General features: G+C 67.8%; 66 protein-coding genes and 3 tRNA genes (2 of these 69 only partly in view). 3 read left to right on the top strand and 66 right to left on the bottom strand.

Going from position 1 to position 55,338, the window contains the following annotated elements; genetic code table 11:
• The 61 genes from OG792_RS03185 to OG792_RS02885 all read right to left on the bottom strand — a co-directional run.
• Nucleotides 1-663, bottom strand: partial view of a DNA-directed RNA polymerase subunit alpha gene (locus OG792_RS03185; protein ID WP_121158425.1) — the 5' portion only. 360 nt of this gene lie to the left of the window's left edge; 663 of the gene's 1,023 nt are visible here — the first part of the coding sequence; its start codon is at nt 661-663; its stop codon lies beyond the left edge, outside the window.
• 154 nt (nt 664-817) lie between these two features.
• Nucleotides 818-1,444 (bottom strand): 30S ribosomal protein S4, encoded by a 627-nt coding sequence (gene rpsD, locus OG792_RS03180; RefSeq protein WP_329107160.1) that lies wholly within the window; start codon nt 1,442-1,444, stop codon nt 818-820.
• A 13-nt stretch (nt 1,445-1,457) separates the two neighbouring features.
• Complete coding sequence (gene rpsK / locus OG792_RS03175) at nt 1,458-1,865, bottom strand: 30S ribosomal protein S11 (protein WP_007073011.1); 408 nt, start codon at nt 1,863-1,865, stop codon at nt 1,458-1,460.
• A 114-nt stretch (nt 1,866-1,979) separates the two neighbouring features.
• On the bottom strand, nt 1,980-2,360 hold the full coding sequence (gene rpsM / locus OG792_RS03170; RefSeq protein ID WP_326561078.1) for a 30S ribosomal protein S13: 381 nt from the start codon (nt 2,358-2,360) through the stop codon (nt 1,980-1,982).
• A gap of 225 nt (nt 2,361-2,585) precedes the next feature.
• Complete coding sequence (gene rpmJ, locus OG792_RS03165; RefSeq protein ID WP_012184307.1) at nt 2,586-2,699, bottom strand: 50S ribosomal protein L36; 114 nt, start codon at nt 2,697-2,699, stop codon at nt 2,586-2,588.
• Between the two features lie 109 nt (nt 2,700-2,808).
• Nucleotides 2,809-3,030 carry a translation initiation factor IF-1 gene (infA, locus tag OG792_RS03160; RefSeq protein WP_007073013.1) on the bottom strand — a complete coding sequence of 74 codons (222 nt, stop codon included), beginning with the start codon at nt 3,028-3,030 and terminating at the stop codon, nt 2,809-2,811.
• Nucleotides 3,031-3,261: 231 nt separating this feature from the next.
• Nucleotides 3,262-3,885 carry a DUF1707 SHOCT-like domain-containing protein gene (locus OG792_RS03155; RefSeq protein ID WP_329107158.1) on the bottom strand — a complete coding sequence of 208 codons (624 nt, stop codon included), beginning with the start codon at nt 3,883-3,885 and terminating at the stop codon, nt 3,262-3,264.
• Nucleotides 3,886-3,936: 51 nt separating this feature from the next.
• A complete protein-coding gene (gene map / locus OG792_RS03150) occupies nt 3,937-4,788 on the bottom strand; it encodes a type I methionyl aminopeptidase (RefSeq protein ID WP_329107157.1) in 852 nt (283 codons plus the stop codon).
• Between the two features lie 196 nt (nt 4,789-4,984).
• Entirely contained in the window at nt 4,985-5,638 is a 654-nt protein-coding gene (locus OG792_RS03145; RefSeq protein WP_329107155.1) for an adenylate kinase, read from the bottom strand.
• The gene (gene secY, locus OG792_RS03140; protein WP_329111078.1) at nt 5,639-6,961 is read right to left on the bottom strand and encodes a preprotein translocase subunit SecY; all 1,323 of its coding nucleotides are present in this window, start codon (nt 6,959-6,961) and stop codon (nt 5,639-5,641) included.
• Nucleotides 6,962-7,193: 232 nt separating this feature from the next.
• The gene (gene rplO / locus OG792_RS03135; protein ID WP_329107153.1) at nt 7,194-7,637 is read right to left on the bottom strand and encodes a 50S ribosomal protein L15; all 444 of its coding nucleotides are present in this window, start codon (nt 7,635-7,637) and stop codon (nt 7,194-7,196) included.
• Nucleotides 7,637-7,819 (bottom strand): 50S ribosomal protein L30, encoded by a 183-nt coding sequence (gene rpmD / locus OG792_RS03130; RefSeq protein WP_329107151.1) that lies wholly within the window; start codon nt 7,817-7,819, stop codon nt 7,637-7,639. Before rpmD ends, rplO begins: the two co-directional genes overlap by 1 nt.
• Nucleotides 7,819-8,433, bottom strand: coding sequence for a 30S ribosomal protein S5 (gene rpsE, locus OG792_RS03125; protein WP_121158417.1), 615 nt, complete (start codon nt 8,431-8,433; stop codon nt 7,819-7,821). Before rpsE ends, rpmD begins: the two co-directional genes overlap by 1 nt.
• A gap of 72 nt (nt 8,434-8,505) precedes the next feature.
• The gene (gene rplR / locus OG792_RS03120) at nt 8,506-8,895 is read right to left on the bottom strand and encodes a 50S ribosomal protein L18 (RefSeq protein ID WP_329107149.1); all 390 of its coding nucleotides are present in this window, start codon (nt 8,893-8,895) and stop codon (nt 8,506-8,508) included.
• Nucleotides 8,892-9,434, bottom strand: a complete 543-nt coding sequence (gene rplF, locus OG792_RS03115) for a 50S ribosomal protein L6 (protein ID WP_329107147.1) — start codon at nt 9,432-9,434, stop codon at nt 8,892-8,894. The genes rplR and rplF overlap by 4 nt, the downstream gene beginning before the upstream one ends.
• A 16-nt stretch (nt 9,435-9,450) precedes the next feature.
• Entirely contained in the window at nt 9,451-9,858 is a 408-nt protein-coding gene (gene rpsH, locus OG792_RS03110) for a 30S ribosomal protein S8 (RefSeq protein WP_161685893.1), read from the bottom strand.
• A 104-nt stretch (nt 9,859-9,962) separates the two neighbouring features.
• A complete protein-coding gene (locus OG792_RS03105; protein WP_007465272.1) occupies nt 9,963-10,148 on the bottom strand; it encodes a type Z 30S ribosomal protein S14 in 186 nt (61 codons plus the stop codon).
• Between the two features lies 1 nt (nt 10,149).
• Nucleotides 10,150-10,734, bottom strand: a complete 585-nt coding sequence (gene rplE / locus OG792_RS03100) for a 50S ribosomal protein L5 (RefSeq protein ID WP_121158413.1) — start codon at nt 10,732-10,734, stop codon at nt 10,150-10,152.
• Entirely contained in the window at nt 10,734-11,054 is a 321-nt protein-coding gene (gene rplX / locus OG792_RS03095; RefSeq protein ID WP_326561088.1) for a 50S ribosomal protein L24, read from the bottom strand. Before rplX ends, rplE begins: the two co-directional genes overlap by 1 nt.
• The gene (gene rplN / locus OG792_RS03090; RefSeq protein WP_007465279.1) at nt 11,051-11,419 is read right to left on the bottom strand and encodes a 50S ribosomal protein L14; all 369 of its coding nucleotides are present in this window, start codon (nt 11,417-11,419) and stop codon (nt 11,051-11,053) included. Before rplN ends, rplX begins: the two co-directional genes overlap by 4 nt.
• Nucleotides 11,420-11,554: 135 nt before the next feature.
• Nucleotides 11,555-11,845, bottom strand: a complete 291-nt coding sequence (gene rpsQ, locus OG792_RS03085) for a 30S ribosomal protein S17 (RefSeq protein ID WP_326561089.1) — start codon at nt 11,843-11,845, stop codon at nt 11,555-11,557.
• On the bottom strand, nt 11,842-12,078 hold the full coding sequence (rpmC, locus tag OG792_RS03080) for a 50S ribosomal protein L29 (protein ID WP_329107143.1): 237 nt from the start codon (nt 12,076-12,078) through the stop codon (nt 11,842-11,844). The genes rpsQ and rpmC overlap by 4 nt, the downstream gene beginning before the upstream one ends.
• On the bottom strand, nt 12,078-12,503 hold the full coding sequence (gene rplP, locus OG792_RS03075; RefSeq protein ID WP_121158410.1) for a 50S ribosomal protein L16: 426 nt from the start codon (nt 12,501-12,503) through the stop codon (nt 12,078-12,080). The genes rpmC and rplP overlap by 1 nt, the downstream gene beginning before the upstream one ends.
• A 3-nt stretch (nt 12,504-12,506) precedes the next feature.
• Nucleotides 12,507-13,385: a 30S ribosomal protein S3 gene (gene rpsC / locus OG792_RS03070; protein WP_329107140.1), complete on the bottom strand. Its 879-nt coding sequence runs from the start codon at nt 13,383-13,385 to the stop codon at nt 12,507-12,509.
• On the bottom strand, nt 13,385-13,858 hold the full coding sequence (gene rplV, locus OG792_RS03065) for a 50S ribosomal protein L22 (protein ID WP_329107138.1): 474 nt from the start codon (nt 13,856-13,858) through the stop codon (nt 13,385-13,387). The genes rpsC and rplV overlap by 1 nt, the downstream gene beginning before the upstream one ends.
• Before the next feature lie 36 nt (nt 13,859-13,894).
• Nucleotides 13,895-14,176, bottom strand: a complete 282-nt coding sequence (gene rpsS, locus OG792_RS03060) for a 30S ribosomal protein S19 (protein WP_326561093.1) — start codon at nt 14,174-14,176, stop codon at nt 13,895-13,897.
• Nucleotides 14,177-14,191: 15 nt separating this feature from the next.
• A complete protein-coding gene (rplB, locus tag OG792_RS03055; RefSeq protein WP_329107135.1) occupies nt 14,192-15,031 on the bottom strand; it encodes a 50S ribosomal protein L2 in 840 nt (279 codons plus the stop codon).
• A gap of 12 nt (nt 15,032-15,043) precedes the next feature.
• Nucleotides 15,044-15,346: a 50S ribosomal protein L23 gene (rplW, locus tag OG792_RS03050; RefSeq protein WP_329107134.1), complete on the bottom strand. Its 303-nt coding sequence runs from the start codon at nt 15,344-15,346 to the stop codon at nt 15,044-15,046.
• Nucleotides 15,343-16,014, bottom strand: coding sequence for a 50S ribosomal protein L4 (rplD, locus tag OG792_RS03045; protein ID WP_329107132.1), 672 nt, complete (start codon nt 16,012-16,014; stop codon nt 15,343-15,345). The genes rplW and rplD overlap by 4 nt, the downstream gene beginning before the upstream one ends.
• The gene (rplC, locus tag OG792_RS03040; RefSeq protein WP_329107130.1) at nt 16,011-16,676 is read right to left on the bottom strand and encodes a 50S ribosomal protein L3; all 666 of its coding nucleotides are present in this window, start codon (nt 16,674-16,676) and stop codon (nt 16,011-16,013) included. Before rplC ends, rplD begins: the two co-directional genes overlap by 4 nt.
• A gap of 11 nt (nt 16,677-16,687) precedes the next feature.
• Nucleotides 16,688-16,996 (bottom strand): 30S ribosomal protein S10, encoded by a 309-nt coding sequence (gene rpsJ, locus OG792_RS03035; protein ID WP_007073037.1) that lies wholly within the window; start codon nt 16,994-16,996, stop codon nt 16,688-16,690.
• 348 nt (nt 16,997-17,344) lie between these two features.
• On the bottom strand, nt 17,345-18,538 hold the full coding sequence (tuf, locus tag OG792_RS03030) for an elongation factor Tu (RefSeq protein ID WP_329107128.1): 1,194 nt from the start codon (nt 18,536-18,538) through the stop codon (nt 17,345-17,347).
• A 233-nt stretch (nt 18,539-18,771) separates the two neighbouring features.
• Nucleotides 18,772-20,868, bottom strand: a complete 2,097-nt coding sequence (gene fusA / locus OG792_RS03025) for an elongation factor G (protein ID WP_329107126.1) — start codon at nt 20,866-20,868, stop codon at nt 18,772-18,774.
• A 71-nt stretch (nt 20,869-20,939) separates the two neighbouring features.
• Entirely contained in the window at nt 20,940-21,410 is a 471-nt protein-coding gene (gene rpsG / locus OG792_RS03020; protein WP_121158400.1) for a 30S ribosomal protein S7, read from the bottom strand.
• Nucleotide 21,411: 1 nt separating this feature from the next.
• Nucleotides 21,412-21,786, bottom strand: a complete 375-nt coding sequence (gene rpsL / locus OG792_RS03015) for a 30S ribosomal protein S12 (RefSeq protein WP_007465318.1) — start codon at nt 21,784-21,786, stop codon at nt 21,412-21,414.
• Nucleotides 21,787-22,248: 462 nt separating this feature from the next.
• Entirely contained in the window at nt 22,249-22,674 is a 426-nt protein-coding gene (locus OG792_RS03010; protein WP_329107124.1) for a hypothetical protein, read from the bottom strand.
• Between the two features lie 215 nt (nt 22,675-22,889).
• Entirely contained in the window at nt 22,890-23,246 is a 357-nt protein-coding gene (locus OG792_RS03005) for a hypothetical protein (protein WP_329111076.1), read from the bottom strand.
• 81 nt (nt 23,247-23,327) lie between these two features.
• Nucleotides 23,328-27,215 carry a DNA-directed RNA polymerase subunit beta' gene (locus tag OG792_RS03000; RefSeq protein ID WP_329107122.1) on the bottom strand — a complete coding sequence of 1,296 codons (3,888 nt, stop codon included), beginning with the start codon at nt 27,213-27,215 and terminating at the stop codon, nt 23,328-23,330.
• A gap of 87 nt (nt 27,216-27,302) precedes the next feature.
• The gene (gene rpoB / locus OG792_RS02995) at nt 27,303-30,734 is read right to left on the bottom strand and encodes a DNA-directed RNA polymerase subunit beta (protein ID WP_329107120.1); all 3,432 of its coding nucleotides are present in this window, start codon (nt 30,732-30,734) and stop codon (nt 27,303-27,305) included.
• Between the two features lie 587 nt (nt 30,735-31,321).
• Nucleotides 31,322-31,705, bottom strand: a complete 384-nt coding sequence (rplL, locus tag OG792_RS02990) for a 50S ribosomal protein L7/L12 (RefSeq protein WP_329107118.1) — start codon at nt 31,703-31,705, stop codon at nt 31,322-31,324.
• A 57-nt stretch (nt 31,706-31,762) separates the two neighbouring features.
• Nucleotides 31,763-32,308, bottom strand: a complete 546-nt coding sequence (gene rplJ, locus OG792_RS02985) for a 50S ribosomal protein L10 (RefSeq protein ID WP_329107116.1) — start codon at nt 32,306-32,308, stop codon at nt 31,763-31,765.
• Nucleotides 32,309-32,617: 309 nt separating this feature from the next.
• Complete coding sequence (locus tag OG792_RS02980) at nt 32,618-33,310, bottom strand: hypothetical protein (protein ID WP_329107114.1); 693 nt, start codon at nt 33,308-33,310, stop codon at nt 32,618-32,620.
• The gene (locus OG792_RS02975; RefSeq protein ID WP_329107113.1) at nt 33,307-34,122 is read right to left on the bottom strand and encodes an ABC transporter ATP-binding protein; all 816 of its coding nucleotides are present in this window, start codon (nt 34,120-34,122) and stop codon (nt 33,307-33,309) included. Before OG792_RS02975 ends, OG792_RS02980 begins: the two co-directional genes overlap by 4 nt.
• Nucleotides 34,123-34,230: 108 nt before the next feature.
• A complete protein-coding gene (gene rplA, locus OG792_RS02970; RefSeq protein ID WP_329107111.1) occupies nt 34,231-34,947 on the bottom strand; it encodes a 50S ribosomal protein L1 in 717 nt (238 codons plus the stop codon).
• An 89-nt stretch (nt 34,948-35,036) separates the two neighbouring features.
• Complete coding sequence (gene rplK / locus OG792_RS02965) at nt 35,037-35,465, bottom strand: 50S ribosomal protein L11 (RefSeq protein WP_329107110.1); 429 nt, start codon at nt 35,463-35,465, stop codon at nt 35,037-35,039.
• A 199-nt stretch (nt 35,466-35,664) separates the two neighbouring features.
• Nucleotides 35,665-36,396 carry a transcription termination/antitermination protein NusG gene (gene nusG / locus OG792_RS02960; RefSeq protein ID WP_329107108.1) on the bottom strand — a complete coding sequence of 244 codons (732 nt, stop codon included), beginning with the start codon at nt 36,394-36,396 and terminating at the stop codon, nt 35,665-35,667.
• A gap of 38 nt (nt 36,397-36,434) precedes the next feature.
• Nucleotides 36,435-36,830, bottom strand: coding sequence for a preprotein translocase subunit SecE (gene secE / locus OG792_RS02955; protein ID WP_329107106.1), 396 nt, complete (start codon nt 36,828-36,830; stop codon nt 36,435-36,437).
• 261 nt (nt 36,831-37,091) lie between these two features.
• Nucleotides 37,092-37,164 (bottom strand) — tRNA-Trp (locus OG792_RS02950).
• Nucleotides 37,165-37,371: 207 nt separating this feature from the next.
• On the bottom strand, nt 37,372-37,773 hold the full coding sequence (locus OG792_RS02945; protein ID WP_329111075.1) for a MaoC family dehydratase: 402 nt from the start codon (nt 37,771-37,773) through the stop codon (nt 37,372-37,374).
• A 1-nt stretch (nt 37,774) separates the two neighbouring features.
• The gene (locus tag OG792_RS02940; RefSeq protein WP_329107105.1) at nt 37,775-38,221 is read right to left on the bottom strand and encodes a MaoC family dehydratase N-terminal domain-containing protein; all 447 of its coding nucleotides are present in this window, start codon (nt 38,219-38,221) and stop codon (nt 37,775-37,777) included.
• Between the two features lie 146 nt (nt 38,222-38,367).
• Entirely contained in the window at nt 38,368-38,535 is a 168-nt protein-coding gene (gene rpmG / locus OG792_RS02935; protein ID WP_013288652.1) for a 50S ribosomal protein L33, read from the bottom strand.
• Nucleotides 38,536-38,665: 130 nt separating this feature from the next.
• A tRNA-Met gene (locus tag OG792_RS02930) sits at nt 38,666-38,738 on the bottom strand.
• Nucleotides 38,739-38,764: 26 nt separating this feature from the next.
• Nucleotides 38,765-38,837, bottom strand: a tRNA-Thr gene (locus tag OG792_RS02925).
• A 112-nt stretch (nt 38,838-38,949) separates the two neighbouring features.
• Entirely contained in the window at nt 38,950-41,517 is a 2,568-nt protein-coding gene (locus OG792_RS02920) for a bifunctional diguanylate cyclase/phosphodiesterase (RefSeq protein WP_329107101.1), read from the bottom strand.
• A gap of 58 nt (nt 41,518-41,575) precedes the next feature.
• Nucleotides 41,576-41,743, bottom strand: a complete 168-nt coding sequence (locus OG792_RS02915; RefSeq protein WP_329107099.1) for a hypothetical protein — start codon at nt 41,741-41,743, stop codon at nt 41,576-41,578.
• Nucleotides 41,744-42,671: 928 nt separating this feature from the next.
• On the bottom strand, nt 42,672-45,062 hold the full coding sequence (locus OG792_RS02910; RefSeq protein WP_329107097.1) for an excinuclease ABC subunit UvrA: 2,391 nt from the start codon (nt 45,060-45,062) through the stop codon (nt 42,672-42,674).
• A gap of 50 nt (nt 45,063-45,112) precedes the next feature.
• The gene (locus OG792_RS02905; RefSeq protein WP_329107095.1) at nt 45,113-45,523 is read right to left on the bottom strand and encodes a VOC family protein; all 411 of its coding nucleotides are present in this window, start codon (nt 45,521-45,523) and stop codon (nt 45,113-45,115) included.
• 5 nt (nt 45,524-45,528) lie between these two features.
• Nucleotides 45,529-45,978: a helix-turn-helix transcriptional regulator gene (locus tag OG792_RS02900; RefSeq protein WP_329107093.1), complete on the bottom strand. Its 450-nt coding sequence runs from the start codon at nt 45,976-45,978 to the stop codon at nt 45,529-45,531.
• 696 nt (nt 45,979-46,674) lie between these two features.
• Nucleotides 46,675-48,111: a tyrosine-type recombinase/integrase gene (locus OG792_RS02895; protein ID WP_329107091.1), complete on the bottom strand. Its 1,437-nt coding sequence runs from the start codon at nt 48,109-48,111 to the stop codon at nt 46,675-46,677.
• Nucleotides 48,108-48,296, bottom strand: a complete 189-nt coding sequence (locus OG792_RS02890) for a helix-turn-helix transcriptional regulator (protein WP_329107089.1) — start codon at nt 48,294-48,296, stop codon at nt 48,108-48,110. The genes OG792_RS02895 and OG792_RS02890 overlap by 4 nt, the downstream gene beginning before the upstream one ends.
• A complete protein-coding gene (locus tag OG792_RS02885; RefSeq protein ID WP_329107087.1) occupies nt 48,293-50,044 on the bottom strand; it encodes a replication initiator in 1,752 nt (583 codons plus the stop codon). Before OG792_RS02885 ends, OG792_RS02890 begins: the two co-directional genes overlap by 4 nt.
• An 86-nt stretch (nt 50,045-50,130) precedes the next feature.
• Between OG792_RS02885 and OG792_RS02880 the strand changes: the two genes are divergently transcribed.
• Nucleotides 50,131-50,490: a hypothetical protein gene (locus tag OG792_RS02880; RefSeq protein WP_329107085.1), complete on the top strand. Its 360-nt coding sequence runs from the start codon at nt 50,131-50,133 to the stop codon at nt 50,488-50,490.
• A 23-nt stretch (nt 50,491-50,513) separates the two neighbouring features.
• Here OG792_RS02880 and OG792_RS02875 read toward each other — a convergent pair whose 3' ends face one another.
• From OG792_RS02875 to OG792_RS02855, 5 genes are all read right to left on the bottom strand, one after another.
• Complete coding sequence (locus tag OG792_RS02875; protein ID WP_329107083.1) at nt 50,514-51,089, bottom strand: DUF2637 domain-containing protein; 576 nt, start codon at nt 51,087-51,089, stop codon at nt 50,514-50,516.
• On the bottom strand, nt 51,086-51,286 hold the full coding sequence (locus OG792_RS02870) for a hypothetical protein (protein ID WP_329107081.1): 201 nt from the start codon (nt 51,284-51,286) through the stop codon (nt 51,086-51,088). Before OG792_RS02870 ends, OG792_RS02875 begins: the two co-directional genes overlap by 4 nt.
• A 6-nt stretch (nt 51,287-51,292) precedes the next feature.
• On the bottom strand, nt 51,293-51,556 hold the full coding sequence (locus OG792_RS02865; RefSeq protein ID WP_329107079.1) for a hypothetical protein: 264 nt from the start codon (nt 51,554-51,556) through the stop codon (nt 51,293-51,295).
• Nucleotides 51,553-53,190 carry an FtsK/SpoIIIE domain-containing protein gene (locus OG792_RS02860; RefSeq protein ID WP_329107077.1) on the bottom strand — a complete coding sequence of 546 codons (1,638 nt, stop codon included), beginning with the start codon at nt 53,188-53,190 and terminating at the stop codon, nt 51,553-51,555. Before OG792_RS02860 ends, OG792_RS02865 begins: the two co-directional genes overlap by 4 nt.
• 276 nt (nt 53,191-53,466) lie before the next feature.
• Nucleotides 53,467-53,865, bottom strand: coding sequence for a transcriptional regulator (locus OG792_RS02855; protein ID WP_329107075.1), 399 nt, complete (start codon nt 53,863-53,865; stop codon nt 53,467-53,469).
• A gap of 139 nt (nt 53,866-54,004) precedes the next feature.
• Between OG792_RS02855 and OG792_RS02850 the strand changes: the two genes are divergently transcribed.
• Both OG792_RS02850 and OG792_RS02845 read left to right on the top strand, forming a co-directional pair.
• On the top strand, nt 54,005-54,847 hold the full coding sequence (locus OG792_RS02850; protein ID WP_329107073.1) for a GntR family transcriptional regulator: 843 nt from the start codon (nt 54,005-54,007) through the stop codon (nt 54,845-54,847).
• On the top strand, nt 54,844-55,338 hold the 5' portion of the coding sequence (locus OG792_RS02845; protein WP_329107071.1) for an HAD family hydrolase. The gene runs 195 nt beyond the window's last position; the window shows 495 of its 690 coding nt (coding positions 1-495); it begins with the start codon at nt 54,844-54,846; the stop codon falls past the right edge of the window. The genes OG792_RS02850 and OG792_RS02845 overlap by 4 nt, the downstream gene beginning before the upstream one ends.

The raw sequence follows: 55,338 nt of genomic DNA, 5'->3' as shown, positions 1-55,338 counted from the left end.
CAGGCCGAAGAGCTCGACCAGGGTGGAACCGGCCGAGGCCAGGGCGGTACGCGGGCCGATCGACGCCTTGGTCTCGACGTCGATGATCAGACGGTCGAAGTCGGTGCGCTGCTCGACCCGGGTCGCCTCGACCCGGTAGGTCACCTTCAGCACCGGCGAGTAGATCGAGTCGACCGGGATCCGGCCGATCTCGGCGCCGGACTGCTTGTTCTGCGCGGCGGTGACGTAGCCGCGACCCCGCTCGACGGTCAGCTCCATGTCGAGCCGGCCCTTGCCGTTCAGGGTGGCGAGCTTGAGGTCACCGGTGTGCACCGACACCCCGGCCGGCGGCTGGATGTCCGCGGCGGTGACGTCGCCGGGGCCCTGCTTGCGCAGGTACATGCTGACCGGCTCGTCGTGGTCGGAGCTGACGCAGAGCTCCTTGACGTTCATGACCAGCTCGACCACGTCCTCCTTGACACCGGGGATCGTGGTGAACTCGTGCAGGACGCCGTCGATCTTGATCGAGGTCACGGCCGCGCCCGGGATGGACGACAGCAGCGTACGCCGGAGCGAGTTGCCCAGGGTGTAACCGAAGCCCGGCTCAAGCGGCTCGATGGTGAACCGGGACCGGGTCTCGCTGATCGACTCCTCGGAGAGGGTCGGCCGCTGGGTAATAAGCACTTCTGTTCTCCTTGGTTCGGGGCGCCCACCATTTGACGCCCGTCTGTGTTGCCATGCCAGCTCGCTGGCGACCGCCCGGGGTCGGATCCGGGGCCGACCACGGCAACGCTGTGCCGTACGGCCAACCCCGGACCGATCCGAGCGGTTGTCGGGCCTACTTGGAGTAGAGCTCGACGATCAGCTGTTCCTGGACCTGCGTGTCGATGACCTGCCGGGCCGGGAGCGTGTGCACCAGGATCTTCATCTGGCTGGGGATCGCCTCCAGCCACGCCGGCACGGTCCGGGAACCGGCCTGTGCCTGCGCGACGACGAACGGAGTCATCTCCTTGGACTTCGCCCGGACCTCGACGATGTCGTGTTCCTTGATGCGGTACGACGGGATGTCGACCTTCTTGCCGTTCACGATGAAGTGACCGTGCTTGACCAGCTGGCGGGCCATGTCCCGGGACTGGGCGTAGCCAGCCCGGTAGACCACGTTGTCCAGCCGCGACTCAAGGATTTGCAGGAGGACCTCACCGGTCTTCGCCTGCTTGGCCACAGCCTCCTCGTAGTACCCGCGGAACTGCTTCTCCAGCACGCCGTAGACACGACGGGCCTTCTGCTTCTCGCGAAGCTGGAGCAGGTACTCGGTCTCCTTGGTCCGACCCCGGCCGTGCTGTCCGGGCGGGAACGGCCGGGACTCGAACGGGCACTTCGGGCCATCGCACTTGCTGCCCTTGAGGAACAGCTTCATCTTCTCCCGCCGGCAACGGCGGCAGTCAGCACCGGTGTAACGAGCCATCTCTCTCTACCTCTCAGACCCGACGACGCTTCGGCGGACGGCACCCGTTGTGCGGCTGCGGGGTGACGTCGGAAATCTGCCCGACCTCCAGCCCGACGGCCTGCAACGAACGGATAGCGGTCTCCCGGCCGGAGCCGGGGCCCTTGACGAACACGTCGACCTTGCGCATGCCGTGCTCCATCGCCCGACGCGCGGCGGCCTCGGCGGCCAGCTGAGCGGCGAACGGAGTCGACTTGCGGGAGCCCTTGAAGCCAACCTGGCCGGCCGAGGCCCAGGAGATGACCGCACCGGTCGGGTCCGTGATGGACACGATGGTGTTGTTGAAGGTGCTCTTGATGTGCGCCTGCCCGTGGGCGACGTTCTTGCGTTCCTTGCGCCGGACCTTCTTGACGGCGGCCCCGGCGCGAGCCTTCGGTGGCATAAGTCTGTGCGCTCCTAGTGTGGGAAGTCCGGCCAGGCTCTATCGAGCTGAACCCGGATTCCGGTATCGGGAAATCGGCCCGCGCCCTATCGGGCGGGACCGGAATTCCGGTTGTTACTTCCGGCCGGCCTTCTTCTTGCCTGCCACGGTCCGCTTCGGGCCCTTGCGGGTCCGTGCGTTGGTACGGGTCCGCTGACCACGGACGGGCAGACCCCGGCGGTGCCGGATGCCCTCGTAGCAGCCGATCTCGACCTTGCGGCGGATATCAGCGGCGACCTCGCGGCGCAGGTCACCCTCAACCTTGAAGTTGGCCTCGATGTGGTCGCGGAGCTGGACCAGCTCCTCGTCCGTGAGGTCCTTGGCGCGCTTGTCCGGAGAGATCCCGGTCGCAGCGAGCGTTTGAACGGCCCGGGTCCGACCGACCCCGAAAATGTAAGTGAGCGCGATCTCCATCCGCTTGTCGCGGGGGAGGTCGACGCCGGCTAGACGTGCCATGCGCGGGCGTGCTCCTCGTGGTGTGCTCGCGGAGGTCTCTGGCCCGACCCATCCCACCTGCCCCGGTGGGCCCCGGCCTCCGACCGGGGGTCAGCCACGAGTGCACCGCTTGTGCACGCGCTCGTGGCTGGGACGAGCTTCTGTTGTGGTACTGGATCCTCTTGCGCTACGGATCGGCGACGAGGCTGCCCGACACCGGCCGGTCTAGTGGCCGGCCGATCGGAATCAGCCCTGGCGCTGCTTGTGGCGCGGGTCGGTGCAGATGACCATGACCCGGCCGTGCCGGCGGATCACCCGGCACTTGTTGCAGATCCGCTTGACGCTCGGCTTGACCTTCACGGGTTTGCCTTACTTCCCATAAGGCCCAGCGACGTGGACACGGCGCCGGACTTCGAGGACGGACACGGACATTCCGGCCGTCGTCAGATGACTGAATCCGAACCCGGATTCACTTGTAGCGGTAGACGATGCGCCCGCGGGTCAGGTCGTACGGCGAGAGCTCGACGACAACCCGGTCCTCGGGCAGGATGCGGATGTAGTGCTGCCGCATCTTGCCGCTGATGTGAGCCAGCACCTTGTGGCCGTTGGCAAGCTCGACCCTGAACATCGCGTTCGGGAGCGGCTCGATGACCCGACCCTCAATCTCGATGGCTCCGTCTTTTTTCGGCATGTCCTCCGCTGTCCTGACGTCGGTAATTCCGGACGGCTCACAACGCCTTACCCGGATGCCTGTTCGTCAAGATCAGGCAACCGGACCAGCCGCGGCTCCGACTCCCACCGAAGCGCAGGATGGGCATGCCGGAGTGGACGCTGTGCGCCGATCAGCCAGTGTACGCTCGCCCACGGATCGACACCAAACCGAGGTACCCCCGGTGTGGCGGATCGGACGAACCAGCCGATATTAGTCGGCTTTCCCGCCGAGCTGCCAGCCTTCCCGCTGGCCCGGTTCCGCGAGCCCGGCCGCCCCCGGCTCCGGGCTGGTCGACGGCGCCGACCCGGTGCGTTGCTCCAGCCGGGCCCGCTTCGCCGCCTTCTTCCGGGCCCGTCGCGCGGCCTCCAGCTGCGGCCTACCGTGCGCCAGGCCGCTCACGGTGCCCACCAGCAGCATCGCGCCCCACGGCCCGGCCACCCAGATCGGCCAGAAGTAGAGCACCTCCCAGGCCATCATCGAGATGATCGCCCAGCCGGCGACCGTGATCGTCACGACCGAGAAGTAGGGCGTCCAGTTCTCCAGCAACCACCGCCGGGTCGCGTCCGGGTAACGGCCGTCCGGACCGGGGACCAGCGGGTCCCGCGCCGCCGTGCCGACGGCCGGCGTCAGATCCGCCCGCCGCACCGTCGCCGGCTCCGGCAGGTCGGCCACCAGGCCGTCCAACTCGGCGTACGTCTTCGCGGCGTACGCCGCACGCAACCGCTCGTCGTACTCGTACAGGTCGAGTCGGCCCTCGTCCACGGCGAGCCGGAGCCGCTCGGCGACCAGTTGCCGATCGGCGTCCGCCGCCCGCATGTCGCCCCGCCGCTCCATGAGTACGAGGATGCCACCGCCCCGCCACGTTGGCGAGCGCCGACCGTCGCCTCAGACCGGTTCCGAGGTGGCCGGCTGCCGAGCGGTGACCAGGTCACCCAGACGGCCCCGACCACCGTCGGCGGCGGTGAGCACCCACACCCCGTCGGGCAGCAGGGCCATCGAGTGTTCGACGTGCGCCGCGACCGAGCCGTCCCGGGTCACCACGGTCCAGCCGTCGTCGAGTTCCGCCGTCCGCGGCGAACCAAGCGTGATCATCGGTTCGATCGCCAGGGCCATGCCCGGCACCAGCCGAGGGCCGCGCCCCGGCCGCCCGTGGTTGAGCACGTGCGGGTCCTGGTGCATCTCGGTGCCGATGCCGTGCCCACCGTACCCGTCGACGATGCCGTACCGCCCACCCTTGCGTACCGCGATCTCCACCGCCGCCGAGATGTCGGTGAGCCGGCCCCGGCCATTGGCCGAACCACGCGCGGCGGCGGCGATACCCGCCCACATGGCATCCTCGGCCACCTCGGCCATCCGCAGCAGCTCCGGTTGCGCCTCGCCCACCCCGACCGTGATCGCCGCGTCGCCGTGCCAGCCGTCAAGGATCGCGCCGCAGTCGATCGAGATCAGATCACCGTCCCGCAGCACCTGCTTCGCGGACGGGATAGCGTGCACCACCTGCTCGTTGACCGAGGAACAGATCGACGCCGGGAAGCCGTGGTAGCCCTTGAACGACGGGATGGCACCGGCGTCGTGGATCACCGATTCGGCGATCGCGTCGAGGTCGGCGGTGGAGACCCCGGGTGCGACCGCCTCGCGCATGCGAGCCAGCGCCGCCGCGACGACCAGTCCGGCGGACCGCATCTTGTCGATCTGCTCCGGGGTCTTCAGCTGGATGTCCAGCTGGTGACGGCGCATGCCGCTCTACCTTTCGCTCGCGGGTCCGAAGGAATCCCCGCACCCGCATCTGTTCACCAACCGGGTGGCGTGACGCAGGCTCCCCGAAGCCGCTCCACGGGCACCGGGGTTGGGCCCCGCCGTGCCTGCGGCGGGATCAAGCCTGACCGCCCAGAGCGGGGTACGGCGGGGCCCAACCCCACACCGTTACCCGACCCTATCCCCCGTAAGAGCGGAGCGCATCGATAGCCCGGACCGTGACATCCTCCACCGGCCCGGTGGCGTCGATCCCCACCAGCTTGCCCTGGGCGCCGTAGTAGTCGACCAGCGGCGCGGTCTTGTCCGCGTACTCGCGGAGCCGCTCGGCGATCGTCTCGGCCTTGTCGTCGTCCCGCTGGAACAGCTCGGATCCGCACCGGTCGCAGATGCCCTCGCGGCTCGGCGCGTCGAACTCGATGTGCCAGATCTTGCCGCAGCCCCGACAGGTCCGCCGGCCGGAGAGCCGGCGGATCACCTCGTCGTCGTCCACGACCAGTTCCATCACCAGGTCGAGCGCCGTACCCAGGTCGGCCAGGAGCTTGTCCAGGGCCGCCGCCTGCGGCGTGGTGCGCGGAAAGCCGTCGAGCAGGAACCCCTCGGCGGCATCCGGCTCGGCCAGCCGGCCGCGCACCATGTTGATGGTCACCTCGTCGGGCACCAGCTTGCCGGCGTCCATGTAGCGCTTGGCCTCGACCCCCAGCGGCGTGCCCTGGGTGACGTTGGCGCGGAAGATGTCACCCGTCGAGATCTTGGGCACGGCCAGCTGGGCGGCGATGAACTCGGCCTGGGTCCCCTTGCCCGCCCCAGGGGGACCAACCAGAACGAGTCGCATCTAGCGCAGGAACCCTTCGTAGTTCCGCTGCATCAGTTGGCTCTCGATCTGCTTCACGGTCTCCAGACCGACGCCGACCATGATGAGCACCGCAGTACCACCGAACGGGAAGTTCTGGTACTGCTGGTTGTCCAGCCAGATGAAGAAGAAGTTCGGGAGGATCGAGATCGCGCCCAGGTAGATGGCACCCGGGAGGGTGATCCGGCTGAGGATGAAGTCGAGGTAGTCGGCCGTCGGCTTGCCCGGCCGGATACCCGGCACGAACCCGCCGTACTTCTTCATGTTGTCCGCGACCTCGGTCGGGTTGAACGTGATCGAGACGTAGAAGTACGTGAAGAAGATGATCAGCAGGAAGTACGCCACGATGTGCGTCGGACTGCTCGGATCGACCAGGTTGTTCTGGATCCAGGTCTGTACGTCGCCCGGGTTGTTCTGGTCGAAGAACTGCAACGCCAGCTGCGGCAGGTAGAGCAGCGACGAGCCGAAGATGACCGGGATCACACCCGCCTGGTTGACCTTCAGCGGGATGTAGGTCGAGGTGCCGCCGTACATCCGCCGGCCGATCATGCGCTTGGCGTACTGCACCGGGATCCGGCGCTGGGCCTGCTCGATGAAGACGACCAGGGTGATGACCACCAGGACCAGCAGGATGACCAGGAGGAACATGTCCCAGCCCTTGGAGGTCTTGATCGACCAGCCCTCACCCGGCAGCCGGGCCGCGATCGAGGTGAAGATCAGCACGGACATGCCGTTGCCGACGCCCCGGTCGGTGATCAGCTCGCCGAGCCACATGACCACACCGGTACCGGCGGTCATCGTGATGACCAGCACCGCCAGGGTGAGCCACATCGGCAGCCCGGTGTTCTCCGGGACGATCGGGAACTGGTCGCACTGGTTGTTGAAGAGCTGCCCGGAACGGGCCAGCGCCACGAACGCCGACGCCTGGAGGACGCCAAGGCCGAGCGTCAGGTAGCGGGTGTACTGGGTGATCTTCGCCTGACCGGACTGACCCTCCTTGCGGAGCTGCTCCAACCGCGGAATCACCACGGTGAGCAGTTGCAGGATGATCGACGCGGTGATGTAGGGCATGATGCCCAGCGCGAAGACCGACAGCGACAGCAGCGCGCCGCCGGAGAAGAGGTTCAGCAGCGACAGGACGCCGTCGGTCTGGATCGTGTCCAGGCACTTCTGCACGTTCCCGAAGGACACACCTGGGCTGGGCAGCGTCGCACCGAGTCGGTAGACGCCGATGATAGCTACTGTGAACAGCAGCTTTTTGCGCAGGTCAGGCGTACGAAACGCACTGAAAAAGGCGGAGAGCAACTTCATCCTCCTGCGCGAGGCGGGCCGCCGGTGGTCCGGCGCGGCTTAGGGTGGTTCGAGCGGTAGCCCGATACCAGTGCTGGGATCGGACTCTAACAGCCCGGCGGTGATCCGGGCAGGTGTGCCCACGAACATACACCGGGTCCGATGTTAACGAGGGACACCGTCCCTTAGTAGACCGTGGCGCCCGTCAGTTGAAAACAACTGACGGGCGTCACGGCCGCGTTACGTCCTACAGCTCGGTGGTCGAGCCGCCAGCAGCAGCGATCTTCTCCTTGGCGGACGCACTGAACGCGTGCGCCGACACCTGGAGCGTCACGTTGCCGAGATCCCCGGCACCGAGCACCTTGACCGGCTGGCCCTTACGGACCGCACCCGCCTCGACGAGCTCGGACGGGCCGATCTGGCCGCCGTTGGGGAACAGCTCCGCGAGCCGGTCCAGGTTCACGACCTGGAACTCGACCCGGAAGTGGTTCTTGAAGCCCTTCAGCTTCGGCAGGCGCATGTGGATGGGCATCTGCCCACCCTCGAACGCCGCCGAGATGTTCTTGCGGGCCTTGGAGCCCTTGGTGCCCCGACCGGCGGTCTTGCCCTTGGAACCCTCACCACGACCCACACGGGTCTTGGCGGTCTTGGAACCGGGCGCCGGGCGCAGGTGATGGACCTTGATCGTCATTACTCGACCTCCTCGACCTTCACGAGGTGGCTCACGGTGAAGATCATGCCCCGAATCTCGGGCCGGTCCTCCTTGACCACCACGTCATTGATCCGCTTGAGACCGAGCGACCGCAGGGACTCCCGCTGGTTGTGCTTGGTCCCGATGTTGGATCGGAGCTGGGTGACCTTGAGCCGTGCCATCAGCGAGTCACCCCCGCCCGCGCCGCCAGCATGGCGGCCGGCGCGACATCCTCGACCGGCAGGCCGCGACGCTTCGCGACCGCCTCCGGCGACTCCAGCCCCTTCAGGGCCGCGACGGTGGCGTGCACGATGTTGATCGGGTTCGACGAGCCGAGGCTCTTGGAGAGCACGTCGTGGATCCCGGCGCACTCCAACACGGCCCGCACCGGTCCACCGGCGATAACACCCGTACCGGCGCTGGCCGGCTTGAGCAGGACGACGCCAGCGGCGTCCTCGCCCTGCACCGGGTGCGGGATCGACGCGGCGATCCGCGGCACCTTGAAGAAGTGCTTCTTGGCCTCCTCGACGCCCTTGGCGATCGCCGCGGGCACCTCCTTGGCCTTTCCGTAGCCCACACCGACGGTGCCGTCGCCGTCGCCCACGATCACCAGAGCGGTGAAGCTGAAGCGACGACCACCCTTCACGACCTTGGCGACACGGTTGATCGCGACGACCCGCTCGATGTGCGGCGTCTTTTCGACGGGCGCGTTTCCGCGGCCGCCCTCACGGCGGTTGTCGCGGCGACCACCCTCGTTGCCACCGGACCCGCCGCCACGGCGCTGTTGACCTGGCATCAGCGGCCTTCCTTATCTCTCGTGACGGGGTTACTAACTTGCGATCCTCGTCCGACGCGCATCAGACGCCCGTCAGAACTCGAGCCCGGCTTCGCGGGCGGCGTCGGCGAGCGCGGCGATCCGCCCCGCGTACCGGTTGCCACCGCGATCGAAGACGACCTTGGAGATGCCGGCGGCCTTGGCCCGCTCAGCCAGCAGAGCGCCGACCTTGCCGGCCAGGGCGCTCTTGTCGCCCTCGCCACCGCGCAGCGACGTGTCCAGGCTCGACGCCGACGCCAGGGTGTGTCCCTTGGTGTCGTCGACCACCTGGGCCGTGATGTTGCGCAGCGAGCGGGTGACGACCAACCGGGGACGGTCGGCGGTGCCGCTGACGTTCTTGCGAACCCGGAAGTGTCGCCGCGCCCGCCCGATGGCGCGCTTGGCGGCAACGCCGCGACGGCGCTTGAGCAGCGTGGCGCTCACTTCTTACCTGCCTTTCCAGCCTTGCGGCGGATGACCTCGCCCTGGTACTTCACGCCCTTGCCCTTGTAGGGCTCCGGCGGCCGGATCTTCCGGATCTTGGCGGCGACCTCACCGACCTGCTGCTTGTCGATGCCGGCCACGTGGAACAGGGTCGGCCGTTCGACGGTGAAGGTGATCCCGGCCGGAGCCGGAACGATCACCGGGTGCGAGAACCCGAGCGCAAACTCAAGGTCGCTGCCCTTGGCGGTGACCCGGTAACCGGTGCCGGCGATCTCCAGCGTCTTCCGGTAACCCTCGGTCACCCCGACGATCATGTTGGCCACCAGGGTACGGCTCAGGCCGTGCAGCTCCTTGGCGCGACGCTCGTCGTTGGGACGGGTCACCTCCAGCTGACCGTCCTCGCCCCGCTCCGCCTTGATCGGCTCGGCCAGGATGTGCGTGAGCTCGCCCTTGGGGCCCTTGACCTTCACGGTCGGCCCGGTGATCGTGACGTCGACACCGGCGGGGACCGGAATCAACTTACGTCCAATACGCGACATTTCTACCTGTCTCCCGTTACCAGACGAAGGCGAGGACTTCCCCGCCAACGCTCCGCTTGCGAGCCTGCCGGTCGGTGAGCAGGCCCTGGGACGTCGAAATGATCGCCACGCCCAGCCCGCCGAGCACCCGGGGGAGCCCGTCCGACTTGGCGTACACCCGCAGACCGGGCTTGGAGACGCGCTTGATACCCGCCAGGCTCCGCTCGCGGCTCTGGCCGTACTTCAGCTCGACGACCAGTCGCTTGCCGACGGCGCCCTCTTCGGGCTCCTCGACCGACCAGGTGGCGATGTAACCCTCGGTCTTGAGGACCTCGGCGATGTTCGCCTTGATCTTCGAGTAGGGCATCGTCACCCGGTCGTGGTACGCCTGGTTGGCGTTACGCAGACGCGTGAGCATGTCTGCGATGGGGTCAGTCATAGTCATTGGTGTTTGTCAGCCTTTCTCACCGCGGTTCCCGGGGCACGCGGCCCGGGGCCTACGGCGTTGCGATCCTCGCCCCGACCAACGGTCAGGACGCTGCTGGGCCTTTACCAGGATGCCTTCGACACGCCGGGCAGCTCACCGCGGTGGGCCATCTCCCGGATGCATACACGGCAGAGCCCGAACTTGCGGTAGACCGCCTTCGGACGACCACACCGCTGGCAACGGGTGTAGGCGCGAACCGAGAACTTCGGCTTCGCGGCCGCTTTGATGATCAGCGCCTTCTTCGCCATCTCAGTTCTCCTTGCTCGGGTCTTCACGGAACGGGAAGCCCAGGTGCTTCAGCAGCGCCCGGCCCTCGTCGTCCTTCGTGGCCGTGGTGACCACCGTGATGTCCATGCCCCGCTGCCGATCGATCCGGTCCTGGTCGATCTCGTGGAACACCGACTGCTCGGTCAGACCGAAGGTGTAGTTGCCGTGCCCGTCGAGCTTGCGCCCGTCCAGGCCGCGGAAGTCACGGATACGCGGCAGCGCGATGGAGAGCAGCCGGTCCAGGAACTCCCACATCCGGTCACCCCGCAGGGTCACCTTCGCGCCGATCGGCATGCCCTCACGCAGCTTGAACTGTGCGATGGACTTGGTCGCCCGCCGCACCTGCGGCTTCTGGCCGGTGATGGTGGCCAGGTCGCGAACCGCGCCGTCGATCAGCTTGGCGTCACGAGCCGCCTCGCCGACACCCATGTTGACGACGATCTTGACCAGACCCGGCACCTGCATCGGGTTCTGGTAACCGAACTGCTCACGCAGGGCGGCCGCGATCTCGTTGCGGTACCGCTCCTTGAGACGCGGCATGGTCTTGGCTTCGGTAGCCGTGCTCATCACAGGTCCTTACCGGTGCTACGCGCGACGCGGACCTTCTGGCCACTGTCGTCGATCCGGAACCCGACCCGGGTCGGGTTGCCGTCGGAGTCCAGGAGCTGCACATTCGAAATGTGAATCGGAGCCTCCTGGGTGACGATGCCACCGGTCTTGGCGCCACGCTGGGTGGTGCTGATGCGGGTGTGCTTCTTGACCCGGTTCACGCCCTCGACCAGGACCTTGTCCTGCCGCGGGTAGGCCGCGATGACCTTGCCCTTGGCACCCTTGTCCTTGCCGGCGATGACGACGACCGTGTCGCCCTTCTTGACCTTCACGGTCACAACACCTCCGGCGCGAGAGAGATGATCTTCATGAACCGCTTGTCCCGCAGCTCCCGGCCCACCGGGCCGAAGATGCGGGTACCGCGCGGGTCGCCACCGTCCTTGATGATGACGGCGGCATTCTCGTCGAAGCGGATGTACGAGCCGTCCGGCCGCCGCCGCTCCTTGGCGGTGCGAACGACGACCGCCTTGACGACGTCGCCCTTCTTCACACCAGCACCGGGAATGGCGTCCTTGACCGTGGCCACGATGACGTCGCCGATACTCGCGTAGCGCCGACCGGAGCCACCGAGAACCCGGATACACAGGATCTCCCGAGCACCCGTGTTGTCGGCGACGCGCAGTCGCGACTCCTGCTGAATCACGTCTATCTCCTATGTCTGCCGGTTCTCAGACGGCTGGTGTCTCCGGCTTGTGCCTTCCAGCCGGAAACTCATGCCGTCTGAGCCTGGCGGAACCCTGAGCTTGCTGGTCCGGTCTGCTCCGCAGCCCGTCCGGCTCTACTTGGCCTTTTCGAGGATCTCCACGATCCGCCACCGCTTGGTGGCGGAGAGCGGACGGGTCTCCATGAGCAGTACGCGGTCGCCAACGCCGCACGCGTTCTGCTCGTCGTGCACGTACAGCTTGCGCGTACGGCGCAGAACCTTGCCGTACAGCGCGTGCTTGACCCGGTCCTCAACCTCGACCACGACGGTCTTGTCCATCTTGTCGCCTACCACGAGCCCCTCGCGCACCTTGCGCTGGGCCCGCGGAGCGGTGGTGGTCCCCTCCGGGGCGGTCGTCTCGCTCATGATGCAGTCACCTCAGTCGGCGCGGCCGAGAGACCCAGCTCGCGCTCACGCATGATCGTGTAGATCCGGGCGATCTCCCGACGGATGACCTGTAGCCGGCGATTGTTGTCCAGCTGGCCGGTCGCGGACTGCACACGGAGGTTGAACAGCTCCGCCTTGGCCTCGCGCAGCTTCGCGACCAGCTCCTCTTCGGAGAGCTCACGCAGCTCGCCGGCCTTTACGCCCGCGGCCATCAGCTTTCACCCACTTCGCGTGTCACAATTCGGCACTTCATCGGGAGCTTGTGGATCGCGCGACGCATAGCCTCTCGCGCGGTCTGCTCATTGGGGAAGGACATCTCGAAGAGCACCCGTCCCGGCTTTACGTTGGCGACCCACCACTCGGGCGAGCCCTTACCGGAACCCATCCGGGTCTCAGCGGGCTTCTTGGTCAGGGCCTGGTCCGGGAAGACCGTGATCCAGACCTTTCCACCACGCTTGATGTGTCGGGTCATCGCAATACGCGCTGACTCGATCTGCCGGTTGGTGACGTACGCGGGCTCCAACGCCTGGATTCCGAACTCGCCGAACACCACCCGGTTGCCGCCCTTCGACGCGCCATGGCGGTCGGGGTGGTGCGGCTTGCGGAAGCCCTTCGGGGGCTTGCGCGGCATCAGCATCTGTCAGCCCTCCTGCGCTGAGCTGTCCGATCCGGCCGGAGCCGGAGTGGCCGGCGCGGCGCTAGCCGGCGCGGCCTGGTCGTTCGTGGCCTCGGCCGGGGTGCCGGCGAACTCCGCCGCCGCCGCGCGCCCGGCCTCGGTGCCGCCGGCGGTGGTGCCGGACGAGCCGGACCGCCCACGACGCGGCCGCTCGGGCCGGTCACTACGGTCGCGACGCGGACGGGCCGGGCCGGTCTCGGCCGGAGCTTCCCGACCGGGTACGGCGTCACCCTTGTAGATCCACACCTTCACGCCGATCCGGCCGAAGGTGGTCCGCGCCTCGAAGAAGCCGTACTCGATGTTGGCCCGCAGCGTGTGCAGCGGGACCCGACCCTCGCGGTAGAACTCGGTACGGCTCATCTCCGCACCGCCGAGGCGGCCGGAAACCTGCACCCGGATTCCCTTGACGATCGGGTTCTTCATCGCCGACTGCATGGCCTTGCGCATCGCCCGACGGAAGCTGACCCGGCTGGAGAGCTGCTCGGCCACGCCCTGGGCAACCAGCTGCGCGTCCGACTCGGGGTTCTTCACCTCAAGGATGTTCAGCTGGACCTGCTTGCCGGTCAGCTTCTCCAGCTCGCCACGGATCCGGTCGGCCTCCGCACCCTTACGGCCGATGACGATGCCCGGCCGGGCGGTGTGGATGTCGACCCGGACCCGGTCGCGGGTGCGCTCGATGTCGACCTTGGAAATACCGGCGCGCTCCAGGCCCTTGGACATCATCCGGCGGATCTTGACATCCTCGCCGATGTAGTCCTTGTAGAGCTTGTCCGCGAACCAGCGGGACTTCCAGTCGGTCGAGATGCCAAGCCGGAACCCAATCGGGTGAACCTTCTGACCCATTACTCGGCACCTTCCGTCTTGCTCTGCGTTTCGGCAGCCTCGGCCTCGGTGGCCGGCGCGACCTTGGCCGGTGCGGCCTTCTTCGCCCCGCCCCGCTTCGGCGTGGCCGGCGCAACGGCCTCGACCACGATGGTGATGTGGCTGGTCCGCTTGCGGATCCGGTACGCCCGGCCCTGCGCCCGCGGCCGGAACCGCTTCATGGTCGGGCCCTCGTCGACGTACGCCTCACTCACGAGCAGCGCGTCGGGGTCCAGCCGCTCGTTGTTCTCGGCGTTGGCGATCGCACTCGCGAGCACCTTGTAGACCTGCTCGCTCGCAGCCTGCGGCGCGAACTGGAGCACCGTGAGCGCCTCCTTCGCGGGCAGGCCGCGGACGAGGTTGACCACCCGGCGAGCCTTCGTCGCCGAGATGCCCACGTGCCGCGCAACCGCCCGCGCGCCCGGAAGCACCGGAGCGTCGCCCTTAACTGGCATCGCTGAAACCCCTTGATCCTTTATCCGTGGCCCGGCTCAGCGCCGGCGACTCTTCCGGTCGTCCTTCTCGTGACCCTTGAACGTGCGGGTCAGCGCAAACTCGCCGAGCTTGTGCCCGACCATCGCCTCGGTGACGAACACCGGAACGTGCTTGCGCCCGTCGTGCACGGCGATCGTGTGTCCGAGCATGTCCGGAATGATCATCGAACGCCGGGACCACGTCTTGATGACGTTCTTCGAGCCCTTGTCGTTCTGTACTTCCACCTTCTTGAGCAGGTGGTCGTCGACGAACGGGCCCTTCTTCAAGCTGCGAGGCATGTCTACCTAACTCCCTTAGCCGCGCTTGCGGGTCGCGTAGCGGCGGCGGACGATCAGCCGGTCGCTCGGCTGGCCCTTACGACGGGTGCGGCCCTCGGGCTTACCCTGCGGGTTCACCGGGTGACGACCACCGGACGTCTTGCCCTCACCACCACCGTGCGGGTGGTCGACCGGGTTCATCGCGACACCACGGACGGTCGGGCGCTTGCCCTTCCACCGCATGCGGCCGGCCTTGCCCCAGTTGATGTTTGACTGGTCGGCGTTGCCGATCTCGCCCACGGTCGCCCGGCAGCGCACGTCGACCCGCCGGATTTCACCGGAAGGCATACGCAGCGTGGCGTACGCACCCTCACGACCCAGCAGCTGGATACCGACGCCAGCCGAACGGGCCATCTTGGCCCCGCCGCCCGGGCGCAGCTCCACGCAGTTCACGGTGGTACCCACCGGGATGTTGCGCAGCGGAAGGTTGTTGCCCGGCTTGATGTCGGCGGTCGGGCCCGACTCCACCGCGTCGCCCTGCTTCAGGTCCTTCGGCGCCACGATGTAGCGCTTCTCGCCGTCGGCGTAGTGCAGCAACGCGATGCGCGCGGTGCGGTTCGGGTCGTACTCGATGTGCGCGACCTTGGCCGGCACGCCGTCCTTGTCGACCCGCTTGAAGTCGATCAGCCGGTACTGCCGCTTGTGGCCGCCGCCGTGGTGCCGGGTGGTGATCCGGCCGTGGGCGTTACGCCCACCCTTCTTCGGCAGCGGAGCCAGCAGCGACTTCTCGGGAGTCGACCTGGTGATCTCGGCGAAGTCGGCGACGCTGGAGCCACGTCGGCCAGGCGTCGTCGGCTTGTATTTACGGATTGCCATTGTCTACACCCCTCAGCTGACCGGGCCGCCGAAGGCCTCGATGCGGTCGCCGTCAGCCAGCTTCACCATCGCGCGCTTCGTGGCCTTGCGCTGGCCGAACCCATTGCGGGTCCGCTTGCGCTTGCCCTCGCGGTTGAGCGTGTTCACCGTCAGGACGCGCACGTCGAAGATCTGCTGGATAGCGATCTTGATCGCGGTCTTGTTCGCGTCCGGGTGCACCAGGAAGGTGTACCAGTTACGGTTCAGCTCGCTGTAGCTCTTCTCGGAGACGACCGGCGCGACGATGATGTCCCGCGGGTCGGCGATCGTTGTCACTTCTCGTCGCCCTCACTTCCGGACTCGTCCGCGGCCTGCGCCGCCGCCGGAACCCGCAGGAACTCGTCCAGCGCGTCCCGGGTGAAGATCACGTCATCGGCCACCAGCACGTCGTACGTGTTGAGCTGGCCGGACTCGATCAGGTGCACCCGCGGCTCGTTGCGCAGCGAGAGCCAGTTGATCTCGTCGGTCCGGCTCAGCACGACCAGGGCGCGCTTGGCCTCGGTCAGCTTGATCAGCGTGGCCAGGGCCGCCTTGGTCGACGGCTTCTCGCCACCGACGAACGACTCCACCACGTGCACCTGACCCGCGCGCGCCCGGTCCGACAGGGCACCGCGCAGCGCGGCGGCCTTCATCTTCTTCGGGGTCCGCTGGCTGTAGTCACGCGGCACCGGGCCGTGGACGACGCCGCCACCGGCGAACTGCGGCGCGCGGATCGAGCCCTGACGGGCGCGACCGGTGCCCTTCTGCTTGTACGGCTTCTTGCCGCCACCGGCGACCTCACCGCGGGTCTTCGCCTTGTGCGTGCCCTGGCGCGCGGCGGCCAGCTGGGCCACCACGACCTGGTGCATCAGCGAGAGGTTCGCCTGCACGTCGAAGATGCTGTCGGGCAGCTCGACCGAGCCGCTCTTGCCACCCTCGACGGTGCGCACGTCAACGGAGGTCACTTCGCCACACCGCCCTTCTTCGCCTGCGCCTTGGCCGCGGAACGAACCAGCACCAGGGCGCCCTTGGGGCCCGGGATGGCGCCGCGGACGAGCAGCAGGTTCTGCTCGGCGTCGACCGCCTGGATCACCAGGTTCTGCACGGTGAAGCGGCGCGCACCCATCCGACCGGCCATCTTGACGCCCTTGAAGACGCGACCGGGGGTCGCGCAGGCGCCGATGGAGCCGGGCGAGCGGTGCTTGCGCTCGACACCGTGGCTGGCACGCAGGCCGTGGAAGCCGTGCCGCTTCATGACACCGGCGAAGCCCTTGCCCTTGGTCCGACCGGTCACGTCGATCGACCCGCCCGGGGCGAAGGAGTCAACGGTGACCTCCTGACCGAGCTCGTACTCCGAGGCGTCGACGGTGCGCAGCTCGACGATGTGCCGCCGAGGGGCCACACCGGACTTCGCGAAGTGCCCGGCCCGCGGCTTCTTGACCTTGCGCGGGTCAACTACGCCGTACGCCAACTGGATCGCGGAGTACCCGTCCTTGTCGGTGGTACGGACCTGGCTCACGACGCACGGGCCGGCCTGCACCACGGTCACCGGGACAACGCGGTTGTTGTCCCAGACCTGGGTCATGCCGAGCTTGGCCCCCAGGATGCCCTTAACTTGCCTGTCCATTAGTCCGGTCCCTACAGCTTGATCTCGATGTCGACGCCAGCCGGCAGGTCGAGGCGCATGAGCGAGTCGACCGTCTTCGGGGTCGGGTCGATGATGTCGATCAGACGCTTGTGCGTGCGCATTTCGAAGTGCTCGCGCGAGTCCTTGTACTTGTGCGGCGAACGGATCACGCAGAAACGGTTGATCTCCGTGGGCAGCGGCACCGGGCCCGCGACCTGCGCCCCGGTGCGCGTCACCGTCTCCACGATCTTCCGCGCCGAGGAGTCGACGACCTCGTGGTCATAGGCCTTGAGCCGGATGCGGATCTTCTGTCCCGCCATGGTGGCTTCTGTTCCTTCTCTCGATGCCGCTGTCTTGCGGGTGCTCACCACCTGGTAGAGCCCCACTTCGCCGACCCCCGCGGTCGGGCGTGTCGCGCTCCGGGATCAGACTCCGCCCGGGGTTACCCGAGGCGATCTGACCTTCGCGGGTCGGTCGAGGCGTCCGCCATGCAGGACATGACATGGACGCCGTGCGAGGGTGGTTGACCACCGTGGCGGTCAACCACCCCACGCGCGACTCTTCGCCGACGCTCGCCCGGGACTCCCGGACACACGCCAACAAACGGTCGGTACGCAACCTGAGTAGTATGCCGTACTACCGCACGGCAACCTAATCGGGGTTACCTTTTACTTGGTGATCTTCGTGACGAACCCGGCGCCGACCGTCCGGCCACCCTCACGAATCGCGAACTTGAGGTTGTCCTCCATCGCGATGGGCTGGATGAGCTTGACGGACATCGTCGTGTTGTCGCCCGGCATGACCATCTCGGTGCCCTCGGGCAGCGTGACAACGCCGGTGACGTCCGTGGTCCGGAAGTAGAACTGCGGACGGTAGTTCTGGAAGAACGGGGTGTGCCGTCCACCCTCCTCCTTGGAGAGGATGTAGACGGTCGCCTCGAACTCGGTGTGCGGGGTGTTCGACCCCGGCTTCACCACGACCATGCCACGCTCGACCTCGTCGCGCTTGGTACCGCGCAGCAGGAGGCCGACGTTCTCGCCTGCGCGAGCGTCCTCCAGGGTCTTGCGGAACATCTCGATCGCGGTGACCTTGGTCTTGAAGCTCTTCTCCTTGATACCGACGAGCTCGACATCCTCGTTCGGCAGGAGAACGCCACGCTCGACCTTGCCGGTGACGACAGTGCCACGACCGGTGATCGTGAACACGTCCTCGACCGGCATCAGGAACGGCTTGTCAGTCTCGCGAACCGGCTGCGGGATCGAGGTGTCGACCGCGCTCATCAGGTCCATGAGCTTGTCGGTCCACTCCGGGTCGCCTTCGAGCGCCTTCAGCGCCGAGACACGGACGACCGGCAGGTCGTCGCCCGGGTACTCCTGGTTCGAGAGCAGCTCCCGAACCTCAAGCTCGACGAGCTCAAGGAGTTCCTCGTCATCGACCATGTCGCTCTTGTTCAGCGCCACGACGATGTACGGCACGCCAACCTGGCGGGCCAGCAGCACGTGCTCGCGGGTCTGCGGCATCGGGCCGTCGGTCGCCGCGACCACCAGGATCGCGCCGTCCATCTGCGCGGCACCGGTGATCATGTTCTTGATGTAGTCGGCGTGACCGGGGCAGTCAACGTGCGCGTAGTGCCGCGCCTCGGTCTGGTACTCGACGTGTGCGATCGAGATCGTGATGCCGCGGGCCTTCTCCTCCGGCGCCTTGTCGATCTCGTCGAACGGCGTGTACGGGTTGAGGTCGGGCATCTTGTCGTGCAGGACCTTGGTGATGGCCGCCGTCAGCGTCGTCTTACCGTGGTCGATGTGACCAATGGTGCCGATGTTGACGTGCGGCTTAGTCCGCTCGAACTTCGCCTTCGCCACTGGTGTCCTCCTGTGGACTTCTTGGTTAGTACGCCCGGCGCCATACGGCGTTCAGGACTCTGTCGACAGCCTTACCGGCCGATTTCCGGCCGGGAAGTACTTGGGTCTTGCGGCGGTGAAACCTTCAGGCCTGGTCTCTTGCAGCCCGGCCCGGGCAGACCGCGGGCGAGATTACCCGCCCATGGCCTTAGCGGTATCACCGGCCCGGCTACGGGCGAGCGAAGCGTTTCCGCTCACTCACCCGTCGCCTTCGCGATGATCTCCTTCGCGACGCTCTGCGGAACCTCGGCGTAGGAGTCGAACTGCATGCTGTAGCTAGCCCGGCCCTGGGTCTTCGACCGCAGGTCGCCGACATAGCCGAACATCTCCGACAGCGGCACCAGGGCGCGGACGATGCGAGCACCGCTCCGCTCCTCCATGGCCTGGATGATGCCGCGGCGGGAGTTGATGTCGCCGATGACGTCACCCATGTTTTCCTCAGGGGTGGTGACCTCGACGGCCATCATCGGCTCAAGTAGTGCGGGATCGGCCTTGCGGGCCGCTTCCTTGAGCACCATCGAGCCGGCAATCTTGAACGCCATTTCAGACGAGTCGACCTCGTGGTACTGCCCGTCGAGCAGCGTCAGCTTCAGGCCGACCAGCGGGTAACCGGCCAGGGTGCCGTACTGCATGGCGTCCTGGGCGCCGGCGTCCACCGACGGGATGAACTCCCGCGGGATACGACCACCGCTGACCGCGTTCACGAACTCGTACGTCGGCTGGTCGTTGCCCAGCGGCAGCGGCTCAAGGCTGACGATGACGCGGGCGTACTGGCCCGAACCACCGGTCTGCTTCTTGTGCGTGTGCTCGACCTTGTCCACCTTGCGGCGGATGGTCTCGCGGTACGCCACCTGCGGCTTGCCGATGTTGGCCTCGACGTTGAACTCGCGGCGCATCCGGTCGACCAGGATGTCCAGGTGCAGCTCGCCCATGCCGGAGATGACGGTCTGGCCGGTCTCCTCGTCGAGCCGGACCCGGAAGGTCGGGTCCTCCTCGGCCAGCCGCTGGATAGCGGTGCCGAGCTTCTCCTGGTCAGACTTGGTCTTCGGCTCGATCGCCACGTTGATGACCGGCTCCGGGAACGTCATCGATTCCAGGATGACCGGGTTCGACGGGTCGGAGAGCGTGTCACCGGTGGTGGTCTGCTTCAGACCCTGGACCGCGATGATGTCGCCAGCCTGCGCCGTGGGGCGCTCTTCCCGCTTGTTGGCGTGCATCTGGTAGATCTTGCCGATCCGCTCCTTGCGGTCCTTGGTGGAGTTGACCACCTGGGAACCGGATTCGAGCGTGCCGGAGTAGACCCGTACGTAGGTGAGCTTGCCGAGGTGCTTGTCGGTCTGGATCTTGAAGGCCAGGCCGGCGAACGGCTCCTTGTTCGAGGGCTTGCGCAGCACGACGGTCTCGCCGTCGAGCGCGGTGCCCTCGACCGCCGGGATGTCCAGCGGCGACGGCAGGAAGTCGACCACGGCGTCGAGCATGGGCTGGACGCCCTTGTTCTTGAACGCCGAACCGCAGAGCACCGGGTTCGCCTTGCCCGCGATCGTGGCCCGCCGGATGGCGGACTTGATCTCGTCGACGGGGATGTCCTCACCTTCGAGGTACTTCTCCATCACCGAGTCGTCGACGTCGGCCAGCGTCTCCAGCAGCTTGTCGCGCCACTCGGCGGCGGACTCGGCGAGGTCGGCCGGGATCTCCTCGATCGCGTAGTCCTCGCCCTTCTGGGTCTCGCCACGCCAGGTCAGCGCCCGCATGCCGATCAGGTCCACGACACCGATGTGGTCGCCTTCGAGCCCGATCGGGATCTGGAGCACCAGCGGGGTGGCGTTCAGCCGGTCGATCATCATCTGCACGCAGCGGAAGAAGTCGGCACCGGTCCGGTCGAGCTTGTTGACGAAGCACATCCGGGGGACGTTGTACTTGTCCGCCTGGCGCCAGACGTTCTCGGTCTGCGGCTCGACGCCGGCGACCCCGTCGTACACCGCGACCGCACCGTCCAGCACCCGCAGCGACCGCTCGACCTCGACCGTGAAGTCGACGTGGCCGGGCGTGTCGATGATCTGGATCGTGTGGCCCTTCCACTCACACTTGGTGGCGGCGGAGGTGATGGTGATTCCCCGCTCCTGCTCCTGCTCCATCCAGTCCATGACGGCGGCGCCCTCGTGGACCTCACCGATCTTGTACGTGATGCCGGTGTAGAACAGGATCCGCTCGGTGGTCGTGGTCTTACCAGCATCGATGTGCGCCATGATGCCGATGTTGCGTACCTTGGCGAGCGCGTCTGCGGCGGCCACTTCAATCCCTACTTATCGTCGTCTCGACAACCTGGTCGTGCCGCCGCCCTGCGGCGGCGGCACGAGGCGTGTTACCAGCGGTAGTGCGCGAAGGCCTTGTTCGACTCGGCCATCTTGTGCGTGTCCTCGCGCCGCTTGACGGCGGCACCGAGGCCGTTGCTCGCGTCGAGCAGCTCGTTCATCAGGCGCTCGATCATCGTCTTTTCCCGGCGCGCCTTGGAGTACGTGACCAGCCAGCGCAGGCCGAGGGTGGTCGCCCGGGCCGGGCGCACCTCGACCGGCACCTGGTAGGTCGCGCCACCGACCCGGCGGCTGCGCACCTCCAGGGTCGGCTTCACGTTGTCCATCGCCCGCTTGAGGGTGACTACCGGATCGGTGCCCGACTTCTCACGGCAGCCCTCAAGGGCGCCGTAGACGATGCGCTCGGCGAGCTGACGCTTACCGCGGAGCAGGATCTTGTTCACCAGTTGGGTGACCAGCGGCGAGTTGTACACCGGGTCGGCGACCAACGGCCGGCGCGGAGCGGGTCCCTTACGCGGCATGTCAGCTCTTCTCCTTCTTCGCGCCGTAACGGCTGCGCGCCTGCTTGCGGTTACGAACGCCCTGGGTGTCCAGCGAGCCGCGGACGATCTTGTAGCGCACGCCGGGGAGGTCCTTCACCCGGCCGCCGCGAACCAGCACGATCGAGTGCTCCTGAAGGTTGTGCCCGACGCCGGGAATGTACGCCGTCACCTCGATCTGGCTGCTCAGCTTCACACGGGCGACCTTGCGCAGCGCCGAGTTCGGCTTCTTCGGGGTGGTGGTGTAAACACGCGTGCACACGCCGCGCCGCTGCGGGCTGCCCTTCAGCGCGGGCGTCTTGGTCTTCGTTGTCTTAGCTTGGCGGCCCTTTCGGACCAACTGCTGAATGGTGGGCACCGGGTTTTCCGCTCCCTCCGACCGCCTGCCCGGCGGTCGCGCCTTGGTCGTAGTCGCCCGGGTGGGTGACTCTCCTACATTCCAACCGAACCCGTCCGCGGATGGCTCCGGCACCCGCGGTCGGGCGTGTCGCCCGTCCACGGTCCCGCTGCGCGCTTTCGCCCGCACCGGTTTTATCCGGTCAGCGGACATCGCCCGCCGACCTCTTCGACTGTGTCGTGACGCTGCTCGATGGCCGGATACCGGCTCCGGAGCACGCACGAGTTGCCCGGGCGAGCCCGGGCACGAGGGGAAGGGTACCTACCAGAAGCACCCAGGTCAAAACGGGGTTCCCCGAAAAAGCCACGCTCGGCTTGCCGGCCCGTCCCGCCCGAGCACCCACAGCAGGCACCACTAGCAGCAAGTGTACCGACCCCGCAGGAATTCGACCCGGCCGGCCCCCGGACCAGGCCCGGCGCCGGCTCAGCCGACCTGTAGCAGCACCGCCATCCCGAACCCGACCACGGTCAGCCCGAGCCCGGCCGCACCGCACCAGCTGCCCGCGACCGCCAGCCCGGTGCCGACGAACCGGACCCCGGACGGGGCCGCGGCGAGCCGGGTCTGCCGCCGCCCGAGCACGCCGAGCACGATCGCCGCGCCGCCGAGCAGCGCGCCCAGGACGCCGAACGCACCGGCCACCCAGGCACCCCACCCCCCGCTCACGCCGACCAGTCCGAAGCAGAACACCACCAGCGAGACGACGATGGCGCCGATGCCGGCAACCAGCGAGCCGACCGCCAGCCCGGAGGTGATCGGCGGCACATCCAGGTAGGCCAGGCCGAACGGCGTACCGGGAACGGGGTCGACCCGGCGGGGTGGGCGCCACGTCTCGCGCGGTGGCTGGGGCACCGGGGCCGGTCGCCCTCCGCGGGCCGGTGCCGGCACGGTCGCGGGAAGACCCGACGACGGGTACGCCGGCGGCTGGCCCCCCGGTCCCGAGGGTGGCCGCGCCTCTTCCGTCACCGACGTCCCCCTCCGACAGCCATGCCCCTTCGGGGTGCGGACCGGGACGGTCCTCCCACGGGGTCCTCACACTCTAGGCGGTACCCCACCGGGCCGGCGCGCTAGTCGATGGTGGGTGCGAAGTCCTGGCCGCCGGGTGTACCGGCGAGGTTCAGCAGACCGATCACGGTCACCACCACGGCGGTGGCGACGGCGAGCGCGATTCCGGCCCGGGCCAGGCGCTCGCCCCGGTCCAGTAGCGCGGCGCCGGTGAGGTAACCGGCCGAGGCGTACGCCTCCCGGCGCGCCTGCCGGGCCAGCAGCAGGGCGACCGCGGCCGGCACGATGCCGCCGAGGAACACCCCGGTCAGCGCGGCCACCAGGCCCAGCGCGAAGACCGCCCGCGCCTTCGTCGAGCGTTTCGGATCCGGGTCGAGCGGGTGCCGCAGTAGCGGTCCGGGCAGGGTCACCGGCGTCATCTCCACCCCGCAAGCCTACAAACAGGCGGGCGCCCCGCGCGTCGTCAGTACGACACGCGGGGCGCCCGGACCCGTTCTGGCTTAGCGGTACGACCCGAAGTCGAAGTCGTCCAGCGGAACCGCCTGCCCGCTGGCCGGCCCGAACCCGTAGTCGGTCTCGGGGTACCCGGTCATCGAGTAGACCTTGGCCTTGGCCTCCTCGGTCGGCTCCACCCGGACGTTGCGGTACTTGCTGATGCCAGTACCCGCCGGGATGAGCTTACCGATGATGACGTTCTCCTTGAGACCGATGAGCGAGTCACTACGGGCGTTGATCGCCGCGTCGGTGAGCACCCGGGTGGTCTCCTGGAAGGACGCCGCCGACAGCCACGAGTCGGTGGCCAGCGATGCCTTGGTGATACCCATCAGCACCGGCCGACCGGCCGCGGGCTCGCCGCCCTCGGAGACGAGCCGGCGGTTCTCCGACTCGAACAACGCGCGGTCGACCAGCACACCCGGCAGGAACTCGGTCGCACCGGAGTCGATCACCGTGACCCGCTTGAGCATCTGGCGGATGATGATCTCGATGTGCTTGTCGTGGATCAGCACACCCTGCGAGCGGTAGACCTCCTGGACCTCCTGGGTCAGGTGGACCTGGACCGCACGCGGGCCGAGGATGCGCAGCAGCTCGTGCGGGTCGATGGTGCCCTCGGTGAGCTTCTGCCCGACCTCGACGTGGTCGCCGTCGTGGGCCCGGAGCTTGACCCGCTTGGAGATCTTGTCGTACACGATCTCCTCGCTGCCGTCGTCCGGCACCACGATGATCTTCCGCGAGCGCTCGCCGTCCTCGATCCGGATGCGGCCGGGGGTGTCGGCGATGGGCGCCTTACCCTTCGGCACCCGGGCCTCGAAGATCTCCTGCACACGCGGCAGACCCTGGGTGATGTCCTCACCCGCGACACCACCGGTGTGGAAGGTACGCATGGTCAGCTGCGTACCCGGCTCACCGATCGACTGGGCGGCGATGATGCCGACCGCCTCGCCGATGTCGACCGACTTGCCGGTCGGCAGCGAACGGCCGTAGCAGGCCGCGCAGACCCCGAGCTTGGACTCGCAGGTGAGCACGGAGCGCACCCGTACCGTCTCGACACCGGCCTCGACGATCTTGTCCACCAGGATGGAGTTGAGGTCCACCCCACGCTCGGCGACCACGTTGCCGTCGGTGCCCTTGATGTCGTCGGCCAGCGTACGGGCGTGCACCCCGGTCTCGGCGTGCGTGTGCACCACCAGCTTGCCGCCGAGGAACTCGCCGACCTGCATCGGGATGGCGCGGTCCGTACCGCAGTCCTCCTCGCGGATGATCACGTCCTGCGACACGTCCACCAGACGACGGGTCAGGTAACCCGAGTCGGCGGTACGCAGCGCGGTGTCGGCCAGACCCTTACGGGCGCCGTGGGTGGAGATGAAGTACTCCAGTACGGACAGACCCTCCCGGTAGCTGGCCTTGATCGGCCGCGGGATGATCTCACCCTTGGGGTTGGCCACCAGGCCACGGATCGCGGCGATCTGGCGGAGCTGGAGCAGGTTACCGCGGGCACCCGAGTTGATCATGACCCAGAGCGGGTTCTCCTGCGGTAGCGCGGTCTCCATCTCCTTGGCGACCTCGTTGGTCGCCTTGGTCCAGATCTCGATGAGCTCGCCGCGACGTTCCTCGGCGGTCATCAGACCCCGCTGGTACTGCTTGTCGATCCGGTCGGCTTCCTTCTCGTACCGCTCCAGGATCTCCGGCTTGCGCGGGGGCGCGATGACGTCCTGCATACCGATCGTCACGCCGGACCAGGTGGCCCAGTGGAAACCGGCCTCCTTGAGCCCGTCGAGGGTCGCGGCCAGCGCCACCTTCGGGAACCGCTCGGCGAGATCGTTGACGATCGCGGAGAGCTGACCCTTGCGGATCTCGTAGTTCACGAAGCGGTAGCCCTGCGGCAGGGTCTCGTTGAACAGCACCCGACCCAGCGTGGTCACCACGGTGAGCGCCTCGCCCTGGACCCAGCCCTCGGGCTCGGTCCACTTCTCCGCGCCGGCCCCGTTGTCGACACCGATCACGCCGTGCAGGCGGATCTTGATCGGGGTCTGGAGGTGCAGCTCACCATTGTCGAAGGCCATCCGAGCCTCGGCGTCCGAGCTGAACGCCCGACCCTCGCCGACCTCACCGGGGGTGAGGTGGGTCAGGTAGTACAGCCCGATCACCATGTCCTGGGTGGGCATGGTCACCGGCTTGCCGTCGGCCGGCTTGAGGATGTTGTTCGACGACAGCATCAGGATCCGTGCCTCGGCCTGCGCCTCGGCGGACAGCGGCACGTGCACCGCCATCTGGTCACCGTCGAAGTCCGCGTTGAACGCGGTGCAGACGAGCGGGTGGATCTGGATCGCCTTGCCCTCGACCAGCTGCGGCTCGAATGCCTGGATGCCCAGACGGTGCAGGGTCGGCGCCCGGTTGAGCAGTACGGGGTGCTCGCCGATGACCTCTTCCAGCACATCCCAGACGACCGGCCGCTGCCGCTCGACCATCCGCTTCGCGGACTTGATGTTCTGCGCGTGGTTGAGGTCGACCAGCCGCTTCATCACGAACGGCTTGAACAGCTCCAGCGCCATCTGCTTGGGCAGACCGCACTGGTGCAGCTTGAGCTGCGGGCCGACCACGATGACCGAACGGCCGGAGTAGTCGACGCGCTTGCCGAGCAGGTTCTGACGGAACCGGCCCTGCTTGCCCTTGAGCATGTCGGAGAGCGACTTCAGCGGACGGTTACCCGGACCGGTGACCGGCCGGCCGCGGCGGCCGTTGTCGAACAGCGCGTCGACGGCCTCCTGAAGCATCCGCTTCTCGTTGTTCACGATGATCTCCGGCGCGCCCAGGTCGATCAGACGCTTGAGCCGGTTGTTGCGGTTGATCACCCGGCGGTAGAGATCGTTGAGGTCCGAGGTCGCGAACCGGCCACCGTCGAGCTGCACCATCGGGCGCAGGTCCGGCGGGATGACCGGGACGCAGTCGAGCACCATGCCGAGCGGCGAGTTGCGGGTGTTCAGGAACGCCGCGACCACCTTCAGCCGCTTGAGCGCCCGGATCTTCCGCTGGCCCTTGCCGGACCGGATGATCTCGCGGAGGTTCTCCGCCTCGGCGTCGAGGTCCATGTTCTGGACCAGCGCCTTGATCGCCTCGGCACCCATGCCGCCGGTGAAGTACTCACCGAACCGGTCCCGCAGCTCCCGGTAGAGCAGCTCGTCCGTGACCAACTGCTTCGCGTCCAGCTTGCGGAAGGTGTCGAGCACCTCGTCCAGCCGGTCGATCTCGCGCTGCGCCCGGTCGCGGATCTGGCGCATCTCGCGCTCGCCGCCCTCTTTGACCTTGCGGCGCACGTCGGCCTTGGCACCCTCGGCCTCAAGGTCGGCCAGATCGGCCTCCAGCTTGGCGGCCCGCTTCTCGATCTCCGAGTCGCGACTGTTCTCCGACTGACGCTTCTCGGCCAGGATCTCGTTCTCGACCGTGGACAGGTCGCGGTGACGCGCCTCGGTGTCAACGCTCGTGATCACGTACGATGCGAAGTAAATGATCTTCTCAAGGTCCTTGGGAGCCAGGTCGAGCAGGTAGCCCAGCCGGCTCGGGACGCCCTTGAAGTACCAGATGTGGGTGACGGAGGCAGCCAGTTCGATGTGGCCCATCCGCTCACGACGCACCTTGGAGCGAGTCACCTCGACGCCGCAGCGCTCACAGATGATGCCCTTGAACCGGACCCGCTTGTACTTACCGCAGTAGCACTCCCAGTCCCGCTGCGGACCGAAGATCTTCTCGCAGAAGAGCCCGTCCTTTTCCGGCTTCAGGGTGCGGTAGTTGATCGTCTCGGGCTTCTTAACCTCGCCGTGCGACCACTGGCGGATGTCGTCCGCGGTAGCCAGGCCAATGCGCAACTCGTCGAAGAAGTTGACGTCGAGCACGTTATGTATCCCTCGTGTCGTGTCGTACTTACTGCTTGGCTTCCGTTGGGGCGGAGGGCCGGTCGAGCCGGCCCCCCGCCCTCAACCTCAAACTTCCTCGACCGAGCTCGGCTCGCGCCGGGACAGGTCGATGCCAAGTTCCTCCGCCGCACGGAAGACCTCGTCGTCGGTCTCGCGCATTTCCAGGGCCACGCCGTCGCTGGAGAGCACCTCAACATTCAGGCACAGCGACTGCAGCTCCTTGAGCAGCACCTTGAACGACTCCGGGATGCCCGGCTCGGGGATGTTCTCGCCCTTGACGATCGCCTCGTAGACCTTGACCCGGCCCAGGACGTCGTCGGACTTGATCGTCAGCAACTCCTGCAGGGCGTAGGCAGCGCCGTACGCCTGCATCGCCCAGCACTCCATCTCGCCGAACCGCTGGCCACCGAACTGCGCCTTACCACCCAGCGGCTGCTGCGTGATCATCGAGTACGGGCCGGTCGACCGAGCGTGGATCTTGTCGTCGACCAGGTGGTTCAGCTTCAGGATGTAGATGTAGCCGACCGCGATCGGGCTCGGCAACGGCTCGCCGGAGCGGCCGTCGAACAGCTGAGCCTTACCGCTCGCCCCGATCAGCTGCTTGCCGTCCCGGTTGGGCAGGGTCGACGAGAGCAGACCGGCGATCTCCTCCTCGCGGGCACCGTCGAAGACCGGCGTCGCGACGTTGGTGTCCGGCACCGAGGTGTCGGCGTCGATGGCGCGCAGGTTCCGCTTCCACTCGGCGTCGTCACCCTCGACCTGCCACCCGGTCTTGGCCACCCAGCCAAGGTGGGTCTCCAGCACCTGACCGATGTTCATCCGGCTCGGCACACCGAGCGGGTTGAGCACGATGTCGACCGGCGTGCCGTCCTCCAGGAACGGCATGTCCTCGACCGGCAGGATCTTGGAGATGACACCCTTGTTGCCGTGCCGGCCGGCGAGCTTGTCGCCGTCCTGGATCTTCCGCTTCTGGGCCACGTACACGCGGACCAGCTCGTTGACCCCCGGCGGCAGCTCGTCGCCGTCCTCGCGGGAGAAGGTACGCACACCGATGACCGTGCCGGTCTCGCCGTGCGGCACCTTCAGCGAGGTGTCCCGGACCTCACGCGCCTTCTCACCGAAGATCGCGCGGAGCAGACGCTCCTCCGGGGTCAGCTCGGTCTCGCCCTTCGGCGTGACCTTGCCGACCAGGATGTCGCCGGGTACGACCTCCGCGCCGATCCGGATGATGCCGCGCTCGTCGAGGTCGGCGAGCATTTCCTCGCTGACGTTCGGGATGTCGCGGGTGATCTCCTCCGGGCCCAGCTTGGTGTCGCGGGCGTCGACCTCGTGCTCCTCGATGTGGATCGAGGTGAGGGCGTCCTGCTGCACGAGGCGCTGCGACAGGATGATCGCGTCCTCGTAGTTGTGACCCTCCCAGGGCATGAACGCCACGAGCAGGTTGCGCCCGAGTGCCATCTCGCCCTCGTCGGTGCACGGACCGTCGGCGATGACCTGACCGGCCTCGATGCGGTCGCCCTCGAAGACGACCGGCTTCTGGTTGACGCAGGAGCCGGCGTTGGAGCGGCGGAACTTGTGCAGCAGGTAGGTACGACGGTGGCCGTCGTCCTGGTGCACCGTCACGTAGTCGGCGCACAGGTCCTCGACCACGCCGCCGACCTCGGCGACGACCACGTCACCGGCGTCGACCGCGGCACGGTACTCCATGCCGGTTCCGACGAGCGGCGCCTCGGCCTTGACCAGCGGCACCGCCTGGCGCTGCATGTTCGCGCCCATCAGTGCCCGGTTGGCGTCGTCGTGCTCAAGGAACGGGATCATGGCGGTCGCGACCGACGTCATCTGGCGCGGCGACACGTCCATGTAGTCGACCGCGGTGGGGGCGACGTAGTCGACCTCACCGCCCTTCCGACGGACCAGGACCCGGTCCTCGGCGAAGTGGCCGTCGGCCCGCAACGGGGCGTTGGCCTGCGCCTTGACGAACCGGTCTTCCTCGTCCGCGGTCAGGTAGTCGATCTGGTCGGTGACCTGACCCTCGACCACCTTGCGGTACGGCGTCTCGATGAACCCGAAGGGGTTGACCCGCCCGAAGGTGGACAACGCGCCGATCAGGCCGATGTTCGGGCCTTCCGGCGTCTCGATCGGGCACATCCGGCCGTAGTGCGACGGGTGCACGTCCCGGACCTCGAAGCCGGCCCGCTCACGGGACAGACCACCCGGGCCGAGCGCGCTCAGCCGGCGCCGGTGGGTCAGACCCGCCAGCGGGTTGGTCTGGTCCATGAACTGGGACAGCTGCGACGTACCGAAGAACTCCTTGATCGCAGCCACCACCGGGCGGATGTTGATCAGGGTCTGCGGCGTGATCGCCTCGACATCCTGGGTGGTCATCCGCTCGCGGACAACCCGCTCCATCCGGGAGAGGCCGACCCGAACCTGGTTCTGGATCAGCTCACCCACGGTACGCAGCCGCCGGTTGCCGAAGTGGTCGATGTCGTCGGCCTCGTAGCCGTCCTCACCGGCGTGCAGCCGGCAGAGGTATTCCACGGTGGCGACGACGTCGTCCTCGGTCAGCGTGCCGGTGGTGATCGGCACCTGGAGTTCGAGCTTCTTGTTGAACTTGTACCGGCCGACCTTGGCTACGTCATACCGCTTCGGGTTGAAGAAGAGGTTGTCGAGCAGGGTCTGGGCGTTCTCGCGCGTCGGCGGCTCACCCGGCCGCAGCTTGCGGTAGATGTCGAGCAGCGCCTCGTCCACCCCGGCGATGTGGTCCTTCTCCAGGGTGGTCATCATCAGCTCGGACCAGCCGAACCGCTCGCGGATCTGCTCGCCGGTCCAACCGATCGCCTTGAGCAGGACGGTGACGGCCTGCCGGCGCTTACGGTCGATGCGGACACCGACCGTATCTCTCTTGTCGATGTCGAACTCCAGCCAGGCACCCCGGCTCGGGATGACCTTGACGCTGGAGAGGTCGCGGTCGGAGGTCTTGTCCGGCTGCTTGTCGAAGTAGACGCCCGGAGACCGGACGAGCTGACTGACCACGACGCGCTCGGTGCCGTTGATGATGAAGGTGCCCTTCGGCGTCATCATCGGGAAGTCACCCATGAACACCGTCTGGCTCTTGATCTCGCCGGTGGTGTTGTTGGTGAACTCCGCGGTCACGAAGAGCGGAGCGCAGTAGGTCAGGTCCTTCTCCTTGCACTCCTCGATCGAGGCCTTGACCTCGTCGAAGCGCGGAGCGGAGAAGGACAGGGACATAGTGCCGGAGAAGTCCTCAATCGGGCTGATCTCGTCGAGGATCTCCGCGAGACCCGAGCGTGCGTGCGGGTCGTCGGCCGACCGGCCCTGCCAAGCCTCGTTGCCGACCAGCCAGTCAAAAGACTCGTTCTGGATGGCGAGGAGGTTGGGGACCTCGAGGTGTTCGGTGATCCTGCCGAATGAGATTCGGCGGGGCGCGAATGCGCTCGACGTACGACTGGTCTTCGCAGGGCGGGAAGCTGCCAAGATGCGTCCTTCCGAGGACCGGTGCTGCAGAACGGCTGTTTCGCGTGCACTCCAATGACCCCACTAGAAACATCCATAATCGGACATTCCGAGCAGGGGTCAAGTCGGAAGGCAGCGCAAACTAGCAGTGTAGCCGAGCGGCTAACCGCTGTCCAGCCCGGCACGGCAGGGCGTTGCGAAACGTGCCGAGGCCCGAGGCCACCACGCGTTCAGATACGCGCTCGCACGTCTTTCGCACGCTCCCCGCAGGGCCACCAGGAGCGCCGGCAGCGGGTGCCGCCGACACGACCCAGGTGATGGCCGTAGCAAGCGCGGAAGGTCTTGCTTGTGTCAGCGTGCCTGCCGGTGCCCTGCCCCGTCAAGGGCTGGAACCCCGGTCAAGCAACGTCTTTCCCCCGACAGTGCCGGTCCGTACCCCGTCCGGTGGCCGGGTCGGTGCGCCAAATCCCTGATCACCTGCTGTCAGCAGACAGCAGCGGGCGGCGATCCGATCTCGGACCGCCGCCCACGGCGACGCAATGTGCGTCAGCTCACGTGTACGGGTGGCACTGGCGCCAGCGCCACCCGTGATCGTGTGCCGGGTCGAACTACTTCAGGGTGACCTTCGCGCCCTCGGCCTCAAGCTTGGCCTTGGCCTTGTCCGCGGTCTCCTTGTTGACCTTCTCGACGACAGCCTTGGGGGCGGCCTCGACGAGGTCCTTGGCCTCCTTCAGGCCCAGGCCGGTCAGCTCACGCACGACCTTGATGACCTGGATCTTCTTGCCGCCGTCAGCCTCCAGGATGACGTCGAACTCGTCCTGCTCCGGCTCCGCCTCGGCGGCCGGGCCGGCCGGGCCGGCAACGCCGATGGCGACCGGAGCGGCGGCGGTGACCTCGAAGGTGGTCTCGAACTGCTTCACGAACTCCGACAGCTCGATCAGCGTCATTTCCTTGAACGCGTCGAGCAGCTCGTCGGTGCTGAGCTTCGCCATGGCTGGCGTCCTTTCCTCGTACTTTCGAAAGTTGATCGGGTGCGCTCGAACCGGCCGTCAGGCCGCCTCGGCGCCCTCCTTCTCGCGCTTGTCCTGCAACGCCGCAGCCAGGCGGGCGGTCTTGGACAGCGGCGCCTGGAACAGCGCCGCGGCCTTGCTCAGGTTGCCCTTCATCGCACCGGCCAGCTTGGCCAGCAGCACCTCACGGGACTCAAGGTCAGCGAGCTTGTTGACCTCGTCCGCGGTGATGGCCCGACCCTCGAAGACGCCACCCTTGATGACGAGCTTCGGGTTGGCCTTCGCGAAGTCCCGGAGGCCCTTCGCCGCCTCGACGACGTCGCCGCCGACGAAGGTCAACGCGGTAGGACCGGTGAACAGCTCATCGAGACCCTGGATACCAGCGTCCGTCGCAGCGCGCTTGGCCAGCGTGTTCTTGGTGATCGAGTAGGTCGTTTCCCGACCCAGCGAGCGCCGCAGCTGGGTCAGCTGGGCGACCGTCAGGCCGCGGTACTCGGTCAGCACGGTGGCACCCGAGCTACGGAAGCTCTCGGTGAGTTCGGCGACGGCCGTGGCCTTGTCGGCCCGAACCGGCTTGTCCGCCATGTCCCTCCTCTCTCATTGCTAAAGGCTGGTTACCTTCGTGAAAGGTAGGAAGGAACCGCCGCAACGAGAAACGCCCCGGCGCGAGGCGCACGGGGCGACAGGGTCACATGATCATGACCGGCACGCTACCGTTTCCGCCTGCGCGGGCCGCCCGTCGAACGGGACCTTCAACCGTGCCTCAGCACGGTGGCCAGCGGTCTTTGGTGGTCACGATTGCCCGAGCCGAAACCCAGGCAACTTGTCAAGCGTACGGGACGGGTCGGCTGACACCAAATCAGTAGCCGACCGGGCAACACCGGGTGACCCGGGTCACGCCCGGCGTCGGCGCAGCCAGGCGTACAGGGCCAGCGCGACGGCGCTCCAGAGCAGGGCATGCCCGGTCAGCGCCAGCACCCTGATCCCGCTCGGCCCGGCCGTGGTCGCCCGGGCGGTGGCCATCAGCGGCGGGGCCACCCACGGCAGCATCGAGTCCCGCAGCCCGAACACGATCGCGCCGACCGCGCCACCGACCAGGACCAGCACCCCGTACCGGGGGCTGTCGGTCGCGGCCCGGCTGGCCAGCGCGCCGAGCGCCACCGCCGCCGGCAGGACCAGCAGGTGCGCCCAGACACCGAGGGTGATGCCCTGGGTCAGCGGCAGGTGCTCCGGCTTCTCCGGACCGGTGACCCCACCGACGAGCCAGGGCAGCACCAGCGCGATCAGGACGGTGCAGAACCCGGCCAGCGCGGCGGCGACCAGGCCGGCGGTGAGTTCCCGGCGCCGGCTGCCGAGGGCGACCAGGGCCAGCCGGCGGGCCACGTCCGGCTCCACGTCGAGCAACAGCTTGGTCTGCCAGGCCAGGACGGGGAAGAGGACCACCGCGGAGACGCCATACGCCTCCCCCGCCTGGGCCCGCCCCCCGCCGTAGAGCACGGAGAGCACAACCAGGCCGGCGATCAGGGGCGCGATCGCCCGACCGGTCCGGACGAACCCGGCCAGCCGCATCCGGACCAGCGGAATCATGGCGTCAGCTCGCTCTCGGTCAACCCGCCCCGGCCCGACACATCACCGCTCGACGGGGCACCGGTCGACTGGCTCGGCGGCGAGGCCGACCGTACCCGGATCACCCGGTGGCCGGCGGCGCGCAGGGCCGCGACGGTCCCCGCCGCGTCGGCGGCCGGGATCTCGATCTCCACCACCGCGGTGCCGCCGGCCGGGTCCGGCCCGCCGACGGTGACCGTGCCGTCGGCGACCGTCCAGCGCGCCGCCCGGGGCAGCCGCACCGTCTCGCCCCGGTGGTCGCTGACCAGCACCGACCCGCCCGCAGCGAGCACCTCCGCGAGCAGCTCCGGCACCAGCTCGCGGGAGGCGGCGTCGAGCCCCTCCCAGGGCTCGTCGAGGATCAGCAGATCCGGCGGTACGAGCAGCGCCTGGGCGAGGCCGACCTTCTGTGCGGTGCCCTTCGACAGTTCCGGCAGCCGGACGTCGCGGTACCGGGCCACGCCGAGCCGTTCGGTCCACGCCGCCACCGCTCGCCCCGCCTCGACCGCGGACAGGCCACGCACCCGCGCCATGGCGGTCAGGTAGCCGTCGATCGTGAACGGCTGGTCGGCCGGAAAGCGCTCGGGCACCCAACCGACCACCCGGGGCCGGTCGCGTACGACTCCCCGGGTCGGCCGCAGCACCCCGGCGGTCAACTGGAGCAGGGTGGACTTGCCCGCCCCGTTGCGCCCCAGCACCACCGCCACCTCGCCCGGCGCCAGGTCGAGTTCGACCGACCGCAGCACCCAGGGCGTACGCCGCCGGTAGCGCAGCCAGACCTCTAGGAGACGCATGGCGCCGAGCTTGCCAGATCCGGGTACGGATCGGGGCCCCACCCGTTGCGGGTGGGGCCCCGACGCAGTCCGTACGCGATCATCGGGCCGGCAGGCCCGAAGGGTGGCTCAGGCCTCGGCCGAGTCGCCCCGCAGGTTCTTCACCACGTTCGGGTCGACCGGCACGCCGGGGCCCATCGTGGTGGCGACGGTGACCTTCTTCAGGTACTTGCCCTTGGCCGCCGACGGCTTGGCCCGCAGCACCTCGTCGAGGACCGCGGCGTAGTTGTCGATCAGCTGGGTCTCGGTGAAGGAGGCCTTGCCGATGATCAGGTGCAGGTTCGAGTGCTTGTCCACCCGGAAGGTGATCTTTCCACCCTTGATGTCCGAGACGGCCTTGGTGACGTCCATGGTCACGGTGCCGGTCTTCGGGTTCGGCATGAGGCCGCGCGGGCCCAGGATCCGCGCGATCCGGCCGATCTTGGCCATCTGGTCCGGGGTGGCGATCGCCGCGTCGAAGTCGAGCCAGCCCTCCTGAATCCGGGCAACCAGCTCGTCGGTGCCGACCTCGTCCGCACCGGCGGCAACGGCCTCTTCGGCCTTCGCGCCAGCGGCGAACACGATCACGCGGGCGGTCTTACCGGTGCCGTGCGGCAGGTTGACCACCCCGCGGACCATCTGGTCGGCCTTACGCGGGTCGACGCCGAGGCGCATCGCGACCTCGACCGTGGCGTCGAACTTCACCTTGCTGGTGTCCTTGGCGAGCTTGACCGCCTCGGCCGGGGTGTAGAGCTTGTCCCGGTCGATGACCTCGGAGGCCTTGCGGTAGTTCTTGCTGTGCTGCATCTCTGATTACTCCTGTGGTGTCTGGCGGGTCGCGCCGTCGGCGCGCCCTCCCACGAATTCCGAACCCGCCACCGTGAGGTGGAGAGTTTTCACTTGATCGTGATGCCCATCGAGCGGGCGGTACCGGCGATGATCTTCGCGGCCTGCTCCACGTCGTTCGCGTTGAGGTCGACCATCTTCTTCTCGGCGATCTCGCGGAGCTGCGCCTGGGTGATCGAGCCGACCTTCTCGCTCTGCGGCACCCCGGAGCCCTTGGCCACACCGGCGGCCTTGATCAGCAGCCGCGCGGCCGGCGGGGTCTTCAGCACGAAGCTGAAGCTCCGGTCCTCGAAGACGCTGATCTCGGCGGGGACGATGTCACCACGCTGCGACTCGGTCTGCGAGTTGTACTGCTTGCAGAACTCCATGATGTTGACGCCGTGCTGACCCAGCGCCGGGCCGACCGGCGGAGCCGGAGTGGCCTGGCCCGCCGGCAGCTGAAGCGTGAACGTCTTGACGAGCTTCTTCTTCGGAGGCATGTCTCTTCCTGGGGCTTGATATCTGGTGAATGTGCACCGGACGTTGCCGTCACGGGGCGCGCACGGTCAGCGCGACCAACGGGGCGACGTTCTAGGATAGCGCAGGCCGCAGCCGGGCGATCCGCCCAGGTCGCCGTCGAGGCCGACGAGACGACGATGGGCGCCGGGTCCGAGCGGACCCGACGCCCATTCACGTACGTCAGATCTTGGTGACCTGGTTGAAGTTGAGCTCCACCGGGGTCTCCCGACCGAAGATCGACACCAGCACCTTGAGCTTCTGCTGGTCCGGGTTGATCTCGCTGATCGTGGCCGGCAGCGAGGCGAAGGCGCCGTCGGTCACGGTCACCGAGTCACCCACCTCGAAGTCGAGCACCCGCACCTCGGGCTTTGCCTTACCGCCCTTGGCCTCGGCCTCGACCGCCGGGGCGAGCCACTTGAGCACCTCGTCCAGCGAGAGCGGCGCCGGCCGGTCGACCCGGTCGGTCGCGCCGACGAAACCGGTCACGCCCGGGGTGTTCCGCACGCAGGAGTAGGACTCCGCGGTCAGCTCCATCCGGACCAGGATGTAACCGGGGAAGACCTTCGCCTGGATCTGGGACCGCTTGCCGTTCTTGACCTCGACCTCTTCGCGGGTCGGCACCTCAACCTGGAAGATGAACTCCTCCATGTCGAGGCTGGTGATCCGGGTCTCCAGGTTGGTCTTGACCTTGTTCTCGTATCCGGCGTAGGAGTGCACGACGTACCAGTCACCCGGCGCGTAGCGCAGCTTCTGCCGCAGTTCGGCGACGGGGTCGTAGTCCTCGTCCGGCTCCGACTCGGTGATCTCATCGAAATCCGGCTCGCTGGCGGCCTCGACCGACTCGTCACCGGCCGCCGTCGCCACCGCGGACTGCTCGTCCACGGGTCCGGCGGTCTCGTCGTACTCAGGCACGCTTGCTCACTTCCGTCACTATCAGCTGCGGCAGCTGGTCAGCTGGGGTTACCGAAGACCCACAACACGCCCTTGGCGAACCCGTAGTCCAGCCCGGCCACGACCGTCAACATCACAGTGACGAAGACGACCACGACGGCGGTGTAGGTCAGCAGTTCCTTCCGCGTTGGCCAGATGACCTTACGCAGTTCGGCTACGACCTCGCGGAAGAACCGGGCGATCCGGCCGAAAAATCCCACCCGCTGGGTTTCCGACTTGGCCTTCGGTCGGCTGTCCGCCGACTCCGCCTTGGTCCGGGAACGGGTGGCGGTGCCACCACGCGAGACCGGCTCCTCGCCCTCGTCGGCGTCATCGTCGACAGCGTCGTCGATCGTCTCGTCGTCAAGACGGTCGTCGTCCGCGGCGTCCTCGCCGCGCCGGTTGCTCTCGGCCACTTCGCCCTCCGTCGGGGGGTGCTGGGTTCGTACGTCGGGTGGACGCACGACACGCTGGTCACGCCGACCGAGTACGAGCTAACGCGCTCGGCCGAAACCCGAACCCTACCGTCCCCCGGGACGGGCCGCGGCCGGCGGAGCCGACGAAAGCTGCCTTCGGCGGGGCGACCCGCTCCAGAACAGCCCCGCCGATGCCACCACCACGGGACGATTGTCGCTCGTCGGCGACTCCGACCCCCGGGAACGGTCAGGCCTAAGGCGCAGGGGTGACAGGACTTGAACCTGCAGCCTGCGGTTTTGGAGACCGCTGCTCTGCCAATTGAGCTACACCCCTGTGCGGGAAAGCCGTCCCCACTCGGGCGCGCACGCCTGAGTAGGGCCTACTTGCCCCACGGCGGACCAGTGTACGGGTAGACGACCGACTTTCCCAACCGGCCACCACCGCGTGCCGGACGCCCCGTCGGGGCCCCGCCCGGAGCAGCCGAAACCCGGCGCACGGCGCCCCACCGGGGCCGACCGGGCGCCCCCCGGGAATCGACCGTCAGGCCCCGGGGATCGGGCCGCGGATGGTCGCCCGCGCCTGCGCGAGCACCTTCTCGCCCAGACAGGTCGCGGTCAGGTCGAGCCTGGTCAGGCCCGGCTCGGCCCCCTCGCGGACCACCGCGCGCACCTCGATCTCGGTGCCCTCTTCGTCGTCCGGCACCACCACCGGCCGAGTGAACCGGACGCCGTACTCGACCACCGCGTCGGCGGCGCCGGCCCACTCGGTGACCGCTCGACCGACCAGCGCCATGGTGAACATGCCGTGCGCGATCACGCCGGGCAGGCCCACCTTGGTCGCGACCCGGTCGCTCCAGTGGATCGCGTTGAAGTCACCCGAGGCGCCCGCGTAACGGACCAGGTCCGCCCGGGTGACCCGGAAGGTCTTGACCGGCAGCTCCACGTCAGCCCTCTCCACGTACGACAAGCTTGGACCAGACCGTGACCACCGGCTCGCCGGCGGCCGTCGAGACGTCGGTCCGGGTGGTCAGGAAATCGTGACCACCGCGAGACGTGATGTTTTCGACGGTGTTGACGCACACCAGTTCGTCGCCGGCGACCACCGGGCGGGCGTAGGCGAACCGTTGGTCGCCGTGGACCACCCGGCTGTAGTCGATGCCGAGTGCCGGGTCGTCGATGAGCTGCTGGCTCGCCGCCATCGTGATGAGCACCGGGAAGGTCGGCGGGGCGACCACGTCGCCGTGTCCGAGCGCACGCGCGGCCTCCGGATCGTGGTACGCCGGATCGGTCGCGCCGATCGCGGTCGCGAACTCACGGATCTTTTCCCGTCCCACCCGATAGGGGATGGTCGGCGGATAGCTGCGGCCTACAAAAGACGGGTCCAACGACATGCCGCGAACCTACACTCCCGGATCCTCGATCACCGGCTGGCGAAATGCGGGCCGGACAAACACGATCGCCGCACCGAAGGCGAAAACGCCCGATCGGTACGGCGATGTGGAAGACAGCGCGGCCGGCGAAAATCCGGCCGGCGGTGTTAGCGGGTCTCGCGGTGAACGGTGTGCTTGCCGTCCCGGGGGCAGAACTTCTTCAGCTCGATACGGTCCGGGTCGTTACGACGGTTCTTACGCGTGATGTAGTTGCGCTCCTTGCACTCCACACACGCCAAAGTGATCTTCGGACGGACATCGGTCGCCTTCGCCACGGCGGAGTGCCTTCCTCGCTTAAGGATCAACTACGACGTAGCAGCCTACCTGCCTGCTACGCGGACATGCAAAGTGGGCGCCCTTGGCGCCCTTCACTCCGGTTTCCGGACCTGGCCCGGGCGCCGAGAGTAGCGGTGGCCGGACTTGAACCGGCGACACAGCGATTATGAGCCGCTTGCTCTACCATCTGAGCTACACCGCCGCAGACGGGTCCAGCTGAACCCTCTGAGCCCCCTTACGGAATCGAACCGTAGACCTTCTCCTTACCATGGAGACGCTCTGCCGACTGAGCTAAGGGGGCGACGCGATCTTGCTTTCGGCGCGCAGGGGTAAGAGTACACGGCGACGCAGCAGTGGGGAAATCGGATCCCGGGGCGTTGTGTCGCACCTGCCCAGCGGCCATCCGACCGGCTTCACGGCACCGCGCGCAGCCGGCGTACGTCGGTCGCTGCGGCGGCTTCCGGCTCCGCCTGGGCACCAAACCAGGCCTCCAGCCGCTCGTACGGCAGCGGCCGGCTGAACAGGAATCCCTGGCCGATCTGGCAGCCGATGTCCTGTAGCAGTTCCAGGGTCAGCTCGCTCTCCACGCCCTCGGCGACCACCGACAGGCCGAACTGCTGGGAGAGCGTCACCACCGCGTTCACGATGGCCAGGTCGACCGGATCGGTCGCCATCCCCTGCACGAACGAGCGGTCGACCTTCACCTCGTCCACCGGCAGCCGCCGCAGGTAGGACAGGGACGAGTAACCGGTGCCGAAGTCGTCCACCGAGAGGCGTACGCCGACCTCGCGCAACCGCCGCAGGGTCGGCATCGGACGGTTGGTCCCGTCCAGCACCCCGGCTTCCTTGATCTCGAACGTCAGCAGTTCCGGCGCCACGCCGTACTCGGTGAGCAGGTCCTGGACCCGGTCCGGGAAGTGCTGGTCGATCAGCGTACGGGCGGAGAGGTTGACCGACACCGCGAGCGGCTCGCCACCGGCGGTCCAGTCCCGGCTGCGCCGCAGCCCCTCCCGCAGCACCGCCTCGGTCAGTCGCTCCAGCTGGCCGGTGTGCTCCGCGACCGCCACGAAGTCCTCCGGCGAGACCGGACCGTGCGCCGGGTGCTCCCAGCGGGCCAGGCACTCCACCCCGACCAGCCGCCGGTCGCCCAGGGTCACCTTCGGCTGGAAGTAGACCTCCAGCTCGTCGTTGTCCAGCGCCCGACGCAGATCGCCGGCGAGGCCGAGACGGTGCATCGACCGGGACTCCAACGCCGGGTTGAACAGCTGGATGCTGCCCGGAGTGGACTTCGCCGCGGTGGCCGCCAGGTCGACCCGGCGCAGCAGTGTCTCCGGGTCGTTGCCGTGGTCCGGGTGGATCGCCACCCCGACCGCGGTGTCCACGTCGAGCACGAGCGTGCCGAAGACCATCTGGTCCTGGATCTGCTCGCGCAACTCGGCGGCGAGTTGGGTGGCCGCCTCGGCATTCTCCGCCCGCAACGTGACCAGGAACTCGTCCCCACCGACCCGACCGACCAGCGCGGCCGCCGGCGCGCAGGACCGCAGGCGCGAGGCGACCTCGGTCAACACCTCGTCGCCGGCCGCGTGCCCGAGCGACTCGTTGACCTGGCGCAGCCCGTCGACGTCGAAGAGGAGTACGGCGACCACCTCACCGGGGGCCCGGACCCGTACCGCCTCTTCGAGGGCCTCGGTCATCCGGCGCCGGTTCGGCAGGTTCACCAACCCGTCGTGGTACGCGTCGTGGCGCAGCCGGTCGACCAGCCGGGAGTTCTCCAGCGCCACCGCCACATGGGCCGCGATCGTCTCGAAGATGGGTATGTCACCGGGCAGGAAGTGGGTGCTGTCGCTGAGCCGGTTGACCAGTTCGAGGGTTCCGATCACCGCCTCGCCGGAACGGAGCGGGGCGACGATGACGTCCTTGGCACCCCCGGCGCGCAACGCCGCCCGTACCTCTTCGTCACCGTCCAGCCGCCCGCCGACGGCAATGGTCTGTTTCTCCTGGTACGCGCGCTGTCGAGCGATCAACGGCGTACGCCCGAAGTCGAGCAGACCGGGGTCGTCGACCCTGGCCGTGAGCAGCACCTCGGGATGTCGGCCCTGGGCGGGCAGCCAGAGGGTGGCGTACTCGGCCTGCATCAGTGCCCGGACCCGGCCGAGCATGACGTCCGCCAGGGTGCCGTCCTGACCGCTGCGGGTCATCGCCCGGGTGAGGTCGTACATGTCGGCGAGGGTGCGGTGCTGACGGAAGAACTGGGCGTAGGAGCGGCCGACCAGGGCCAGCCCACCGGCGAGCACGGCCAGCAGCACCACCGACCACCAGGTGGTGGCGAGCGCGATCAGCACGATCAGGCCGACCGACATGTTCGCCGCGGCGACGATCAGGTTGGGCGCGGCCGTCCGGGTCACCTCCCAGCCCGCCTGGGTGCCCTGCACGAGCGTGATCACGCCGATCACGGCGGCGAAGGTGACCAGGGTGATGGTGCTGACTCCGACGAAGATGACACCCCAGGTGGCCGGCCCGACGCCGGCCATCGGCGGCAGGGCGTGCAGGACCAGGCCGGCCAGCGAGGTCGCGGCGGCCGTCTTGGCGACGTTGAACGCGAACTTCGCCGACCGGACCTTGCGCCGGATCTGGGTGATCAGGGCCGCCAGGGTGAAGATGAACACCACCGTCAGCGGCGGCAGGAAATACAGCGCGAGGACCAGCGGAATCTCGGTGACCGTCGCGATGACCGCCTGCCGCCGGATGACGACGTGCAGGGTCGAGCCCTCGGTCAGCACCATCACGACCAGCAGGAAGGCCGCGATCAACCAGCCGCGGATCGGGTCGTCGGCGCTGAGCCTGGCGGCGGAGTCCTCCGACAGCCGAGGCGCCAGGATGCCGAGCGCCGTCGACCAGATCACCGCCAGAATCGCCAGTGGACCGGTGATGAACCAGGCATGCTCAGCGGAACGTCGTGGCGATGACTGCCGCCCGGCCATGCCGCTCCCTAGGGGTCGCGATTCCTAGCGGCTCCGATGAGGCGGCCGCGAGGTCGTTCTACACTCCGCTCCCGCTCACGTGCCAGACAGCGGTGCCCACACTCAGACCCCAGTCGAAGGTCATCTGAGTGAAGGCGACGGGCTCGTCGGCAACGAAGATGGCGCCGAAGAGCGCGGCGAGCGCAAGGGCCGGACCAAGCAGCCGACCCAGCCGTCGTGCAGACATCGTTGGCTCCTGTCGAGAGAATGACGGAGAGGAGGTGGAGGTTCCATGATGGTGCCACAGCTACCGGAGGCAGCAAAGCGGTACGGGCCTGCCGCGCCGCCGATCCCGCAAATTCCAACCGAACGGTAGGGACAACTCCCCCGGCTGGATGCAACCCCATGTGCCACAGATCCCCGACTTGGTGCGCGCACCGCACGAAGTGAACTTTTCCTCGAATCAGATAACCCGGACTAAATCGCGCTGCACCTCATAATCGACCTAACGAACTTATGCCTTCAACACTCCCCATATCGGACGGTCCCGCCCCGGGCTGGCCGACCCCAGCAGAGCCCGACCGGGTACGCCAACCAGCAGCCCGGCACGTCAACGCAGCGCTCACGGGACAACACAATGCGTGGCAGTACGGGGCCTCGGACCGAGCCCATCCGGACCCGACCCATCGGTGGACGGCTCGATTCACGGCAGCCGAATGCCGATGCGAGACCCGACCGGCGGACCCGACAAACAGTCGATACGGGTTTCACCACACCAATCACCGTAGGTATTCGTGCCCATTGAGACTGGTGATTGACTCAGCCGGCGCGAGAGTAGACACCCGCTCGATAAGCGCACCGCCGGCTGTCGAGACATCACGATGAGTGTTTGAAATCGACACGATCGTTAGCGCGACGTCCTTCGTCCGATCACCGCACCGATCTCTGCTTGTTTCCCGGCGCACTCGCGCGACGGTCAGACGGGATCTTCCGGGTACGGCCTTGACATCGAACGGGGTCGACCGACCCCATCGACAACAGCGCCGGCATCGGGTGACGTAAGTCACGTGGCAGGGGTGGTGATCAACCCTCGAATCGCCCGCCGTCCGAGCACGGTGATCTCTTCCCCGCCACCCTGGGACGAAGCGGCGGGCTGGCAGTCCGACTCGCGTGGGTCAGGCGCCGACGTACGCCGCGAGGTGTTCGCCGGTGAGGGTGGAGCGGGCGGCGACGAGGTCGGCGGGGGTGCCCTCGAAGACGATCCGACCGCCGTCGTGACCGGCGCCGGGGCCGAGGTCGACAATCCAGTCGGCGTGCGCCATGACCGCCTGATGGTGCTCGATGACGATGACCGACTTGCCGGAGTCGACCAGCCGGTCGAGCAGACCGAGCAACTGCTCGACGTCGGCGAGGTGCAGGCCGGTGGTCGGCTCGTCGAGGACGTAGGTGCCGCCCTTCTCGGCCATGTGGGTGGCCAGCTTGAGCCGCTGCCGCTCGCCGCCGGACAAGGTAGGGAGCGGCTGGCCGAGGCTGAGGTAGCCGAGCCCGACGTCGGCGAGCCGGTCGAGGATGGCCTGCGCGGCTGGCGTACGCGCCTCGCCGGTGCCGAAGAACTCCGCTGCCTCGGTCACCGACATCGCGAGCACCTCGCTGATGTCACGGCCGCCGAGGTGGTAGTCCAGCACCGACGCCTGGAACCGCTTCCCCTCGCACTCCTCGCAGATGGTGGAGACGCCGGCCATCATTGCCAGGTCGGTGTAGATGACACCGGCACCGTTGCAGTTCGGGCAGGCACCCTCGGAGTTCGCGCTGAACAGCGCCGGCTTCACGCCGTTGACCTTCGCGAACGCCTTGCGGATCGGGTCGAGCAGCCCGGTGTACGTCGCCGGGTTACTCCGTCGCGAGCCGCGGATCGCGCCCTGGTCGATCGAGACCACACCGGCGCCGGTGGGAATCGAGCCGTACACGAGTGAGCTCTTGCCGGAGCCGGCGACGCCGGTGACGACGACAAGCACCCCGAGCGGGATGTCGACGTCGACGTCGCGCAGGTTGTGCGCCGTCGCGCCGCGAATCTCCAGCGTGCCCGTCGGCTTGCGCACCGTCTCCTTGAGGGTGGCCCGATCGTCGAGATGGCGGCCGGTGAGGGTGTCGCTGGCCCGCAGCCCCTCGACGGTGCCCTCGAAGCAGACGGTGCCGCCCGCCGTACCGGCGCCCGGGCCGAGGTCGACAACATGGTCGGCGATCGCGATCGTCTCCGGCTTGTGCTCCACGACGAGCACCGTGTTTCCCTTGTCCCGCAGACGCAGCAGCAGACTGTTCATCCGCTGGATGTCGTGCGGGTGCAGACCGACCGTGGGCTCGTCGAAGACGTAGGTGGTGTCGGTGAGCGAGGAGCCGAGGTGGCGGATCATCTTGACCCGCTGCGCCTCGCCGCCCGACAACGTGCCCGACTGCCGGTCGAGCGAGAGGTAGCCCAGCCCGATCTCCACGAACGAGTCGAGGGTCCGCCCCAGCGTGACCAGCAGCGGTGCCACCGACGGCTCTTCGAGGCCGCGTACCCAGACGGCGAGGTCGCTGATCTGCATCGCGCAGGCCTCGGCGATGTTGATCCCCTTGATCTTCGAGGATCGGGCCGCCTCGCTGAGCCTGGTGCCGCCGCACTCCGGACAGACGGCGAAGGTCACCGCCCGGTCCACGAACGCCCTGATGTGCGGCTGCATCGCCTCCCGCTCCTTGGCCAGGAAAGACTTCTGGACCCTCGGGATCAGCCCCTCGTAGGTGAGGTTCACGCCCTCGACCTTCACCTTGGTCGGCTCCCGGTAGAGGAAGTCGTGCAGCTCCTTCTTGGTGAACTGGCGGATTGGCTTGTTCGGATCGAGGAAGCCGGACTCGGCGTAGGTCCGTACGGTCCACCAGCTGTCCGATTTCCAACCGGGGATGGTGAACGCGCCCTCGGCGATCGACTTGGAGTCGTCGTAGAGCTGACTGAGGTCGATGTCGGAGACGGCACCCCGGCCCTCGCAGCGCGGACACATGCCGCCCGTACGGTTGAAGGTCTGTTTCACGGTCTTGCCGCCACCGCGCTCGACCGTGATCGCGCCGCTCGCCCGCACCGAGGGGACGTTGAAGGCGAACGCGTTCGGCGACCCGATGTGCGGCTGTCCGAGTCGGCTGAAGACGATGCGCAGCATCGCGTTGGCGTCGGTCGCGGTCCCGACGGTGGAGCGGGCGTCGGCACCCATCCGCTCCTGGTCCACGATGATCGCGGTGGTCAGCCCCTCCAGCACGTCGACCTCGGGCCGGGCCAGCGTCGGCATGAAACCCTGCACGAAGGCGCTGTAGGTCTCGTTGATCAGCCGCTGCGAGTCCGCGGCGATCGTGCCGAACACCAGGGAGCTCTTGCCCGAGCCGGAGACGCCGGTGAAGACCGTCAGCCGGCGCTTCGGGATCTCGATGCTGACATCCCTGAGGTTGTTCACGCGTGCCCCCTGCACGCGGATCAGGTCGTGGCTGTCGGCAACGTGCGACGCGGGCGACAACGGCTCCGTCCTGCTGGCCTTGCTCATCGTGTCTCCATCTGTGCCTCGACTTCGCCCCCCGGTTCGAGCCGGACGGCTCAGCGCAGTTCCTGGATGCGGATCATGTTGCCGGCGGGGTCGCGGAAGGCACAGTCACGAACGCCGTACGGCTGCTCGGTCGGCTCCTGGACGACCTCCGCGCCGCCGGCCTCCAGCTTCGCGAAGGTGGCGTCGAGGTCGGCGGTGGCCAGGTTGAAGCCGAAGTAGCTGCCCTTGGCCATCAGCTCCAGGATGGTTTGGCGCTCGTCGTCGGTGAGGCCGGGGTTGGCGGTCGGCGGGTGCAGGACGACGGACGTGTCGGGTTGGCCGGCCGGGCCGACGGTGATCCAGCGCATCCCCTCGTATCCGACGTCGTTGCGGACCTCGAAGCCGAGGGTGTCGCGGTAGAAGGCCAGGGAGGCGTCCGGGTCGGTGTGCGGCAGGAAGCTCGAATGAATGGTGATGTCCATGGCAGTCACGCTAGTTGCGGCTCACGGGCCGCCGCTTCTCGATTCCTGATCGGTCTGGTCACCTGTTTTGCGACGCACGGCGGCATCCCCGCCGTCACGCCGGCCGTCCGGCTCCGGTAGACGCTCGGCGGCACACCGACCAACTCGGTGAAACGAGTGCTGAAGGTGCCCAGCGAGGAGCAGCCGACCGCGAAACAGACTTCGGTGACGCTGAGATCGCCACGACGCAGCAGGGCCATCGCACGCTCGATCCGCCGGGTCATGAGATAGGCGTACGGCGACTCGCCGTACGCGCGCCGGAACTCGCGGCTGAGGTGCCCGGCCGACATGTTCACCCCACGGGCAAGCGCCTCGACGTCCAGCGGCTGCGCGTACTCCCGATCTATCCGATCGCGTACGCGGCGCAGCCGGGCGAGGTCGCGCAGGTGCTGCGCTGCGGCGGAACTGCTGGTCACCCGGGTGATGGTGCCACGTCCCACCGACGTTTCCCAGCGGTGCCGTCCGTACGGGTGCAGGTCAGCGAGGTCTCCTGGGACGGGAGGGGACTGCGGGGACGGCACGGGACAAAGAAGACGGCCTCCGGTCAGCATCTCTGCTGGCCGGAGGCCGTTTCCGCACCTGGTGGCGGGTGAAGGATTCGAACCTTCGAAGCTTTCGCGACGGATTTACAGGGCGTCCACGATCTTGCCCCTCATCCAGCCGTTGACCTGCCCCTTCACCTGAGGCGCCGAACCCCCACGAGCCCGCTGCCCACTCATCGCCCACGACGTGGGAAGGCCGAGCCGCAGACCTAAGGCCGCGACCGCGAGCCGAGGCCCCTGATGCTCCACCGAAGCCGGCCAACCCTCGCTAACTAGCGAGTGTTGTCAATCTAGGAAAGATGCCCGCCGGTATCATTCCAAGCTTCAAGATTTTTTTTAAAGCCAAACTCGACTCATGCCCCACTCCCTGCGGTTGAGCCAGCACGCCCAACGCCGCCAGGAGAGCCGAGCTAGCGCCCATCACGAGTTGAAGCCGAGATGGGCTCTCCGAGAAACCGGCTACCGAAGCCGTCCCCGCAGCACAGCCAGCCAAGACGGCCGGAAGTATCCGGCCTCGATAGCTGGGGCCCCATGCCACGTACGCAGTGTGACATAGCGAGCGACATGGAGTCATTGAAGCGCGCCACCGATCTTGTCATTTACGGTGCCCTCTCCCCCGTCGATGCAGTTGGCGTAGACCCGGAGCAGTACGGCGACGCCGTGACCCAGCCGTCGGGCAACCTCCGTCGCCGGCACTCCAGCGTTGAGCCAGAGCGAGGCCGCCGCATGACGTAGGTCATAGGGGCGCCGGACCAGAGGCGACGCGACCTGTGGTTCCGTCAACGCCTGTTGGCGGGCGAGCTTCCACCACCGGTCGTAGACCGACTCGGAGAGCGGCCCGCCGTGCAGACCTCGGAAGAACCGACCGTCCGGAGCAACGCCGTACGTCTTGACATGCTTCGCCAGCAACTCGACCAGTTGGGGCGGGATCGGGACGGTACGTGTCTCTTTGCGTGCCCGATGCTTGAGGCCCCGCTGCTCGTGCGCCTGGCCGTCATCGGTCCAGTGGGTGCCGGCACGCGGCGCGGTCCCGGCGAGCACCAGTCGACCCCAGCGAGGTTCGATCTTCTCGTGGTCGCAGGATGCCGACGATTGGACCGCCGCCAAATCGTCGAAGTCGCTCTCACAGTCGGGGCAGTGCCCCGGTAGATCACAGTCGTCCCGCCGTAGGTCCGCCGCTTCCGAGGGCCGCATCCCGGCGTAGTAGAGACAGCCGAAGAACGCTGTGACCCGGTCCGCCCGGTTGCCGAGAGATTCCACGGCTTCCAGGAGGGCCGCAACCTGAACCGGGTTCGCGACCACCCGCCGGTCGATGGCCTGGGCCACCTCGGGAGCCGTCCACTGCACCCGATCAACCGGGTTCGAGGCCAACAGCTCCCGCTCTACCGCGTAGCCGAGCGCGTTATAGAAGGTGGCCCGCTTCCGCTGGACGGTCGAGGCAGCGGCGGACTTGCCGTCCAGCCGTACGCAAAGACTGTCCAGGACACGGCGGATCATCGGCGGAGAGTCCAGCTCGACGACCGGCAGGGACGCCCCTTCCAACCAGGTCAGCGCCGCCGCGTACGCGTCCGGGATCTCATCCGACCAGCGACGCGGGTTGAAGCCGTAGAGGTACAGCGCTTCACGTAGCACCTGATCGGCAGGACGGCCCCGCTTCGTCGGGTAGGTGAGGGTCATGGCGATCGGAGTCAACGCTTCGACGATCGAGCGCCGGGTTTTGGCCGCCGCTCGGGGCCACTTCATCTGGATGTAGTCGCGGCTGTGCGCGTACCAGGTGGTTTGGTTCATCGTCCGTGACTCCGAGGCCGGGCGTCCTGTGGTGGTGTCGAACGGCTCCCCCGCGTTGGATGCCTTGACCAGCTCAGAGCGGAACGAGTTGGCCAGCGCCTTCGATCGGAACAACTCTTCGAACCGCACACCGCCTACTGCCCAGCGGACCCGCCAGGGACGGGCCTTCCGGTCTGCCCGTTTGGTGATCTCCCAGATCTGGATCTCGTAGCTGTTCACGCGGCATCGCACTCCAGCGCACCGAGCCACTGGCCCAGCGCGGAACGGCGTACGCGAAGCTCCCCGTTCGGAAGCTTGATCACCCGTGGCCCCTTGCCAACCTGCCGCCAGTAGTACCAGGTCGAGCGGGGAACCCGGAGTTCCGCCAGGACCTCGGGCACGGTCAGCAGCTCGTCGCCCTTCACAGTTCCTCCCCGGTGGTGGTGGCGTTGCCAGTTGCCGAGAGATCTGAGATCGGCTGCTGGGCTGCTCGGTCCTTGGCCGCGAGGAGTTCGGAGCGCCACCGGGCGCGTTCGGAGATGGAGCGCATGAGCCGGTGGGCGAGAGGTGTCACGTCGGGGTCGTGTGGTCGGGCGAGTTCCCACGCGTGCCGGACCCGTTCGACGGTGGCGCCCTGCGCGTGCTCGACCCCGGCGAGGTCGGTGGTGACGCCGAGGAGTGCTTTCACCCATGCGCGGGCGTCGTACTTGTGGTCGGCGAGGGTCTTCCCGGACCAGTCGCGGGAGACGAGGATGCGCCGGCCGCCGATGCCGAGGGTTTCCCGTTGGTGGACCTTGCCTTTGCAGCGGCCGGGCTTGAGCTTGGCGTGTGCCTTCTTTGGCTGGACGCCGTAGAGGAGCCAGTTGGGGCATCGGTCGGTGCAGGGTGTGATCTGGAGTTGGCGCCAGAGCCGGTCGAGGTGGCGTTGCTGTCGGTCGGTGGTGATCTTGTGGCAGTCGCCGGTGGCTTTGGTGATGTACTTCGTGACGTACCGGATGGTGCGTTCGGCGTCGGCGGTGCCGGGCATGACGCCGCGTGCGTCGACCTGGGCGCCGAAGCGGACGACGTGTACGGGTTCGGCTTCTTCGTCCTGGTCGATCGTGTCGAGGGCTTCGGTCCAGGTGGTCAGCGGTTGCCGGGTATCCGGGTCGACCCAGGCCGAGGCTTGCTCGTCCCAGATGGGGAGCCGGTTGCGGTGGTAGACCTGTACGTCCACGCTCGGCCACCACACTTGGTGGTACGTCGCCGCCGCCACGGTGCGGAGGATGTCGCGCGGGATGGTTCCCCGGATGGCGAAGTGGGCGTGTGGGGCGAGGCGCCGTTGCGGCTCGACGCAGCCGGCGTACTGGACGTTCCAGCCCTCGCAACGACGGAGGTTCTGCCAGAACCGGTCGAGCAGTCGGGGGAAGTGGACCGCATCCCACGCTGCTCGGCGGTAGTCGTACCGGTCGGGGTTCACGGGGGTGCCGTCGGAGAGGACCGGGCCGTAGGAGTCGAGGGTGAGCGTCAGCCACATCGACGGCTGGTAGGTGCTGCCGTCCGGTGCCTTGTACGTCTTGCCGACCGTTCGTGCTTCGACCTTGCGGCGGGGTAGGTCGGGTGCGTCCTGCCGCCGCCTGGTCGAACGCTTCCGCCGAGGGCCGTTGTCGTCGTCGGCCTGGTCGTCACCGTCAACGTGATGCGGTGGTCCGACTCGGCCGCGTAGTCCTTCCGCCACGATGGCCTCTTCTACCTCTTGGATCGCTTCATCGAGGTCGGCGACCTGGTCCCACTGAGACGAGCGGACGGCTTCGTCCCGGGCAAACTCGTAGTGCGCCCGCAGCACGATCAGCGCCTTCTGTTCCTCCGTCGCGGGTTCCGGTGGGGGTAGGGGTTCGTCGGAACGGTGCCAGCCTTCCCGGATCTGCGCCTGCCGCAGCCGCCGGTTCTTCTTCGCGCACGGCGGGCAGTTGTCCTCACGGGTCGCCCCGCACGGGAGGTCGATGACCTCGGTCAGTCCGGTGTCGAGGTCGGTTCGGCGCATGGGAAGCGGTCGGATGCAGACGCCGTATTCGGTGGCGATGTCCCGGAGTACGTCGATGGAGCGAGGGAGCGCCATCCGGGCCGCCCGTGATCCGGGTCGGAGAGGTTCGGGAGTTACCGGTTCGAGGCCGGGCAGGGTAGGGATGGTCATCGGCTCACTCCGATCAGAGAGTGAGTGCGGTGGTATCGGTGGCTGGTCCGCCGGTACGGTCGGGGAACCCGAGCGGCGAGGTCGGTATGAACAGCGGTGACGAAGCTACGGTGCTCTGGCGCCCGACCAGGCCGGAAGAACTCGACCTGATCCGCGAGTCGGGGTGGCGAAAGTGGCCGCCGCTCTCGCCGGACCGGCCCTGGTTCTATCCGTTCCTCGATGAGGACTCCGCGATCTTGATCTCCCGAAATTGGCGCTATGACCGGCCCGATCAGGGGGTTAGTTACGTGACCCGCTTTCAAGTGGAGCAGGCGTTTTTGAGCCACTACTCGACTCGGACGTTCGGCGGCTCCACCACGCCCATGCTGTGGGTTCCGTCCGAGGATCTGGACGAGTTCAACTCGCACATCGTCGGACCGATCGAAGTCGTACACGAGTTCCGCTAGCCGACTCGTCGAGGTGGGTCCGGTCATCGGGCACCTCCGGCAACGCCTGCTCGACTCGGATGCACTACACCAAGCGGTGGCAGGACCGCCGATGGTCCGAGGCGGGGCGGCGTGGGTACGCGCGTGTAGACGACCGGTTCCCGTACCGGTTCGGGGTCGGCTGTGACCGGTTCTGGTTCGGGTTCGTCGACGGCGGCCAGGTCCTCATCGTCGGCGCCGACGGGTGCAGCGGGAGCGCTGGACAGGACGACCTTGACCAGGGCGAGGAAGGCGAGGGACGGGACGGCGGCGACGATCCATCCCCAGACGGTGGGTTCGGCTTCGGCGACCTGGGCGGCGAGGGAGAGCAGGGAGAAGGCGACGAGGAGGACGCCGACGAACCCGACCGGCCGACCGTTGCGACGCCGGGATCGGATTTCCAGTCCGAGGTAGATGGCCATGAGTTCGACCGCTACGGCGTTGGCCCAGCCGATCCAGTTGGGCTGGCCGTGGGCGACGGTCAGGTCATGTACGTGGGTGAAGGCAGCAGCCCCAGCCATCCCGCCGATGGCGAGCAGGATCAGCACCTTCACCGCGTTCTCTGCGCGTTGGCGGATCATCGGTCACCGCCGGTGGGGCGAGTGCGGATGGTGATGTGGATGCGGATACGTCGGCCGTTCATATCCCGGCGCCGGAGGACCAGGTGGGCGATGCCCTGGAGCGCGGCGGCAGCCTGGTCGGGTGGGCCGACGAGCCGGATTCGCAGCGGCCGGCGCATCAGGTTGACCAGGTACGGGAGTCGGTTGAGGGGTGTCATGGCTGGTTACCTCCCGGCCGGTCGGATGGTGGTGTGGATGTTGTCGGGTGGGTCGCCGAGGGTGACGACGGCTTCGGAGAGGCAGCGCCAGAGGGTCCACGCTTCGTCGGCGGTGAGGTACATGCGTCGCCGGCCGCCGCCGACGGCGAGGTAGACGGGGTAAGGGTCGGGCCGGTCGGGGTCGACGCGTACGGAGACGGCGGTGTCCGGGGCGGTGCCGTTGGGTGCGCGGAGCCGGTAGAAGCGCCGGGCATTCGGGGTGGTGGTCACCGCAGCTCACCTCCCCGCTTGTCGGTGTCGCGGTTGAGGAGGTTCAGCAAGGTGTCCGGGATGAGTGGCCCGGCCGCCGGCCGCCGGGGCAGCGGGACGCGGAGAGGCTCGGTGGCGGTTTCGCGGCCGACCTGGGCGAGGATGTCCGCCGCATCGGCGGGGGCCGGGTACTCCCGTGCCATGTCCCGGATCTGCTCGTCGGTCAGGTAGGAGAAGCGGACCCGCATCGGTTCCGGGGTGCCGTCGAGGATGACGTAGCCGACACCCTTCGCCCAGCGCGGCATCTGGTCAGCGAGTGCTCCCCGGTCGCGTGCACCGTCACCGAGGATCATGTCCACTTGGGATTTTTCGGTCAGGCCGAGCGCGATCCGGGTCGGGAACAGGTCCCGGAACGGCAGCACCTCTTTGCGTGGGTCCTGCAACGCGGCCACGACCAGGAGCCCGACGCCGGCACCCTGTGACAGGAGCATCCCCAGCGAGGCCGCGATCCGCTTACGCAGGTCACCGTCTTGCAGGTACGCGGTCAGTGCCGCCATTTCGTCGATGACCACCACGACCAGGGGGTCTTCCACAGTCGAGGTGTGCACCCGGACGTTGCCCGCCAACCGGGTCTGTCGCTCGCGCATCACGGCTACGGCTTCGTCGAGCAGGTCTGCCATGGCTTCGAAGGACTTGCAGGCGAACCGGGCGAACATCGGCCGTCCGAGCGCGAACTCCATCCCGCCCTTTGGGTCGATCACCCACAGCCGAACCAGCCCGGAGGCGACCCCGCCGGCGAGGGAACGGACGAGGGACCAGAGCACCGAGCCCTTACCTCGTCGGGTGGCGCCGCCGACCAGGACGTGAGTGGCGAGCAGATGCAGGCACCAGGTACGCAGGTCTTCCCGACGGGCCAGCGGCAGCGCGGTGAAGTCCGGCACCGCCGGGACGGGGAACGGCGGCACGATCGTCCGCAGCGCGTCCGTACGCACCAGGACCAGGTAGATCACCGTCGGGCGGTCCCGGAACCGCATCCGGTCGACGAGCCGTAGCAGCCACGCCCAGTGACCGGTACGGGTCGGGGCATCGTCGGGCCGTTCCGAGTACACCCGTACGTATCGCCGGCCGAACGCGTACGCCAGGTTCGCGGTCACCCGTTGGAAGTCGGTCGGGGTTTGGCCGCGCACCATCCGGATCGTCAGCACATCGAGGGCGGGGTCCGACCGCACCGACAGCAGCTCGGGCAGGACGGTCTGATGGTCGTACGTGCTGGCCAGCCCGCACAGCGTCATGGCCTCACGCCAGACCCGCCGGTAGACGAACGCCTGCCGGAACCGGCCGAGCAACGGACCCGCCAACCAGGCCCACCATGACGGTTCGTGCTTCCACCGCCATACCGCCGACCCGGCGCCGGCCAGGACCAGTGGCACCAGCAGGCCGGACCAGCCGTAGTCGATGTAGACCGCGATGACGAAGCAGGTTGAGGTGGTGGCGATCGGGTGCCGCAGACACCACCACACGGCCTTGCCGGTCCACCGGGCGAGCAGGCCGAGGATTACCGCCCAGACGGGCAGTTCGAACCGCTTCGGCCGGAACACCACGAAGTCCCCGCCGGTGGTCATCACCACCTGGCCCCGAGGCCGCCGCCCGATCATCGGCCACCCCGCAGGGACACGAACCGGCCCGACGCATCCCGAACCGGAGGCAGCGGAAGGACAAGTTGGTCCACGCAGAGCGGGCAACGGCCATCCGTGCCGCCGCTGGTCGGGTCGTAATTTGCCTGGCACACGCCGCACCGCACCCGCTTTTGGGCAGGCTGGCGCCTACGCTTGGACACGTTGAAACCTCTCCTCAGAGATGGGGGAAGGGGAAGACAGAGGGCGGGGCTGCCGTCCGCCAAGACCAGACAGCCCCGCCCGTACCTGATGCGGCTACGCCGCCGCCTTACTGCTGGTCACGCCCGCCGGGGCGCGCATCCCGGTCGCCCGCAGCGAGTACGCCATCCGACCGTTGTTGGCCACGTACGGCGTGACCGTCATCCCGTCGAACTCCACCTGCTCGAAGTAGGCACCGGTCGGGGCTGCCGGCGGGTAGTCAGCCGAGATCTTCACCGTCGTCTCCCGCGACCGCTTCCCCAACTCCGGGTCCAGGTCCATCACCTTCACCTGCCACACCCGCTGGCCGGTCACCTTGTCCTTCGCCGGGGACCGCCTGCCGGTCTTCTCGTCGTAGTCCTCCACCTCGCCCATCGACTCGGGCACCAACGCGCACCCCGCCGGGAACACGTCCCCACACCGGACCGAAAACCTCGTTCCGCCCCTGAGAGCCATCTGCTCAGACCTCCACTATCTGCCTGGCTATCCTGACTAGCCAAGCGGCGTGGATCAAAGGTAGGTCGACTTGGCTAGTCATGTCAACAGATAGATCGAAAACTTTCCTAGCTTGGCTAGTCAGCGGTATCGTCCGCGCATGAGTCTTGACCCCGACGACCCCCGGACACCGTCACAGCAGATCGCGGCAGCCCTACGCGCCGAGATCAAGACCGGCAAGTTCGCCCCCGGCGAGAAGCTGCCCTCACAACACGACCTGGTCGAGCGGTTCAGCGTCGCCCGCGAAACGATCAAAGCCGCCCTCCGCAAGCTCCAGGAGGAACGGCTGATCGTCACCCGCCAGGGCAGCGGCACCTTCGTTCGCGCCAACACCGAACGCCCCGTCGGCCTACGCCCGCACGTGGAGCGCGCCTTCGAGGCCACCCACGTCACGATCGACTTCGCCGGCTTCTCCGGTGAAACGCTCTACAGCGCGATTCAGGAAACCCTGGACAAGGTACGCATCGGCCGGCTCACCCCCGAGTCGATCCGGCTCCGGATCCTCATCTCCGACATGACCGCCCCGATGGCGATCCCGTGCCGCGCCGAGGACCAGGCCGACGACCCCGCGATCCGCGCCCGCGCCCAGCGCATCACCGACCGGTCCATCCACGCCATCATCGACGCCGTCCAGGAACTCGCCGACCTCTACCTGGTCAAGACCGCATCAACCGAGGTACGCGTCCACAACGCCGCCCCACTGTTCAAGCTGTTCATCATCAACGAGGAAGAAGCGTTCTTCGGCTTCTACCCCGTCGTCGAACACACCGTCACCATCAACGGCAACCCGACAACCATCTACGACGCCATGGGCAAAGACGCCATCCTCTTCCCCTTCATACCCAGCGACGAAGACTCCTCCAACGACACCCTCTACGTCGACCAGGCCCGCGTCTGGTTCAACAGCATGTGGCGCACCATCGCCCGCGAGTACACGTCGTGACCCGCCCCAACCTGCGCACCATCGCCGACCGCACCCGCTACCTGCTGCTCGACTTCGACGGCCCCGTGTGCAGCATCTTCGCCAACTACCCCGCCGCCACCGTCGCGACCGAACTGCGCCGCCTGCTCGTCAACCAGGGCGTGACCCTCCCTGAGCACATCCAGACCGAGGCCGACCCGCTGGCCGTGCTCAGGTTCACCACCACCCTGAATCAACCGACCATCACCCGCCGCATCGACGACGCACTCCGAGCCGCAGAGGTCACCGCGGCTGCCACCGCCGAACCCACCCCGTACGCACGCGAAGTCATCGTCACCGCTCACCAGACCGGCCGACGCGTCGCCATCGTCTCCAACAACTCCGCCGAAGCCGTACGCGCCTACCTCACCGCCCGACGCCTCACCGACTACGTACACCCGATCATCGGCCGCGCCCATGCCCAGCCGGACCAGATGAAGCCCAACCCGGCACCAGTCCTCGCCGCCATCCGC

Origin of the sequence: Micromonospora sp. NBC_01699 (assembly GCF_036250065.1) — a bacterium.
GTDB lineage: Bacteria > Actinomycetota > Actinomycetes > Mycobacteriales > Micromonosporaceae > Micromonospora_G.
This window is presented reverse-complemented; position numbering and strand designations above follow the sequence as displayed.

Bases quoted from the DNA above. Each gene is read 5' to 3' on its own strand.
- rpsD (WP_329107160.1), bottom strand. From the start codon at position 1,444: ATGGCTCGTTACACCGGTGCTGACTGCCGCCGTTGCCGGCGGGAGAAG.
- rpsK (WP_007073011.1), bottom strand. From the start codon at position 1,865: ATGCCACCGAAGGCTCGCGCCGGGGCCGCCGTCAAGAAGGTCCGGCGC.
- rpsM (WP_326561078.1), bottom strand. From the start codon at position 2,360: ATGGCACGTCTAGCCGGCGTCGACCTCCCCCGCGACAAGCGGATGGAG.
- infA (WP_007073013.1), bottom strand. From the start codon at position 3,030: ATGCCGAAAAAAGACGGAGCCATCGAGATTGAGGGTCGGGTCATCGAG.
- OG792_RS03155 (WP_329107158.1), bottom strand. From the start codon at position 3,885: ATGGAGCGGCGGGGCGACATGCGGGCGGCGGACGCCGATCGGCAACTG.
- map (WP_329107157.1), bottom strand. From the start codon at position 4,788: ATGCGCCGTCACCAGCTGGACATCCAGCTGAAGACCCCGGAGCAGATC.
- OG792_RS03145 (WP_329107155.1), bottom strand. From the start codon at position 5,638: ATGCGACTCGTTCTGGTTGGTCCCCCTGGGGCGGGCAAGGGGACCCAG.
- rplO (WP_329107153.1), bottom strand. From the start codon at position 7,637: ATGACGATCAAGGTCCATCACCTGCGCCCGGCGCCCGGTTCCAAGACC.
- rpmD (WP_329107151.1), bottom strand. From the start codon at position 7,819: ATGGCACGGCTCAAGGTCACCCAGCTCCGATCCAACATCGGGACCAAG.
- rpsE (WP_121158417.1), bottom strand. From the start codon at position 8,433: ATGCCAGGTCAACAGCGCCGTGGCGGCGGGTCCGGTGGCAACGAGGGT.
- rplF (WP_329107147.1), bottom strand. From the start codon at position 9,434: ATGTCGCGTATTGGACGTAAGTTGATTCCGGTCCCCGCCGGTGTCGAC.
- rpsH (WP_161685893.1), bottom strand. From the start codon at position 9,858: ATGACTATGACTGACCCCATCGCAGACATGCTCACGCGTCTGCGTAAC.
- OG792_RS03105 (WP_007465272.1), bottom strand. From the start codon at position 10,148: ATGGCGAAGAAGGCGCTGATCATCAAAGCGGCCGCGAAGCCGAAGTTC.
- rplE (WP_121158413.1), bottom strand. From the start codon at position 10,734: ATGAGCACGGCTACCGAAGCCAAGACCATGCCGCGTCTCAAGGAGCGG.
- rpsQ (WP_326561089.1), bottom strand. From the start codon at position 11,845: ATGAGCGAGACGACCGCCCCGGAGGGGACCACCACCGCTCCGCGGGCC.
- rpmC (WP_329107143.1), bottom strand. From the start codon at position 12,078: ATGGCCGCGGGCGTAAAGGCCGGCGAGCTGCGTGAGCTCTCCGAAGAG.
- rplP (WP_121158410.1), bottom strand. From the start codon at position 12,503: ATGCTGATGCCGCGCAAGCCCCCGAAGGGCTTCCGCAAGCCGCACCAC.
- rpsC (WP_329107140.1), bottom strand. From the start codon at position 13,385: ATGGGTCAGAAGGTTCACCCGATTGGGTTCCGGCTTGGCATCTCGACC.
- rplV (WP_329107138.1), bottom strand. From the start codon at position 13,858: ATGCCAGTTAAGGGCGACGCTCCGGTGCTTCCGGGCGCGCGGGCGGTT.
- rpsS (WP_326561093.1), bottom strand. From the start codon at position 14,176: ATGCCTCGCAGCTTGAAGAAGGGCCCGTTCGTCGACGACCACCTGCTC.
- rplB (WP_329107135.1), bottom strand. From the start codon at position 15,031: ATGGCAATCCGTAAATACAAGCCGACGACGCCTGGCCGACGTGGCTCC.
- rplC (WP_329107130.1), bottom strand. From the start codon at position 16,676: ATGGACAGGCAAGTTAAGGGCATCCTGGGGGCCAAGCTCGGCATGACC.
- rpsJ (WP_007073037.1), bottom strand. From the start codon at position 16,996: ATGGCGGGACAGAAGATCCGCATCCGGCTCAAGGCCTATGACCACGAG.
- rpsG (WP_121158400.1), bottom strand. From the start codon at position 21,410: ATGCCGCGTAAGGGACCCGCTCCGCGCCGGCCGTTGGTCGCCGACCCG.
- OG792_RS03005 (WP_329111076.1), bottom strand. From the start codon at position 23,246: ATGACGCCGGTGACCCTGCCCGGACCGCTACTGCGGCACCCGCTCGAC.
- rplL (WP_329107118.1), bottom strand. From the start codon at position 31,705: ATGGCGAAGCTCAGCACCGACGAGCTGCTCGACGCGTTCAAGGAAATG.
- rplJ (WP_329107116.1), bottom strand. From the start codon at position 32,308: ATGGCGGACAAGCCGGTTCGGGCCGACAAGGCCACGGCCGTCGCCGAA.
- OG792_RS02980 (WP_329107114.1), bottom strand. From the start codon at position 33,310: ATGATTCCGCTGGTCCGGATGCGGCTGGCCGGGTTCGTCCGGACCGGT.
- OG792_RS02975 (WP_329107113.1), bottom strand. From the start codon at position 34,122: ATGCGTCTCCTAGAGGTCTGGCTGCGCTACCGGCGGCGTACGCCCTGG.
- rplA (WP_329107111.1), bottom strand. From the start codon at position 34,947: ATGCAGCACAGCAAGAACTACCGCAAGGCCTCCGAGGTCATCGACCGG.
- rplK (WP_329107110.1), bottom strand. From the start codon at position 35,465: ATGCCTCCGAAGAAGAAGCTCGTCAAGACGTTCACGCTTCAGCTGCCG.
- OG792_RS02940 (WP_329107105.1), bottom strand. From the start codon at position 38,221: ATGTCGTTGGACCCGTCTTTTGTAGGCCGCAGCTATCCGCCGACCATC.
- OG792_RS02920 (WP_329107101.1), bottom strand. From the start codon at position 41,517: ATGGCCGGGCGGCAGTCATCGCCACGACGTTCCGCTGAGCATGCCTGG.
- OG792_RS02915 (WP_329107099.1), bottom strand. From the start codon at position 41,743: ATGTCTGCACGACGGCTGGGTCGGCTGCTTGGTCCGGCCCTTGCGCTC.
- OG792_RS02910 (WP_329107097.1), bottom strand. From the start codon at position 45,062: ATGAGCAAGGCCAGCAGGACGGAGCCGTTGTCGCCCGCGTCGCACGTT.
- OG792_RS02905 (WP_329107095.1), bottom strand. From the start codon at position 45,523: ATGGACATCACCATTCATTCGAGCTTCCTGCCGCACACCGACCCGGAC.
- OG792_RS02885 (WP_329107087.1), bottom strand. From the start codon at position 50,044: ATGACCATCCCTACCCTGCCCGGCCTCGAACCGGTAACTCCCGAACCT.
- OG792_RS02880 (WP_329107085.1), top strand. From the start codon at position 50,131: ATGAACAGCGGTGACGAAGCTACGGTGCTCTGGCGCCCGACCAGGCCG.
- OG792_RS02875 (WP_329107083.1), bottom strand. From the start codon at position 51,089: ATGATCCGCCAACGCGCAGAGAACGCGGTGAAGGTGCTGATCCTGCTC.
- OG792_RS02870 (WP_329107081.1), bottom strand. From the start codon at position 51,286: ATGACACCCCTCAACCGACTCCCGTACCTGGTCAACCTGATGCGCCGG.
- OG792_RS02860 (WP_329107077.1), bottom strand. From the start codon at position 53,190: ATGATCGGGCGGCGGCCTCGGGGCCAGGTGGTGATGACCACCGGCGGG.
- OG792_RS02855 (WP_329107075.1), bottom strand. From the start codon at position 53,865: ATGGCTCTCAGGGGCGGAACGAGGTTTTCGGTCCGGTGTGGGGACGTG.
- OG792_RS02850 (WP_329107073.1), top strand. From the start codon at position 54,005: ATGAGTCTTGACCCCGACGACCCCCGGACACCGTCACAGCAGATCGCG.